At 56.8% G+C, this 57671-nt stretch carries 54 protein-coding genes, 2 rRNA genes and 2 pseudogenes (1 of these 58 running past the window's edge); 16 read left to right on the top strand and 42 right to left on the bottom strand.

Annotated features, from left to right (window positions below; translation table 11 throughout):
* Together SB13_RS12330 and rrf are read left to right on the top strand one after the other, a co-directional pair.
* Window positions 1–1653 (top strand): 23S ribosomal RNA (locus tag SB13_RS12330); the annotation flags it as partial.
* Between the two features lie 104 nt (window positions 1654–1757).
* A 5S ribosomal RNA gene (rrf, locus tag SB13_RS12335) occupies window positions 1758–1873 on the top strand.
* 689 nt (window positions 1874–2562) lie between these two features.
* Here the strand turns inward: rrf and SB13_RS12340 are convergent.
* From SB13_RS12340 to SB13_RS12370, 8 genes and pseudogenes are all read right to left on the bottom strand, one after another.
* Window positions 2563–3324: an amino acid ABC transporter ATP-binding protein gene (locus SB13_RS12340; protein WP_026740640.1), complete on the bottom strand. Its 762-nt coding sequence runs from the start codon at window positions 3322–3324 to the stop codon at window positions 2563–2565.
* 8 nt (window positions 3325–3332) lie between these two features.
* Window positions 3333–4421, bottom strand: coding sequence for an amino acid ABC transporter permease (locus tag SB13_RS12345; protein ID WP_036151730.1), 1089 nt, complete (start codon window positions 4419–4421; stop codon window positions 3333–3335).
* A 15-nt stretch (window positions 4422–4436) separates the two neighbouring features.
* Window positions 4437–4991: pseudogene (locus SB13_RS18180) on the bottom strand (ABC transporter permease subunit); the annotation flags it as partial.
* 71 nt (window positions 4992–5062) lie between these two features.
* Window positions 5063–5615: pseudogene (locus SB13_RS18185) on the bottom strand (ABC transporter permease subunit); the annotation flags it as partial.
* 66 nt (window positions 5616–5681) lie between these two features.
* On the bottom strand, window positions 5682–6707 hold the full coding sequence (locus SB13_RS12355) for an amino acid ABC transporter substrate-binding protein (protein WP_026740643.1): 1026 nt from the start codon (window positions 6705–6707) through the stop codon (window positions 5682–5684).
* A gap of 459 nt (window positions 6708–7166) precedes the next feature.
* Window positions 7167–7832 (bottom strand): amino acid ABC transporter permease, encoded by a 666-nt coding sequence (locus SB13_RS12360; protein WP_026740644.1) that lies wholly within the window; start codon window positions 7830–7832, stop codon window positions 7167–7169.
* A 23-nt stretch (window positions 7833–7855) separates the two neighbouring features.
* Window positions 7856–8626 (bottom strand): amino acid ABC transporter substrate-binding protein, encoded by a 771-nt coding sequence (locus SB13_RS12365; RefSeq protein WP_026740645.1) that lies wholly within the window; start codon window positions 8624–8626, stop codon window positions 7856–7858.
* Window positions 8627–8880: 254 nt separating this feature from the next.
* A complete protein-coding gene (locus tag SB13_RS12370; protein ID WP_026740646.1) occupies window positions 8881–10056 on the bottom strand; it encodes a uroporphyrinogen decarboxylase/cobalamine-independent methonine synthase family protein in 1176 nt (391 codons plus the stop codon).
* A gap of 344 nt (window positions 10057–10400) precedes the next feature.
* Between SB13_RS12370 and SB13_RS12375 the strand changes: the two genes are divergently transcribed.
* Window positions 10401–10850 carry an RcnB family protein gene (locus SB13_RS12375; RefSeq protein ID WP_026740647.1) on the top strand — a complete coding sequence of 150 codons (450 nt, stop codon included), beginning with the start codon at window positions 10401–10403 and terminating at the stop codon, window positions 10848–10850.
* A 102-nt stretch (window positions 10851–10952) separates the two neighbouring features.
* On the opposite strand, the gene SB13_RS12380 is transcribed toward SB13_RS12375, so the two are convergent.
* From SB13_RS12380 to acuI, 13 genes are all read right to left on the bottom strand, one after another.
* Window positions 10953–11294 (bottom strand): YkvA family protein, encoded by a 342-nt coding sequence (locus SB13_RS12380; RefSeq protein ID WP_026740648.1) that lies wholly within the window; start codon window positions 11292–11294, stop codon window positions 10953–10955.
* Between the two features lie 196 nt (window positions 11295–11490).
* The gene (gene fis, locus SB13_RS12385; protein ID WP_012883002.1) at window positions 11491–11787 is read right to left on the bottom strand and encodes a DNA-binding transcriptional regulator Fis; all 297 of its coding nucleotides are present in this window, start codon (window positions 11785–11787) and stop codon (window positions 11491–11493) included.
* Window positions 11788–11810: 23 nt separating this feature from the next.
* Window positions 11811–12776, bottom strand: coding sequence for a tRNA dihydrouridine synthase DusB (gene dusB, locus SB13_RS12390; protein WP_036150395.1), 966 nt, complete (start codon window positions 12774–12776; stop codon window positions 11811–11813).
* 372 nt (window positions 12777–13148) lie between these two features.
* A complete protein-coding gene (locus SB13_RS12395; protein WP_235202411.1) occupies window positions 13149–14147 on the bottom strand; it encodes an alpha/beta hydrolase family protein in 999 nt (332 codons plus the stop codon).
* A gap of 133 nt (window positions 14148–14280) precedes the next feature.
* Complete coding sequence (gene prmA / locus SB13_RS12400) at window positions 14281–15168, bottom strand: 50S ribosomal protein L11 methyltransferase (RefSeq protein WP_026740651.1); 888 nt, start codon at window positions 15166–15168, stop codon at window positions 14281–14283.
* Window positions 15169–15177: 9 nt separating this feature from the next.
* On the bottom strand, window positions 15178–16629 hold the full coding sequence (gene panF, locus SB13_RS12405; RefSeq protein ID WP_026740652.1) for a sodium/pantothenate symporter: 1452 nt from the start codon (window positions 16627–16629) through the stop codon (window positions 15178–15180).
* On the bottom strand, window positions 16622–16861 hold the full coding sequence (locus tag SB13_RS12410; RefSeq protein ID WP_026740653.1) for a YhdT family protein: 240 nt from the start codon (window positions 16859–16861) through the stop codon (window positions 16622–16624). Before SB13_RS12410 ends, panF begins: the two co-directional genes overlap by 8 nt.
* A 266-nt stretch (window positions 16862–17127) precedes the next feature.
* Complete coding sequence (gene accC, locus SB13_RS12415) at window positions 17128–18471, bottom strand: acetyl-CoA carboxylase biotin carboxylase subunit (protein WP_026740654.1); 1344 nt, start codon at window positions 18469–18471, stop codon at window positions 17128–17130.
* Between the two features lie 11 nt (window positions 18472–18482).
* Window positions 18483–18947, bottom strand: a complete 465-nt coding sequence (gene accB / locus SB13_RS12420; RefSeq protein WP_026740655.1) for an acetyl-CoA carboxylase biotin carboxyl carrier protein — start codon at window positions 18945–18947, stop codon at window positions 18483–18485.
* A 21-nt stretch (window positions 18948–18968) separates the two neighbouring features.
* Window positions 18969–19421, bottom strand: coding sequence for a type II 3-dehydroquinate dehydratase (gene aroQ, locus SB13_RS12425; RefSeq protein WP_026740656.1), 453 nt, complete (start codon window positions 19419–19421; stop codon window positions 18969–18971).
* A 229-nt stretch (window positions 19422–19650) separates the two neighbouring features.
* The gene (gene msrQ / locus SB13_RS12430) at window positions 19651–20250 is read right to left on the bottom strand and encodes a protein-methionine-sulfoxide reductase heme-binding subunit MsrQ (RefSeq protein ID WP_026740657.1); all 600 of its coding nucleotides are present in this window, start codon (window positions 20248–20250) and stop codon (window positions 19651–19653) included.
* A gap of 44 nt (window positions 20251–20294) precedes the next feature.
* Entirely contained in the window at window positions 20295–21296 is a 1002-nt protein-coding gene (gene msrP, locus SB13_RS12435) for a protein-methionine-sulfoxide reductase catalytic subunit MsrP (RefSeq protein ID WP_026740658.1), read from the bottom strand.
* Between the two features lie 346 nt (window positions 21297–21642).
* The gene (gene acuI, locus SB13_RS12440) at window positions 21643–22620 is read right to left on the bottom strand and encodes an acrylyl-CoA reductase (NADPH) (RefSeq protein ID WP_026740659.1); all 978 of its coding nucleotides are present in this window, start codon (window positions 22618–22620) and stop codon (window positions 21643–21645) included.
* Window positions 22621–22781: 161 nt separating this feature from the next.
* Between acuI and csrD the strand changes: the two genes are divergently transcribed.
* The 8 genes from csrD to tldD all read left to right on the top strand — a co-directional run bounded on the left by csrD (window position 22782) and on the right by tldD (window position 35177).
* The gene (gene csrD, locus SB13_RS12445; RefSeq protein ID WP_026740660.1) at window positions 22782–24722 is read left to right on the top strand and encodes an RNase E specificity factor CsrD; all 1941 of its coding nucleotides are present in this window, start codon (window positions 22782–22784) and stop codon (window positions 24720–24722) included.
* A 313-nt stretch (window positions 24723–25035) separates the two neighbouring features.
* Window positions 25036–26079: a rod shape-determining protein MreB gene (gene mreB, locus SB13_RS12450; RefSeq protein WP_003855260.1), complete on the top strand. Its 1044-nt coding sequence runs from the start codon at window positions 25036–25038 to the stop codon at window positions 26077–26079.
* Window positions 26080–26185: 106 nt separating this feature from the next.
* Window positions 26186–27190: a rod shape-determining protein MreC gene (gene mreC, locus SB13_RS12455; RefSeq protein ID WP_026740661.1), complete on the top strand. Its 1005-nt coding sequence runs from the start codon at window positions 26186–26188 to the stop codon at window positions 27188–27190.
* Window positions 27187–27675 (top strand): rod shape-determining protein MreD, encoded by a 489-nt coding sequence (gene mreD / locus SB13_RS12460; protein ID WP_026740662.1) that lies wholly within the window; start codon window positions 27187–27189, stop codon window positions 27673–27675. The genes mreC and mreD overlap by 4 nt, the downstream gene beginning before the upstream one ends.
* A gap of 9 nt (window positions 27676–27684) precedes the next feature.
* On the top strand, window positions 27685–28278 hold the full coding sequence (locus SB13_RS12465; RefSeq protein WP_026740663.1) for a Maf family protein: 594 nt from the start codon (window positions 27685–27687) through the stop codon (window positions 28276–28278).
* Window positions 28268–29737 (top strand): ribonuclease G, encoded by a 1470-nt coding sequence (rng, locus tag SB13_RS12470; protein WP_026740664.1) that lies wholly within the window; start codon window positions 28268–28270, stop codon window positions 29735–29737. The genes SB13_RS12465 and rng overlap by 11 nt, the downstream gene beginning before the upstream one ends.
* A 117-nt stretch (window positions 29738–29854) precedes the next feature.
* The gene (gene yhdP / locus SB13_RS12475) at window positions 29855–33685 is read left to right on the top strand and encodes an AsmA2 domain-containing protein YhdP (RefSeq protein ID WP_026740665.1); all 3831 of its coding nucleotides are present in this window, start codon (window positions 29855–29857) and stop codon (window positions 33683–33685) included.
* A 46-nt stretch (window positions 33686–33731) separates the two neighbouring features.
* Window positions 33732–35177 (top strand): metalloprotease TldD, encoded by a 1446-nt coding sequence (gene tldD, locus SB13_RS12480; RefSeq protein WP_026740666.1) that lies wholly within the window; start codon window positions 33732–33734, stop codon window positions 35175–35177.
* A gap of 36 nt (window positions 35178–35213) precedes the next feature.
* On the opposite strand, the gene aaeR is transcribed toward tldD, so the two are convergent.
* Window positions 35214–36152 (bottom strand): HTH-type transcriptional activator AaeR, encoded by a 939-nt coding sequence (aaeR, locus tag SB13_RS12485; protein WP_026740667.1) that lies wholly within the window; start codon window positions 36150–36152, stop codon window positions 35214–35216.
* A 315-nt stretch (window positions 36153–36467) separates the two neighbouring features.
* Here aaeR and aaeX point away from each other — a divergent pair, with 315 nt between their 5' ends.
* The 4 genes from aaeX to SB13_RS12505 all read left to right on the top strand — a co-directional run bounded on the left by aaeX (window position 36468) and on the right by SB13_RS12505 (window position 40380).
* On the top strand, window positions 36468–36671 hold the full coding sequence (aaeX, locus tag SB13_RS12490) for a p-hydroxybenzoic acid efflux pump operon protein AaeX (RefSeq protein WP_026740668.1): 204 nt from the start codon (window positions 36468–36470) through the stop codon (window positions 36669–36671).
* Window positions 36672–36678: 7 nt separating this feature from the next.
* Entirely contained in the window at window positions 36679–37626 is a 948-nt protein-coding gene (gene aaeA / locus SB13_RS12495) for a p-hydroxybenzoic acid efflux pump subunit AaeA (RefSeq protein WP_026740669.1), read from the top strand.
* Between the two features lie 9 nt (window positions 37627–37635).
* Entirely contained in the window at window positions 37636–39594 is a 1959-nt protein-coding gene (gene aaeB / locus SB13_RS12500; protein WP_036150399.1) for a p-hydroxybenzoic acid efflux pump subunit AaeB, read from the top strand.
* A 153-nt stretch (window positions 39595–39747) separates the two neighbouring features.
* Window positions 39748–40380 carry a LysE family translocator gene (locus SB13_RS12505; protein WP_026740671.1) on the top strand — a complete coding sequence of 211 codons (633 nt, stop codon included), beginning with the start codon at window positions 39748–39750 and terminating at the stop codon, window positions 40378–40380.
* Window positions 40381–40429: 49 nt separating this feature from the next.
* Here SB13_RS12505 and yjgA read toward each other — a convergent pair whose 3' ends face one another.
* On the bottom strand, window positions 40430–40981 hold the full coding sequence (yjgA, locus tag SB13_RS12510) for a ribosome biogenesis factor YjgA (RefSeq protein ID WP_026740672.1): 552 nt from the start codon (window positions 40979–40981) through the stop codon (window positions 40430–40432).
* 191 nt (window positions 40982–41172) lie between these two features.
* Between yjgA and pmbA the strand changes: the two genes are divergently transcribed.
* Entirely contained in the window at window positions 41173–42513 is a 1341-nt protein-coding gene (gene pmbA, locus SB13_RS12515) for a metalloprotease PmbA (RefSeq protein ID WP_026740673.1), read from the top strand.
* A gap of 38 nt (window positions 42514–42551) precedes the next feature.
* Here pmbA and phnP read toward each other — a convergent pair whose 3' ends face one another.
* The 19 genes from phnP to lptA form a co-directional block, all read right to left on the bottom strand.
* Window positions 42552–43325, bottom strand: coding sequence for a phosphonate metabolism protein PhnP (gene phnP, locus SB13_RS12520; protein WP_051616485.1), 774 nt, complete (start codon window positions 43323–43325; stop codon window positions 42552–42554).
* Window positions 43315–43878 (bottom strand): ribose 1,5-bisphosphokinase, encoded by a 564-nt coding sequence (gene phnN / locus SB13_RS12525; protein ID WP_026740675.1) that lies wholly within the window; start codon window positions 43876–43878, stop codon window positions 43315–43317. The genes phnP and phnN overlap by 11 nt, the downstream gene beginning before the upstream one ends.
* Window position 43879: 1 nt before the next feature.
* Window positions 43880–45016 (bottom strand): alpha-D-ribose 1-methylphosphonate 5-triphosphate diphosphatase, encoded by a 1137-nt coding sequence (gene phnM, locus SB13_RS12530; RefSeq protein ID WP_026740676.1) that lies wholly within the window; start codon window positions 45014–45016, stop codon window positions 43880–43882.
* Window positions 45003–45722, bottom strand: coding sequence for a phosphonate C-P lyase system protein PhnL (gene phnL / locus SB13_RS12535; RefSeq protein ID WP_026740677.1), 720 nt, complete (start codon window positions 45720–45722; stop codon window positions 45003–45005). The genes phnM and phnL overlap by 14 nt, the downstream gene beginning before the upstream one ends.
* A 28-nt stretch (window positions 45723–45750) precedes the next feature.
* Window positions 45751–46545 (bottom strand): phosphonate C-P lyase system protein PhnK, encoded by a 795-nt coding sequence (gene phnK / locus SB13_RS12540; RefSeq protein ID WP_026740678.1) that lies wholly within the window; start codon window positions 46543–46545, stop codon window positions 45751–45753.
* Entirely contained in the window at window positions 46532–47413 is an 882-nt protein-coding gene (locus tag SB13_RS12545) for an alpha-D-ribose 1-methylphosphonate 5-phosphate C-P-lyase PhnJ (protein ID WP_026740679.1), read from the bottom strand. The genes phnK and SB13_RS12545 overlap by 14 nt, the downstream gene beginning before the upstream one ends.
* A complete protein-coding gene (locus tag SB13_RS12550) occupies window positions 47403–48509 on the bottom strand; it encodes a carbon-phosphorus lyase complex subunit (RefSeq protein ID WP_026740680.1) in 1107 nt (368 codons plus the stop codon). Before SB13_RS12550 ends, SB13_RS12545 begins: the two co-directional genes overlap by 11 nt.
* On the bottom strand, window positions 48509–49111 hold the full coding sequence (phnH, locus tag SB13_RS12555; RefSeq protein ID WP_026740681.1) for a phosphonate C-P lyase system protein PhnH: 603 nt from the start codon (window positions 49109–49111) through the stop codon (window positions 48509–48511). The genes SB13_RS12550 and phnH overlap by 1 nt, the downstream gene beginning before the upstream one ends.
* 2 nt (window positions 49112–49113) lie before the next feature.
* Window positions 49114–49557: a phosphonate C-P lyase system protein PhnG gene (gene phnG, locus SB13_RS12560; RefSeq protein ID WP_026740682.1), complete on the bottom strand. Its 444-nt coding sequence runs from the start codon at window positions 49555–49557 to the stop codon at window positions 49114–49116.
* 3 nt (window positions 49558–49560) lie between these two features.
* Entirely contained in the window at window positions 49561–50460 is a 900-nt protein-coding gene (locus SB13_RS12565) for an NAD(P)-dependent oxidoreductase (protein WP_026740683.1), read from the bottom strand.
* A gap of 53 nt (window positions 50461–50513) precedes the next feature.
* A complete protein-coding gene (gene aepY / locus SB13_RS12570) occupies window positions 50514–51668 on the bottom strand; it encodes a phosphonopyruvate decarboxylase (protein WP_026740684.1) in 1155 nt (384 codons plus the stop codon).
* Window positions 51669–51727: 59 nt separating this feature from the next.
* On the bottom strand, window positions 51728–52639 hold the full coding sequence (aepX, locus tag SB13_RS12575; protein WP_026740685.1) for a phosphoenolpyruvate mutase: 912 nt from the start codon (window positions 52637–52639) through the stop codon (window positions 51728–51730).
* A gap of 566 nt (window positions 52640–53205) precedes the next feature.
* Complete coding sequence (gene npr, locus SB13_RS12585; protein WP_026740687.1) at window positions 53206–53478, bottom strand: PTS phosphocarrier protein NPr; 273 nt, start codon at window positions 53476–53478, stop codon at window positions 53206–53208.
* Window positions 53475–54329: an RNase adapter RapZ gene (gene rapZ / locus SB13_RS12590; RefSeq protein ID WP_026740688.1), complete on the bottom strand. Its 855-nt coding sequence runs from the start codon at window positions 54327–54329 to the stop codon at window positions 53475–53477. Before rapZ ends, npr begins: the two co-directional genes overlap by 4 nt.
* A 163-nt stretch (window positions 54330–54492) precedes the next feature.
* Window positions 54493–54981 carry a PTS IIA-like nitrogen regulatory protein PtsN gene (gene ptsN / locus SB13_RS12595; RefSeq protein ID WP_026740689.1) on the bottom strand — a complete coding sequence of 163 codons (489 nt, stop codon included), beginning with the start codon at window positions 54979–54981 and terminating at the stop codon, window positions 54493–54495.
* Window positions 54982–55080: 99 nt separating this feature from the next.
* A complete protein-coding gene (gene hpf / locus SB13_RS12600; RefSeq protein WP_026740690.1) occupies window positions 55081–55368 on the bottom strand; it encodes a ribosome hibernation promoting factor in 288 nt (95 codons plus the stop codon).
* Window positions 55369–55392: 24 nt separating this feature from the next.
* Window positions 55393–56826: an RNA polymerase factor sigma-54 gene (gene rpoN / locus SB13_RS12605; protein WP_026740691.1), complete on the bottom strand. Its 1434-nt coding sequence runs from the start codon at window positions 56824–56826 to the stop codon at window positions 55393–55395.
* A 45-nt stretch (window positions 56827–56871) separates the two neighbouring features.
* Window positions 56872–57597 (bottom strand): LPS export ABC transporter ATP-binding protein, encoded by a 726-nt coding sequence (gene lptB, locus SB13_RS12610; RefSeq protein WP_026740692.1) that lies wholly within the window; start codon window positions 57595–57597, stop codon window positions 56872–56874.
* 3 nt (window positions 57598–57600) lie between these two features.
* On the bottom strand, window positions 57601–57671 hold the end of the coding sequence (gene lptA, locus SB13_RS12615) for a lipopolysaccharide ABC transporter substrate-binding protein LptA (protein WP_026740693.1). 508 nt of this gene lie beyond the right edge of the window; only the last 71 of its 579 coding nucleotides appear in the window; the start codon falls outside the window, past its right edge — the gene reads right to left on this strand; it ends in the stop codon at window positions 57601–57603.

Raw genomic sequence — 57671 nt, forward strand, 5'->3', positions numbered from 1 at the left:
TGCTGACATAAGTAACGATAATGCGGGTGAANNACCCGCACGCCGGAAGACCAAGGGTTCCTGTCCAACGTTAATCGGGGCAGGGTGAGTCGACCCCTAAGGCGAGGCCGAAAGGCGTAGTCGATGGGAAACAGGTTAATATTCCTGTACTTGGTGTTACTGCGAAGGGGGGACGGAGAAGGCTAGGTTATCCGGGCGACGGTTGTCCCGGTTTAAGCGTGTAGGTGGATGTTTTTGGTAAATCCGGAACATCGTTAACACTGAGGCGTGATGACGAGTCACTACGGTGATGAAGTGACCGATGCCAAGCTTCCAGGAAAAGCCTCTAAGCTCCAGGTAACACGAAATCGTACCCCAAACCGACACAGGTGGTCAGGTAGAGAATACCAAGGCGCTTGAGAGAACTCGGGTGAAGGAACTAGGCAAAATGGTGCCGTAACTTCGGGAGAAGGCACGCTGGCGTTGGTGAAGGGACTTGCTCCCGGAGCTGATACCAGTCGCAGATACCAGCTGGCTGCAACTGTTTAATAAAAACACAGCACTGTGCAAACACGAAAGTGGACGTATACGGTGTGACGCCTGCCCGGTGCCGGAAGGTTAATTGATGGGGTCAGCCGCAAGGCGAAGCTCTTGATCGAAGCCCCGGTAAACGGCGGCCGTAACTATAACGGTCCTAAGGTAGCGAAATTCCTTGTCGGGTAAGTTCCGACCTGCACGAATGGCGTAATGATGGCCAGGCTGTCTCCACCCGAGACTCAGTGAAATTGAACTCGCTGTGAAGATGCAGTGTACCCGCGGCAAGACGGAAAGACCCCGTGAACCTTTACTATAGCTTGACACTGAACCTTGAGCCTTGATGTGTAGGATAGGTGGGAGGCTTTGAAGTGTGGACGCCAGTCTGCATGGAGCCAACCTTGAAATACCACCCTTTAATGTTTGATGTTCTAACGTGGGCCCCTAATCGGGGTTGCGGACAGTGTCTGGTGGGTAGTTTGACTGGGGCGGTCTCCTCCCAAAGAGTAACGGAGGAGCACGAAGGTTAGCTAATCCTGGTCGGACATCAGGAGGTTAGTGCAAAGGCATAAGCTAGCTTGACTGCGAGAGTGACGGCTCGAGCAGGTGCGAAAGCAGGTCTTAGTGATCCGGTGGTTCTGAATGGAAGGGCCATCGCTCAACGGATAAAAGGTACTCCGGGGATAACAGGCTGATACCGCCCAAGAGTTCATATCGACGGCGGTGTTTGGCACCTCGATGTCGGCTCATCACATCCTGGGGCTGAAGTAGGTCCCAAGGGTACGGCTGTTCGCCGTTTAAAGTGGTACGCGAGCTGGGTTTAGAACGTCGTGAGACAGTTCGGTCCCTATCTGCCGTGGGCGTTGGAAGATTGAGGGGGGTTGCTCCTAGTACGAGAGGACCGGAGTGAACGCACCACTGGTGTTCGGGTTGTGATGCCAATCGCATTGCCCGGTAGCTAAGTGCGGAAGAGATAACCGCTGAAAGCATCTAAGCGGGAAACTTGCCCCGAGATGAGTCTTCCCTGGGACTTCGAGTCCCCTGAAGGGCCGTTGAAGACGACGACGTAGATAGGCTGGGTGTGTAAGCGTAGCGATACGTTGAGCTAACCAGTACTAATGACCCGAGAGGCTTAACCTTACAACACCGAAGGTGTTTTTAGAGAGACGATTCAGCTTGTTCAAAGATTGGTTCTGGTGGTTACACGGAGAGAGTGTGTAACGGCTGGAATGAAACAGAATTTGCCTGGCGGCGATAGCGCGGTGGTCCCACCTGACCCCATGCCGAACTCAGCAGTGAAACGCCGTAGCGCCGATGGTAGTGTGGGGTCTCCCCATGTGAGAGTAGGGAACTGCCAGGCATCAAATCCGTAGAAACCCTCAGCGAAAGCTGGGGGTTTTTGCATTGGGGCGAAAAAAAGCGCACACACCCGCGGCCCGACGCCACGCCGTCACCCCCGCCCGCCTCGTTAGAAGCCACTAGTCGGCCATGTTGGCATGTCCCCCCCGCCCCCTCGCAACAGCCGTCGCGATACGTATCGTCCTGCCTATCCTCTTTCCCTGACACGTACTCGACCTCATCCTAATCGGCAATCCAGCATTGCCCTGAACGATGCTGCATTCACTCCCGGCTCACTCATTATCGGATGTCCTTGGGGAGGTGACATGAAGCACTTCGCGGAGAGCCAACCAGAAAGAAGGTTGCCATACTTCAAGGCGGGTCATGCTATCGGTTCCAAGCCAAACTCAGCCTCGGCACTTATCATGAAATGGACCGGGAAGACATAAGGCATCGTGCGAAGAGCCCTAGATAAAGGCGTTATACGGGGCGACAACATGCTGGCTGATCTCATGACATCGATCCAAACTATGTTGCAGCTGCACAGCGCCCAGTCTGACGTGCTCAATAGCAAAGCGGCTTGCACGTCAAAAGACGAGTGACCATAAGCAGGGGATAAAGGTAGGCGGTTTTGAGAGTAGATGGTGCTATCTGCATTGCTGGAATATCGATGAACCGAGGCTCATTCATCGAATGAGCCTCGGTAAGCGGTTAGTGCAGAATCTGCGCCAGGAAAGACTGAGTACGTTCCGATCGCGGATTCGAGAAGAAGATCTCCGGCGGCGCCTGTTCGACGATCTCACCCTGATCCATAAAGATCACCCGGTTAGCGACCGTGCGAGCGAATCCCATTTCATGGGTCACGCACAGCATGGTCATACCGTCTTCGGCCAAGCTAAGCATGGTATCCAGCACCTCTTTGACCATTTCAGGATCTAACGCCGAAGTAGGCTCATCAAACAGCATGATCTTGGGTCTCATACACAGCGAACGCGCGATAGCGACACGCTGTTGCTGGCCTCCGGAAAGCTGCCCCGGGTACTTATGCGCATGGGCCGAGATGCGAACGCGCTCCAGATAATGCATCGCCAGCGCATCGGCCTCTTTTTTCGGCATGCGATGTACCCAGCTAGGCGCCAGCGTACAGTTTTGCAAAACGGTGAGATGCGGGAAAAGATTGAAGTGTTGAAACACCATGCCGACTTCCGTTCTGATTTTCTCCACGTTGCGGCTATCGCTGTTCAACTCGATGCCATCGACGACAATTCGTCCTTTCTGATGTTCTTCCAGATGGTTGATACAGCGGATCGTCGTTGATTTTCCCGAACCTGACGGGCCACACAGGACAATACGCTCACCTTGTTTCACCTGAAGGTTGATATCTTTAAGTACGTGAAAATGGCCGTACCACTTATTCACGTTTTCCAGCGTAATCATATAGTCAGCGGATTGTGTTAACGCATTCTGATTCATGGATGACCTCAATGAGACTTATGTCCGGTATCAAACCGTTTTTCCAAATGTTGGCTATAGCGCGACATGCTGAAACAGAAGATCCAATAGATCAGCGCGGCGAAGACGTAGCCTTCGGTAGACATGCCTAGCCAGGCGGGATCGACCGTAGCCTGCTGGATACTGCTGAACAGATCGAATAGCCCGATGATGATCACCAGACTGGTATCTTTGAACAGCGAGATAATGGTATTGACCAGACCGGGGATAACCATTTTTAGCGCCTGAGGCAGGATGACCAGAAACTGCATACGCCAGTATCCCAATGCCAGCGACTGTGCTGCTTCATACTGTCCTTTCGGCAACGCTTGAAGGCCGCCTCGTACCACTTCCGCCACATAGGCGGATTGGAACAGAATGACTCCCACCAAGGCGCGCAACAGTTTGTCTATGTTGGTCCCTTCCGTCAGGAACAGCGGCAGCATCACAGAGGACATAAACAGCACGGTGATCAACGGTACGCCACGCCAGAATTCAATAAATCCAATGCATAGCATACGGACGATAGGCATTTCCGAGCGTCGGCCCAGAGCCAGCAAGATCCCGAGCGGTAAAGCGCCCGCAATCCCCACGGCGGCGATAATGATGGTGAGTGTGAGTCCGCCCCACTGGCGTGTTTCTACGTGAGGCATCCCGCCAAATCCGCCGGACAGCAACCCCCAGGCGATGAGTGGGTAGACAATGCACCATCCGGCGATATAACGGCCGCGATGCGGCATCTGCTTCCAGAACATGGGGAAAATGCTCAACAGCGCCAGCACCAGCGCGAAGTTGATTCGCCAAATCTCTTCGGTGGGATAGAGGCCATACATAAAGTGGCCAAAGCGAGCGTGAATAAATACCCAGCAGGCCCCTTCGCGGGNACAGTCATTGCGGGTTGCGCCCAACCAGTTGGCGTCGAAGACCGCCCAGTTCAGAAGTGGTGGCACTCCTTTCCACATTAGCCATAGACAGAGAATGGTCAACAGGCTGTTGGGGATGCTGGAAAACAAATTACGTCGAGCCCATGCGATGGCGCTGCTAACAGGCGTCGGGCGATTTGGTGTATGTAAAATCATGTTCACCCTGCTCCTCTAGCGCTCAATTAAGGCGATTTTGCGGTTATAGATATTCATCAGCAGCGAGATGAGCAGGCTGATAATCAGGTAGACCGACATTGTCATGGCAATCGTCTCAATCGCCTGACCGGTCTGATTCAGGACCGTACCGGCAAACAGCGACACCATATCCGGGTAGCCAATCGCCGCAGCGAGGGAAGAGTTCTTCACAATATTGAGGTACTGGCTGGTCAGCGGTGGAATGATGACGCGCATTGCCTGAGGCAGGATAACTTTGCGCAGTGTGATCGCTTTTGGCAGGCCAAGCGATAACGCCGCTTCATGCTGGCCGTGCGATACCGATTGAATACCCGAACGGATGATTTCGGCGATGAAGGATGAGGTATAGACCGAAAGCGCCAACGCCAGCGCGGCAAGTTCCGGGATCATGACCATGCCGCCGTTGAAGTTAAACCCTCTTAATTCCGGGAATTCCCAGTTCAATGCTTGACCGAAGAAGACATGCGCCAGACCCATCAGTAACGCAAGGAGCAGCAATGGCCACGGCCAGTTTCGGCGATAGATGCCAGTCTCACGGTGATAGCGTTGATTCCTGCGAACGATAAGAACGGTTGCGATTGCGGTAATAACCACGGCGAGTAGGGCCGGAAGGGCGCCGGGGCCGAAATCTGCTGCCGGGATATACAATCCGCGGTTACTCAAATACACGGCATCCAGCGCGCTGACCGCCTGGCGAGGCCCCGGTAGATTGCGCAGTACGGCGAAGTACCAGAAGAAGATCTGCAGCAGAGGCGGAATATTGCGGAACGTTTCGATATAGAAGGTGGATAGCTTACGGAGCAGCCAGTTGACAGACAGCCGGGCCAGACCGACCATAAATCCCAATAATGAGGCGCAGACAATACAGATGGCTGACACCAACAGCGTATTCAGCAAGCCGACAATGAAGACGCGGGCGTAAGTATCGCCCTGCTGGTAGTCGATGAGATGCTGGACAATACCAAACCCAGCGGAGTTATCCAGAAAAGCAAAGCCGGAAGTAATGCCACGCTGTGCCAGATTGGTGATGGTGTTGTGCAACAGATAGGCTGCGAAAGTCAGTACAGCGACGACAGCGACGATTTGGTACAGCCAGGCGCGCACCGCAGGATTAGTCAGTGATAAATCACCTTTTACGGTTGGGCGTTGCAGCATGATGAAGCCTCGGTAGCGGTCAAACGGGAGCACGGCGGTCAGGCCGTGCCCGATTTACTTGGGGGATTAACGAACGGCGGGCGCGTATTGGATACCGCCTTTGGTCCACAATTCGTTCAGTCCACGTTTGATTTTCAACTCGCTGCCCATACCGACGTTGCGTTCAAAGACTTCGCCGTAATTACCGACCTGTTTAATGATTTTATAGGCCCAGTCGGCGGGTAATTTGAGATCTTTCCCGTAATTGCCTTCTTTCCCAAGCAGGTGAGCCATATCCGGCGTTGTCGGTTTAGCCTGCATCTGGTCAACGTTCTGAGAGGTGATGCCCATCTCTTCCGCGTTCAACATGGCGAACAGGCTCCAGCGCACGATGGAAAACCACTCTTCGTCCCCACGGCGAACAACAGGTCCCAGCGGCTCCTTGGAGATGACTTCAGGCAGCACGACGTATTCGTTGGGATTGGCCAATTTGATGCGCAGTGCATACAACTGAGACTGGTCGGAAGACAGCGTGTCGCAGCGTCCGGACTCCAGTGCTTTGGCGCTCTCATCGGAGCGGTCAAAGGTCACCGGCGTGTACTTCATGCCATGCGTTTTGAAATAGTCTGCGACGTTCAGTTCGGTATCGGTCCCCGCCTGAATACAAACCGTCGCGCCGTCCAGCTCCGTCGCGCTTTTCAGCCCGGCTTTGTTATGGGTCAGGAAACCGATGCCGTCATAATAGGTGACGCCGGTGAACAGCATGCCCATGCCCGCGTCACGCGAAGAGGTCCATGTCGTGTTGCGCGACAGCAGGTCCACTTCGCCTGACTGCAGCGCCGTAAAACGTTCTTTGGCGGTCAGCGGGGTAAATTTCACCTTGTTGGCATCGCCGAAAACGGCAGCCGCGACGCCCCTGCAAACATCTACATCAATACCGGCATATTTGCCGCTGGCATCGGCATAGGAAAAGCCTGGCAAGCCATCGCTGATACCGCATTGGACAAAGCCTTTTTTCTGTATGGCATCCAGCGTGGCGCCAGCATGGGCCTGTTGCATCGCCGTCAAAAGAGACGCTCCTGCGACCAGCGTAGACATAATTAATTTTTTCATCATCTTATGTGCCTAATGAGTTATGTGCTGTGGTAATGGACGCAGCGTTGCATCCGTCCTGTCTGCCGGCGTCGTCATTTGGACATTGGGCCGTGACGTGATTAAGCAAAACTAATGCCAATCCGTGACAGGTGCTCTCGGGCTGATGGCGGGAAGTTTTGTGAGGGAGGACACAAAATTTGCAATGTATTGCACCAACATAATCACGGTGCTGAAAATATTGCCTGCTTTTGGTGCGAAATGACCTGATTGGCGGATTTAGCAGAACGCCACGATCTTAACCAGTGCATCACCAAGGTATTTGTTGTCTTTTTTAGTGCAACTTGTTACTGAATTGCTGGATTGAGCGGAGGGGGTAGGGCTGAAGGACGAGACTCTGGCGGGCGGGTGGAAGACATTAACATCAATAAAAAAAATGAGTTATTCGGCCCTCCGCATCGCGAAAGGCCGGGCAACCAGTTAACGGACGTTATGCCGTTGATAGAAGCTCTCGAGGCGCGTCTGCGCTTTACTGAGAATGGTACAGAACAGAAGGTAAATAATAGCCGCTTCGACGTAGAGAATGAGCGGTTCGTAGGTGACGGAGACGATGCGCTGAGCGGCAAGAAACATTTCCGGCACGGTGATGACGGCCGCCAACGAGGTGTCTTTGATCAAAGAGATAAAGGTATTCGATAGCGGGGGGAGGGACACAAATACCGATTGGGGAAAGATGACCCATCGAATAGCCTGAGTTCCCTTCATGCCCAGCGAGTAGGCGGCGTTCCACTGCCCCTGAGGTACGGACAGTATGGCTCCACGTACGATCTCGGAGCTATAAGCCCCTACATTAAGGGTAAAACCGATCAGCGCGGCTGGAAACGCATCCAAAGTGATGCCGGCGCTGGGTAGCCCGTAAAAAATCAAAAACAGCTGCACCAGCAGCGGCGTGCCGCGAATGACCCAGACGTAGAAATCGGCAATCCATTTCAGCGGACGAGGCCCGTAAAGCCGGATCAAGGCGACGACGATCCCGAGCGCCAGCCCGAGAATGAAGGAGATAATGGCGAGGGGAACGGTGAACTTCAGTCCAGCAGAAAGCAGACTCCAAAAGGAGTCTGCCATAAGTTGTAGCCAGGGTGGCATCTAAAACTCCGATATCTTTGCGGTTACTGGGAAACATCTTCCCCGAAGTATCGCACAGAAATCGTTTTATACGTGCCATCCGCTTTCATCTGGTCCAGCGCGTGGTTAATTGCCTCGACCAGCGGGGTTTGTCCTTTACGCACCAGAATGGCGGACGGATCGCCGCTTTCAGCGGTGGCGGCGACTTTGACTTTCGCATCCGGCTTCTGTTTTTTGAAGTCGAGGAATGACAGATTGTCGTTCAGCGTCGCGTCGGCGCGGCCGCTCATTACCAGGTCCAGCGATTGGTTAAATCCGTCGGTAGGGACGATGTCTGCGCCGTACCGTGTCGCCAGCTTCGAATAATTACTGGTCAGACTTTGTGCGGACTTATGACCTTTGAGATCTTCAAACGTCTTGATCGTGGTGTTGTCGTTGCGGACAACCAGCACAGACTTCGCATCAATATAGGGTTTGGAGAAATCGAATTTCACCTGACGTTCAGGCGTAATACCGACCTGATTAACGACGGCGTCATAGCGGCCTGCGCTCAGTCCGGCGATCAATCCGTCCCAACGTCCTTCGACGAACTCGGCTTTAACGCCGATTTTCTCGGCCACTGCACGGCCTATTTCCACGTCAAAACCGACCAATTTTCCCGATTTATCGTGGTAGGTATAGGGAGCATAGGTCCCTTCCGTACCGAATTTCATGACCCCCGCAGCCTTAATGGTGCTGAGATCGTCCTGCGCCTGTACCAGAGCACTGGTGACAAGTAATGCGCCAGTCAGTAATGCAACGCTGATTTTTTTCATCGTGGTTCCTACAAAGACGGGGGAGATAACAACCGGCATGTTTATGAGGCCGAGCGGCGAGAATCTACGTGATATCACCACGCATTGCTAATCACATAAGGTGATGGTATATAGCAACAAAGCATAAATATAGTGGTCCGTGGCGGTTTTTTCCACAATGGGAGAGACGTTGGCGTTGGCGGGAGGATAAATGAAAGAAAAAGGGACGGATAACCCGTCCCTTCGATCTTGGCGTGATGGCGATAAGCTGCCCGTTAACCCCAGACAGCATCAGCGATCTCTTTGACCAACGCGATTTTCGCCCACTGCTGCGTTTCGGTGATCTCATTGCCTTCTTCCGTTGAGGCAAAACCGCACTGAGTGCTGAGGCACAGGCGTTCCAGCGGTATGAATTGAGTGGCTTCCTTGATGCGGTCAATGACCGCCTGTTTGTCTTCCAGTTCGCCGAACTTGGAAGAAATCAGCCCCAGAATCACCTGCTTATCGCCAGACACCTGAGCCAGCGGAGAGAAGTCGCCGGCGCGTTCGGTATCGAACTCGAGATAGTAGGCGGAAACATTTTCACGGGCGAACAGCACGCTCGCTACTGGCTGGTAACCACCGCTGGCGGCCCAAGACGAGGCATAGTTGCCGCGGCACACGTGCGTCGTCAGCACCAAATCTTCCGGTGCGCCTTCCACGCTCGCGTTGTTGACCTTCAGATACAGCTCGGCCAGCGTGTGTACTTTGCTGCCTTCAACCGGTTCTGGGTGATGCCCGCAGCCGCAGCTTGTGGAGTTCGGCGTATCGGCGCCGCCGCCGCCCGCAAATTTCGGGTCGACCAGCATGCCCCAGGTGCAGTCATCCAGCTGTAGGTTACGGCATCCCGCCGCATACAGCTCTTTAATAAAGGTACGGTAGGCCTTGGCAATGTCCTGAACCAGCGCATCTTCAGTCGGGTAAAACTCCAGCGTCTTGGCTTTGTTATCGGGACGCTGCAGCTCGGCCAGGAACTGCGCCGCAGAAGGCACGGTCAGTCGCGGTGTAATGCCTGGCTCTGCGAATTGAAGCAGAAATTTGAAATGTTCGATGAACGGATGGTTCTCGCCGGAGATCTTACCAGAAAGGCGCGCAGTTTCCGGACGGGTTTCCTTATCGGCAAACGCGTAGCCCTTGGCGATGATGGTTTTTTCCACGCCTTTCAGGCCCCACATGAAATCGAGGTGCCACCAGCTACGACGGAATTCGCCGTCGGTAATCACCTGCAAACCGGCTGTTTTTTGTTTATCGACCAGCTCGGTGATGGCTTTGTCTTCAACGGCTCGCAGCTCGTCGGCGGAAAGGTTACCCTGGGAAAATTTGGCTCTGGCATCATGCAGATACTGAGGTCGAAGATAGCTTCCTACTACGTCGGCACGAAATGGGGGGCGTTGCGTTTGAATGGTTGTCATGAATATAAATCCCTTCTTAATTATTTTAGTGGACAGAGATTATCATGGAACTAATCCCCCTATGAGATGAAATTCCCTCAACATAATTGAGGGAATTTCACGTTGGGCGGCGTACGGAACTGAGCGACATATTCATCGACTAGACTGTTGGTATGAACGTTGAACAGTGCGGAAGGACGAAAATGACGCGAAGATGTGCTGATGTGTTAAGAATTCGATAAGCAGGGTAAAACTAGTTAAGAAAGCACGATTTAAGACATTTCGTTATTCAAGACTGCCGTAGTGTGGACGATAGTGCTGTGTAATCTGCCTACTAAAGGCAGGACCATTCGAGGAAGTCAGTTATGAAAAAAATTACGTTGGCCATGGTAATGACGGTATTTACCGCAAGTAGCCTGCTCTCAACCGTCTCTTTTGCGGCGGGTCCGGATCATCAGGACGGTAAGCAATGGCAGCAGGGACCGGGAAGCCAGCAGCACGGCGGTCATGATGGCAATCGTGGCGGTCACGCGAACCGCGGCGGACATGGCGAACCGGGTCGGCAGCAGGCACACGTACAGCGCGGCGGCGACCGCGACCACTTTGTCTCCAATGGTCACGATTTCAGAAGGGGCAAACCGGCTCCAACTCGCTATCGCGGCAATGATTATCGTGTCAACGACTGGCGTGCTCGCGGCTTAAGACAGCCGCCGTCAGGCCAGCATTGGGCTTACATCGACGGCAACTACGTGCTGATCGCCGCCGCAACGGGCGTCATCACCTCGATTATTCTCAACAGCGCCCTGCAGCATTAATGTTGACGCGTGCCGGAGCGAGTCTCCGGCACCTCTTATCCGGTTTTTTTCTCCCGCGCTTATCAGCGCAACTCGTGAGGTCGAAAACGTCGGCGTCGATAATTAGTCGAACCAGTCTGCAAGTTTATCGCGGGTCTGCTGTTTGACCTCTTCGTTGATGTACAGGCTGACGGTGCCCAGAGCCCCGGCAAGAACGCCCAGATCGTCCGTGAATCCCACCACCGGCAGCGCATCCGGAATGGCATCGACGGGCAGAACGAAGTAAGCCAAAGCGGCGTAGATGGTGGTTTTGGCCCATACCGGCGTATCAGGCCGTTGTGCGGCGTAATAGAGCCATAGCGCTTTCTCAATAACCTCGCTCCCGGCCTTTTTGGCGTAGCCGACTATCTTTGCCCAAAAGCGCGTCTCGTTGAAATCGTCTGCCTGAGTGAACTTATTTACCATCGGTTTTCGCTCCTGGTCAGTGGCTCTGTTCATCGCGTGTTGCTGTCTTTTATCGTCGTCCTATCGGCCGACGTTTGGCGTGACGCGGAAGACTTCATTATGGCAAAGAGCAGGGCGATTTGGCGGGAAAAGGGCACAAAAAAGGCGCTGATGATGACTCATCAACGCCTTGTGAAAATACGGATGCCGAACGTTATCAGTTCATGCCGTATTTTTTCAGTTTCTTACGCAAAGTGCCGCGGTTGATACCCATCATCAGTGCTGCACGGGTCTGGTTGCCGCGAGTATATTGCATCACCATGTCCAACAGTGGTTGCTCTACTTCAGCCAGTACCAGCTCATACAAGTCATTCACATCCTGACCGTTCAGTTGAGCAAAATAGTTCTTCAGTGCCTGTTTAACCGAGTCGCGCAGGGGTTTTTGGGTTACCTGAGCCTGAGAGTTTACGGTGGAAACGGTCAGTACGTCAGAATTCACGCGTTGTTCGAACATAGTTCTGTCAGCTCTTTTTCTGTTTACGCAAGATTTTCAAAATATGCCTCCAACGCCTCCAGCTGTTCGCTGGCATCCTCAATGGCGTTGAATGTGCGCCTAAACTGGTCGTCCGGGGCATGTTCCTGGAGATACCAGGAAACGTGCTTACGAGCGATACGGAATCCCTTGCCTGGACCATAAAAGTCATGCAATTCCCGTATATGCCCGATCAGCAAGCGCTTAACCTCTGCCAATGGCATCGGTGGCAGCAGCTCCCCTGTGTCCAGATAATGCTGGATTTCCCGAAAGATCCAGGGTCTTCCCTGAGCGGCCCGTCCTATCATCAGGGCATCGGCCCCGGTGTAATCGAGAACCGCTCTGGCTTTATGCGGGTCAGTAATGTCGCCATTCGCAATGATGGGAATGCCGACGGCCTGCTTAACTGTCCGAATGCTGTCGTACTCGGCCTCGCCATTGAACAAGCACGTACGTGTTCGTCCATGGATGGTGAGGGCCTGGATACCACAATCTTCAGCCAATCTGGCAATTTGTACACAGTTGCGGTGCTCTGGAGACCAGCCCGTACGAATTTTCAGTGTCACCGGTACGTCTACCGCTTCCACTACCGCCGTCAGAATCTGTTTCACCAGATCAGGATGCTGCAGCAATGCAGACCCCGCCATCTTGCGGTTCACTTTCTTGGCTGGACATCCCATATTGATGTCGATGATCTGCGCGCCGAACTCAGCATTGATGCTGGCGGCGGCGGCCATCTCCCCTGGATCGCTGCCGGCAATCTGCACGGCCCTGATACCAGGTTCATCGCTATGCACCATGCGCAAGCGGGACTTGTCCGAACGCCACACTTCCGGATTGGAAGAGAGCATTTCGGACACCGTCATTCCAGCGCCCATCATGTGACAGAGTGCTCTGAATGGGCGATCGCTAATACCGGCCATCGGGGCGGCTATCAAACGATTGGGAAGCTGAAATTGTCCAATGTGCATAGACAAAGAGTGACCATACTGTGTCTGCAAGGGCGCGTATATTACGCATTTTTCACGCGATAGGAAAGGCCAAACTTTGAGCAATTACGCGTAACAGATCAATAAAATGGCGTTTCATCAAAATAAATTCTAATTTTAACTATACATATCATGTGGTTATGTGGATTACCTCTCTGTGGACCATGCAGTCGACAAGGGCTTATTTGAAGTGAAAAGACCGTGAAGATGCGGCCTCAGGGAGCGATTCATGGGGCAATGAAGGCAATTGGTAGTGAAAAATGCATCATATTCCGCGTAAAGAGGAGCAATCTATCGGTCTGGCGACGGCAATAGCGTGCTCCTGATTTCTGTCATTGCCGTGGCGGCAGGTTCCTATTCTTGGTCGGTTTCGTCTATCGCCGCGTCAATTTCCCGGCTGATATGTTCGATGTCAGCGGGGGAAAATTCGATGTGCGGCTGCACCCCGGTATCGTGCAGAATTTTTTGGGCAATGAGACGCGTGACCGGCAGGATGATAGAAAAGTGGTCGCCGCGCGGCACGCTATAGGCATGAAAGGGCACGCCCGCGTTTTGCGCATCCTGCTCCATCTGGGGCAATGAATATTCCCAGTAATTATCGCTGCCTTCAAAATAGTAAGTCGGCGATTTGAGGTGCGTAATAAAAGTGCGAGGCGAGCGCAGGTAAAACTCACGCGGGTTTTGGGTGTTGAAGGATGGGCCGACGGCGGCGGGGCCGCGGCTCAATCTCAAGGCTAAATCAGGCACGCCCCCAAGTGAAAACGCTGCGCGGAAACCATGTTGATACTCGTTTCCCAAAAGCGTCATCGTCCCACCCGTGCTGTGGCCGACGAGATATATGCGGTTGGGATCAACGTAAGGAAGTTTAGCCAGATAGTCTCTCGCGGCATGTAAATCGTTAATCTCGCCGTAAAACATCTCGAACTTGCCGGGATTGTCATTTTCCCCGCGCCAGCTTGGCATCATCGTAACGATGCCGGCCTCTGGGAATGCGCGACCGCTTTGATCGTTGTCGGCGTCCTGAGGTTCCCAAAGGAAGCTTCCTATGCCGCCATAACCCCCGTGGGCCCACACCACAGCCGGATGCCGCTTGCCGTCTTTGGGGTCGGGCGTCAGATAGGCGACCAGTTCGCCCACGGGCGACGGATAATGTACGGTCTTAAACAGTTTCACTGGCGGCGTCTCAGCCTCGCCGTCGCGTTCCAGCGTATCGTTGACGAGCTCGGTCTGAAAACCGGCTCGTGCCTGCGAGAGATCGATATCGCTCAATGGATAGTGCGCGCTAACGGCGAATGTCCCGGCGGCGAAAAGCCCCGCCGCCAGTAGAATGGGTTTCAAGTTGCTATGAATCACTGCAATATTCCTTTTGTCGTCAAATAGCCTGACTACCGCTGCGTCTGCGGCGTGTGGTTAAAGCGTTGGGGTGAGGGGAGTGATAAAGAAGCGGAACGCCCGGAATGGCGCCCCGCCAAGGATCCAGGCGCGTTTACAGCGCCTTTCTGATACCGGTAATTCGGCACCACTCTTCTTTTTCCGCCACAGGATCGAGTTCGAACTTATCCTGATAGGCTTCTGATACGTTGGCGGCCTGTGTCGCCAGCACGCCGGAGAGGCCCAGATGACCACCCGCTTTAGGTAATTCGCCGATCAGCGGAGCCAGTTCCCGCAGAGGGCCTGCCAGAATGTTGGCGACGACGACGTCGGCGGAGAGCGCTTCCGGCTGATCTTGCGGCAGGTACAGNTCCAGACGCTCAGACACGCCGTTGCGTTGAGCGTTATCGCGGCTGGCCTGAATGGCCTGTGGGTCGATATCGATACCGATGGCGCGGGCGGCGCCCAGCTTCAGCGCCGCGATGGCCAGAATGCCTGAGCCACAGCCAAAGTCGATGACGGTCTTACCTTGCAGGTCGAGACCGTCCAGCCACTGCAGGCACAGCGCGGTGGTAGGATGTGTGCCTGTGCCAAAGGCCAGCCCGGGGTCCAGCATTACGTTGACCGCCTCCGGATCGGGAATATCGCGCCAGCTCGGACAAATCCATAAGCGCTTGCCGAACTGCATCGGATGGAAGTTATCCATCCATTCACGTTCCCAGTCTTTATCTTCCAGCTGCTCGATTTTGTGTTTGAAACCTGCGCCCAGCAGCGGTTCCTGTTCCAGGATCGCGACGACGGCCTTCATGTCGGTCTCGGCGTCGTACAGGCCGATCACGTCGGTATCGCCCCAGAGGCGCGTTTCGCCCGGCAGCGGCTCGAACACCGGCGTGTCATGGGTGTCCTGAAAGGTGACGGACACCGCGCCGCTTTCGACCAGCGCGTCTCCCAGGGGTTCGGCATGTGCGCCAGAAGTATTAATTTTGAGTTGAATCCACGGCATAACGGCCTCTTACTTAACGTCGGATGAAGTAACGGCGGCGGGCGCAGGGTGCCCGAACCGGTTACCAATAATAAATGCCAGCAGGCTTAATGTCAGTGCGGGGACGATCGGATGAAATCCGCCCCATTGGATCTTGAAGCTGGCCAGCAGGGTATAACAGAGCGCACCCCCTATCATGGCGCACAGCGCGCCCGTCGCGTTGGCGCGTTCCCAGTACAGTCCCAGCACCAGCGGCCACAGGAAGACAGCCTCCAGTCCGCCGAACGCCAGCAGATTGAGCCAGATGATCATTTCAGGCGGTCGCCAAGAGGCCAGTAGCACCAACAGTCCCAGCACCAGCGTGGTCAGGCTGGACAGGTGTTTGATGTATCTTTCGTTGCTGGCCCGCTGGGGGTGGACGCTGAGATACAAATCTTTGACGATGGTGGCCGATGCCTGCAGCAAATGTGCGTTGATGTTGGACATAATCGCCGCCATCGGCGCCGCCAGAAAAATGCCGGCGGCCAGCGGAGGCAGAACGGCGATCATCAGTTCAGGCAAGACCTGGTCGGGGATGGTCAGGTTGGGCAGAATCGCTCTCCCCAGCGCTCCGGCCAGATGCATGCCGAGCATCAGAACGGTGATGACGATGGTGCCGATGATGATGCCACGGTGCAGCGCTTTACTGTCCCGATAGGAGATACAGCGCACCGCCGTGTTCGGCAGGCCGATAACGCCAAAGCATACCAGCAGCCAGAACGAGGTCATGAACGGTCCGGATAGCACATCGTCGGGACCGTGCGGAGAGACCAGCGCCGGGTCGATATGACGCAGTTTTTCCACGGCGACGGGTAGGCCGCCCGCGGCATAAATTACGCCAACTACCAGCAGCAACGTCCCCACCAGCATCACGATGCCTTGCATGGCGTCATTGAGCACGCTGGCCCGGAAGCCGCCAAAAGCGGTGTACAGCGCGATGGTGACACCGAAGATCACCAGCCCGGTGTCATAAGGAATGCCGACCGCGGTTTCGAGGAGACGGGCCCCGCCGATAAACTGTACGGCCATGGCGCCGATGAAGGCGACCAGAAGACTGAGGCTGGCGAACCAGACCAGCAGCCGGCTGCCGTAGCGGGCGTACAACATATCGTTGAGCGTGATTGCGTTATAGCGCCGAGCCAGAATCGCGAACTTTTTTCCCAGAATGCTGAGTGAGAGCAGCATGGTTGGCACCTGGATCATCGCCAGCAGTACCCAGCCAAGTCCATATTTATAAGCGGCGCCGGGACCGCCGATGAAAGAGCTGGCGCTCACGTAGGTTCCAATCAATGTCATAGCCAGCACGAAGCCGCCCATCGATCGGTTGCCGAGAAAATATTCACGCAGGAAATTGCCTTGCTGGCGGCGGGTATAGGCGTAAACGGACAGCCCGAAGACTAGCAGCAGGTAGGCGATCAGCGGAATGACGATTTGGCTATGCATCCTCATCCTCCAGCGAAATATCGCGGAACAGATGGCGGACCATCAGCCAGCATAGAATGATGAAGGCCAGCGGCAGCAGCAGGCACGACATTTCGAACCAGTGTGGCAGTCCGGTGATGCCGGATTCGTTACTCGGCAGATACGCGGCGGCAATCCACAGCAGTAGGTAACCCAGCGTCAGGCCGAGCGCCCAGCGCGCTTCCCGGTGTGCCTGAAGAAAACGTTTATCCATCTTGTTATAAAACCCAATTGGTATTCATCAGTAGGCGTGTGCAAAACAGGGGATTTTACGGTATGTGAGCGCGTTGCCTAGCAGGAATTCACGTTCACGTGCGGCTGGCTGGAGATAAACCGGTGCGTTTCTGAATGCGGGAATAGCGCAAGAAAGTCAGTAATTGACTGAATAATGGTTATTTTTATTTTATCGCGGGGGCGAAAAGACAAGGCCGGTCGACTGCCTGAAAGCGGTCGACCGGCCTTTATCTCGTCTGCGGCGTGTTACTGCAGGCCGAGTTTCTTCTCCAGATAGTGGATGTTGGTGCCACCATGCTGGAAGTTTTCGTCGTTCAGGATCTTCAACTGCAGCTCGATGTTAGTCTTAATGCCGTCGATGATCAGTTCCGCCAGCGCATTACGCATCCGGGAGATCGCCACGTCGCGGCTTTCGCCATAGGTAATCAGCTTGCCGATCATGGAGTCGTAATAGGGAGGCACGGTATAGCCTGCATAGATGTGCGATTCCCAACGAACGCCAAAGCCGCCCGGCGCGTGGAAACGCGTGATTTTACCCGGGCTAGGCAGGAAGGTGTTGGGGTCTTCCGCATTGATACGACACTCGACCGCATGGCCGCGGACATGCACTTCTTCCTGTTTGATCGACAGCGGCAGACCTGCGGCGACGCGCAGCTGCTCTTTGATCAGGTCCACGCCAGTGACCATTTCGGTGACGGGGTGTTCCACCTGAATACGGGTGTTCATTTCGATGAAATAGAACTCGCCGTTTTCATACAGGAATTCGAACGTACCGGCGCCGCGGTAGTTGATGTCCACGCAGGCCTTGGCGCAGCGTTCGCCGATATAACGACGCAGTTCGCTGGTGATGCCCGGCGCTGGCGCTTCTTCCAGCACTTTCTGGTGGCGACGCTGCATGGAGCAGTCACGCTCAGCCAGATAGATCGCCTGGCCCTGACCGTCCGCCAGTACCTGGATTTCCACGTGGCGCGGGTTTTCCAGGTATTTTTCCATGTAGACCATATCGTTGTTAAACGCGGCCTTGGCTTCCGCCTTGGTCATGGAAATGGACTGTTCCAGCTCTTTATCGCTGCGGACGACGCGCATGCCGCGTCCGCCGCCGCCGCCGGAAGCTTTGATGATCACCGGGTAACCGATGCGTTTAGCAAAGGCGCGGTTCTTTTCCATATCGTCGCCCAGAGGACCATCGGAACCGGGGACGCAGGGAACACCGGCTTTTTTCATCGCGCTAATGGCAGACACTTTGTCGCCCATCAGGCGAATGGTGTCTGCGCGAGGGCCGATGAAGATAAAGCCGGAGCGCTCAACCTGTTCGGCGAAGTCGGCGTTTTCGGACAAGAAGCCGTAACCGGGGTGGATGGCCACCGCGCCGGTAATTTCAGCAGCGGAGATCAACGCGGGAATGTTCAGGTAGCTTTTGGTGGACGGCGCAGGGCCGATGCACACCGTTTCGTCAGCCAGCAACACGTGTTTCAGGTCGCGATCCGCCGTGGAGTGCACGGCGACGGTTTTGATGCCCAGCTCTTTGCAGGCACGCAAAATACGCAACGCGATCTCACCACGGTTAGCGATAACAATTTTATCTAGCATGGTACGCCCCGTTATTCGATGACAACCAGCGGCTCGTCAAATTCAACCGGTTGACCGCTTTCCAACAGAATGGCTTTCACCACGCCTGCTTTATCGGCTTCGATTTGGTTCATCATTTTCATGGCTTCGACGATGCACAGCGTATCGCCGACGTTAACCTGCTGGCCGACTTCCACAAACGCTTTCGCTTCCGGGCTTGGCGTACGGTAGAACGTCCCTACCATCGGCGAACGTACGATGTGACCGCTGATTGCGGCTGGCGCTGCGGCTACTTCGGCTACCGGCGCTTCGGCCACGGTAGCGGTAAGTGCAGGCTGCGGCTGCATCGGCGCGTAGGCCTGCTGCATCATCGGGTAGGGCTGTGCGGCGGGGGAACGGCTGATGCGTACTGACTCTTCACCTTCGGAAATTTCCAGTTCGGCGATGCCGGATTCTTCAACCAGTTCAATCAGTTTCTTGATTTTACGAATATCCATGAATGGGGTTCCGTACTCTTGTTAATTGGAAATTGACAGGCGTTTTACGGCCGTCTGTAAAGCGTAGCTATAACCATCTGCACCCAGGCCACAAATGACCCCGACTGCCACATCGGACAGATAGGAGTGGTGGCGGAAGGGTTCACGCGCATGCACGTTAGACAGATGAATTTCGATAAAGGGGATGGCGACCGCCAGCAGCGCATCCCGCAGCGCAACGCTGGTATGGGTGTACGCCGCTGGGTTGATCAGAATGAAGTCGGCGTTGCCTCTGGCCTGATGAATGCGGTCGATCAGCGTGTGCTCCGCGTTGGACTGCAGATGCGACAGCTGAACGTTCAGCGCCAGCGCTTCTTGTTCCAATCCGTTAACGATTTCCGTCAACGTGGTATGGCCATACTTCTCAGGCTCGCGGGTGCCCAGAAGATTCAGGTTCGGACCGTTCAAAAGCAAAATGTTGAACTTATCTACCATTATGCTGCTATCTCCCGCGATTCGCTTCGTGCTGCACAAAATAGCGCGAAGCTATTCGTTTGTCACCTTTCTAGGCGCAAATTGTCCGATGCCTAAAAACAAAGTCGTGCATTATAATCATTTCGTTGCAATTAGCAGCCATATAGTGGCCTTATCTGCGGAGATATTCATCTCAGCTTTCGTTCCGCCCCGTTTCGGCGCGTTTATCACACCGTTAGACCCCAGAGCTTCACCGCCACCACTGGCGAAATTTTTTATAACGCATCAGTAACAAAATGAGGGCAAGAAGAGTATAGAAAATAGGTTGCGGAGACAACGTTTTAACCGACCAAATGTAGTGAATAGGGGCAAGAATAGCGACCAGATAAAGCGTGTTATGCAATTTTTGCCAGCGGGATCCCAACTTCCGCATCATGGCCTGCGTGGACGTCAGCGCCAGCGCCAGCAGGATTATCCAACTGACGATGCCGAGTGTGAGATAGGGGCGGGAGAAAAGCTCGCTGACCAGCAGCGAAAGGTGACTAAGTCCCAATTCCAGCAGCGCGTAGCTCGTCAGATGCAGCGTCGCCCAGGCGAAGCACCACAAACCCACGGGCCGTCGACAGCGGATGAGCAGCGGCTGTTTGCCGTAGCGCGCCAACGGCGCTATCGCCAGCGTGGCCAATAGCCATTTCAGCGCAATTCTGCCGGTAAAATGCTGGATATCCTTCGCCGGATCGGCGCTCAGCCATCCCTGGTTCACGGTCAGAAACAGCCACAGTAGCGGCAATATTCCCGCCAGATGAATAAGTACCTTAATCCAAAACAGGTGCCGGGGTTGCAAACGCATTCGACGTTGACTCCACGTATTGGGCACGATCGTGCTCGTATAATTTAGAAGTTCGCCCGCAAATCCAGACCGCGGTACAGCGAGGCCACGTCGTCTGCATACCCGTTGAACAGCAGGGTCGGTTGCCGCTGCACATCGAGAATACCGCCTGCGCCGATCACCCGCTCCGTCGCCTGCGACCAGCGTGGATGGTCCACGTGCGGGTTCACGTTGGCATAAAAACCGTATTCGTTCGGCGCCGATAAGTTCCAGGTCGAGGGCGGTCGTTCGTGCGTGAACCGGATTTTCACGATGGATTTAATGTTTTTGAATCCGTACTTCCACGGCGCCATCAGCCTCAGCGGCGCGCCGTTTTGCGGCGGNAGCGTTTTGCCGTAAACGCCCACGGCCATCAGCGTCAGCGGGTTCATCGCCTCATCCATCCGCAGCCCTTCGACGTAGGGGTAATTCAGCCCCCCGCCGATAAAGCTGTCCTTCTGTCCCGGCATCTGTTCAGGATCGTAGAGCGTCTGAAACGCGACATAGCGTGCGTTGCCGGTGGGATTGGCGAATGCGATAAGTCGGGAAAGCGGGAAGCCGATCCAGGGCACGACCATCGACCAGGCCTCAACGCAGCGGAATCGATAGATGCGTTCTTCCAGCGGGAAGCGCTTGAGAATGTCATCCATATCCAGCGTGATGGGTTTGGCGACTTCGCCGTCGATCTCGATTTTCCAGCCCTCGGTTTTCAGGCCGCCCGCGTTGGCCGCCGGGTCCGCCTTATCCAGTCCGAACTCGTAAAAGTTGTTATAGCCGGTGACTTTGTCTTCCGGCGTGAGCGGTAGATCCAAACGCCAGTTTGGCGGCTGATTGAAGGTCAGCGGTTTGCCCGGCGGGGCTTTAGGCCTTTCGTCGCCTTTGAGCCAGGACAGCAAATCCGCCTGCGCGGACAGCGGCAACGAGAGGGTTGCGGTGGTGATCCCCAGAAACTTCAGCAGTCGGCGGCGCTGGNGGAACAGGGCTTCCGGCGTGACATCTGCTTCGGTCGGCGTGCGATGTTTTTTCATGGTATTCCGCCTTTATGCCTGTGTAGTGACTCGACGCGCGGCGTTCAGGTTGTGCGCCGCAGTATGGCTTAGACCAATCCCTGCCGGCGTGATGGGCGCAGCCGTAAGGCAAGGAGGGCGAACTCCGCGGGTCAACGGGACCCTATCCGGTGTCTCTAAGCCGTTTGCGTACGGCTCAGCGTCAAAGGGATCGGTAGCAGGGTCCAGATGAGGCGGTTCTTAATGTATAGATGATTCTGTCGTGGAGAGATTCCGCGCAAAAAAGAAAATTTTTTTCTCTGTCTGAGCGTCATAAAAAAGACCACCCGAATAGGGGTGGTCTGAAGCGAAGAAACGCCGGGCGGATTTAACGCAGTTTTACCAGCGTACGGCCCGTTACCCGGTTGGCGATGAGATCGGCGGCCGCGGCGGGAACGTCTGCCAACGGGATCTCTTTGGCGACCTGGTCATAGAACGAAGCGGGCAGCAGTTCGGCCAGTCGTTCCCAGGCCTGTTGTCGGCGCGGCTGCGGTGCCATGACCGAATCCACGCCCTGTAGCCGCACGTTGCGCAGAATGAACGGCATGACGGTCGTCGGCAGCGCGATACCTCCGGCCAGACCGCAGGCGGCGACCGTTGCGCCATAATTCATCTGCGCCAGCAGGGTCGCCAGCACGTTATCACCCNCCGTATCGATAGCGCCGGCCCAGCGCTGTTTCTCCAGTGGCCGCGGCGCGGCGGTAAATTCCTGTCTGTCGAGCACCTGTCCTGCGCCCAGTTGCCGCAGATAATCGGCGTTTTCCGCCCGTCCGCTCAGCGCGGTCACCTGATACCCCAGCGCATGGAGCAGCGCAATGGCGGTGCTGCCCACGCCGCCGCTGGCGCCGGTGACGATAATCTCGCCGTCTGCAGGCGTGACGCCGCCTTCTTCCAAAGCCATGACGCACAGCATGGCGGTAAATCCTGCCGTGCCTATGATCATGGCCTGACGTGTCGAGAGTCCTTGAGGCAGCGCGACCAGCCAGTCGCTTTTCACCCGAGCCGACTGCGCGAGTCCGCCCCAGTGATTTTCCCCGACGCCCCAGCCGGTCAGAATCACAGACTGCCCGACGGCGAAAGCGTCGTCGTCGCTGCAGTGTACGGTTCCCGCGAAGTCAATGCCGGGTATCATGGGAAACTGGCGGACAATTTTGCCTTGGCCTGTGATAGCCAGCGCATCTTTATAGTTGATGCTCGACCAGGATACATCGACAGTCACGTTCCCTTCCGGCAGTTGCGTCGGGTCGATGGTGCGGACTTCAGGCACCGTTTTACCCTGGTGCTGTTCGAGAATCAGAGCCTGCATTGCATTACCTCCTTTCGGGATCGAACAAATAGGTAGAGGGAAGTCAGGTAATGACTATATTGGTAATAGACATGACATGCACTGATAAACCGCAAGGAGCAGGCGGCTGTGCCGCTGCCGCATTTATTCGGTTATAAGGCTTAGGAGTAAAAGACCCAAGGATGAGATTGACCACCAAACTTTCAATGCTGATGACGACGCTGACCCTGTTGGCGATTGCGCTAATGTTCGTCAGCAGTATTTCCAGCTTTATTTACTACAGCCAGAAACGCATGGAGCACCAACTTAAAGCGGTGGCGACCAGCGTCGATCAGGCTCTGCTGGTGAACTCGCCCAGCGAGATCGTAGCGTGGCTGCCGCCGGTGATGAGGAGCCTCGGGATCGTCGAGCTGGAGATCCAGCAGGGGCAGGACAGCAGCGATGTCATCAGCCTGCCGGAAGATAAGCCCGACGACCGGACGATCATGTATCGCCGGGCGCAGATGTCGCTCATGCAGCATCCCAATATTTCGCTGAAAATTATCTACGTCGATCCGCTGATGGGCTCCCCCCGTTATCTGTTTTCATTTCTGTCCGTCATGGTGGTGATGCTGGTGATGTCGATCGCTATCTTTTATGCCGTGCGCTGGCTGCGCCGGCAGATGGCCGGACAGGAGCGGCTTGAAGCGCGCGCGGAGCGTATTCTCTACGGCGACAGCGAAGTGGTGCCGCCTGGCTCTGGTCGTGAATGGCCGGTCAGCGCCAGCGGCGCGCTCGACAAGCTTTTGGGCGACCTGATGGAAGCGCGGGAAGCCAAAGGTCGAGTGGATACGCTGATCCGCGCCTTTGTCGCACAGGACGCGGAAACTGGTTTGAATAACCGGTTTTTCTTCGATAACCAACTGGCGACACAGTTGGAAGATCCGGAGTCTGTCGGCACACACGGCGTGGTGATGATGGTCCGACTGCCGGACTTCGATACCCTGCAGGGAACTCACGGTTATGACAGCTCGCTGGCGGAATACTGCGCGGCCCTGATTAACCAGCTCTCTTTGTTCATTAGCCGTTATCCGTCCGCGCTGGTGGCCCGCTATCACCACAGCGATCTCGCGGTGCTGCTGCCGCATCGCACGTTGAAGGAGGCGGACGGCGTCGCGGCGCAGATGGTGCGGGACGCTGCGCGCCTGCCAGCGCCGTCTTGCATCGATAAAGACGATATTTTGCATATCGGCATCTGCGCCTACCGCAGCGGTCAGCGGGTGGATCAGGTGATTGAGAATGTGGAAGACGCCACCCGTCATGCCGTATTGCAAGGCGGCAGCGGCTGGTGCGTTTTTGACCGTCGCGTGCCGGAAAAAGGACGAGGGAGCGTGAAGTGGCGCACCTTGCTGGAAGACACGCTGTCCCGCGGCGGCCCGCGTCTCTACCAAAAACCGGCAATCACCTGTGAGGGCTGGGTGCATCATTACGAGCTAAACAGCCGCATCGACGACGGCACGCAGGAGTTACTGGAGGCGGAATATATGCCGCTGGTGCGCCAGCTTGGTCTCACCGCCAGCTACGAACGGTTGCTGGTGACCCGCACGCTCGCGCTGATAGCGGGTGATGCCGACGTCACGCTGGCGATCCCCATCACCGTGGATTCCCTGCTTCAGCCTTCATTCCTGAGATGGCTATGCGAAACGCTGCAACAGAGTGCTCAGGAACAGCGCTGTCGTCTGCTGCTGGAACTGGCGGAGGCCGACGTGTGTCAGTACCTCGGACGTCTTCGTCCGGTGATTGCCGAGCTGACCGGGCTGGGCTGTCGGTTGGTGGTGGCGCAGGCAGGTCTGACGCTGGTGAGCAGCGCCTATATCAAGTCACTGCCGGTTGAGGTCATTAAACTGCATCCGGGGCTGGTGCGCGACGTCGATCAGCATCCGGAGAACCAGCTATTTATCCAGAGTCTGACCGCCGCCTGCGTTGGTACCAAGACGCGCGTTTGCGCCGTCAGCGTGCGTACCCGCGAAGAGTGGCTGACGTTATTGGATAAGGGCGTGCGTGGCGGGCAAGGCGCGTTGTTTGCCAACTCGACGCCCGTCGGGAATACGCTGAAAAAATATTCACAGCAGTTCCATGTTTAATGTGAATGTCCGGCCCGATTTAGCGTAGAATGAGCGCGCCGTGGAGAGCATGTCGTGACTGCTGATATCACCGCGAAAATGTTAGATTTTATGTCCGTTGTCGGCGCAAATTTTCGGGATTGTGCGCGGCCAGTCTAGATGCCGCCTGAGGGGATCCCCCTCCATGAGTTTCGTGCCTAACCCAAATTTGTGCGGCATACGTCTTTTTCACCGTAGCAGAGCCTGTTCGCGCCTTGTCGCTGCTGCGTGTGGTTGGTAAAGTAGGCGGATTTTATTTATTTCCGCCCCCAGCTTGCAGGATTATCCTTTAGTTATGTTTAAGAAATTTCGTGGCATGTTTTCCAACGACTTGTCCATCGACCTGGGTACCGCCAATACCCTGATTTATGTAAAAGGACAGGGCATTGTACTGAACGAACCTTCCGTGGTGGCGATTCGCCAGGACCGCGCGGGTTCTCCGAAAAGTGTTGCCGCAGTAGGCCATGACGCCAAACAGATGTTGGGTCGTACGCCGGGCAATATCGCGGCTATCCGTCCGATGAAGGATGGGGTGATTGCCGATTTCTTCGTGACTGAGAAAATGCTGCAGCACTTTATCAAACAGGTGCATAGCAACAGCTTCATGCGCCCCAGCCCGCGCGTGTTGGTCTGTGTTCCGGTCGGCGCGACTCAGGTTGAACGCCGCGCGATCCGTGAATCCGCACAGGGCGCAGGCGCACGCGAAGTGTTTCTGATTGAAGAACCCATGGCAGCGGCTATCGGCGCGGGACTGCCCGTGTCTGAAGCGACCGGCTCCATGGTGGTGGATATCGGCGGCGGTACGACGGAAGTCGCGGTGATCTCCCTGAATGGCGTGGTCTACTCCTCGTCGGTCCGCATTGGCGGCGACCGCTTCGACGAAGCGATTATCAATTACGTTCGCCGCAACTACGGCTCGCTGATCGGCGAAGCGACGGCGGAACGCATCAAGCACGAAATCGGCTCCGCCTACCCGGGCGACGAAGTCCGTGAAATTGAAGTGCGCGGTCGTAACCTGGCTGAAGGGGTACCGCGTGGCTTCACGCTGAACTCCAACGAAATTCTGGAAGCCCTGCAGGAGCCGCTGACCGGCATCGTCAGTGCGGTCATGGTCGCACTGGAACAGTGCCCGCCAGAGCTGGCGTCCGACATCTCCGAACGCGGCATGGTGCTGACCGGCGGTGGTGCGCTGCTGCGCAACCTGGACCGTCTGTTAATGGAAGAGACTGGCATTCCTGTGGTTGTCGCGGAAGATCCGCTGACCTGCGTTGCGCGTGGCGGTGGTAAAGCGTTGGAAATGATCGACATGCATGGCGGCGATTTGTTCAGCGAAGAATAATCCGGCCTGCCAGAAATAAAGAAGGGGGAAACCGTATGGATGAAGGTTTGTTGAGTTCATCCCGTCTGGTGGCCCCCTTTTTCATTGTCGAGGAATACGCCATTTTATGAAGCCGATTTTTAGCAGGGGCCCCTCCCTGCAACTGCGACTTTTTCTAACCGTCATCACCGCGATTGTCATCATTATTGCTGACAGCCGGCTCGGTACGTTTGTCAAAATCCGCACCTACATGGATACCGCCGTCAGCCCGTTCTACTTTCTGGCGAACGGTCCGCGCGCGGCGTTGGACAACGTCTCGGCCAAGCTGACCTCTCGGGAGCAGCTGGAGCGCGAGAACACGGCGCTGCGTCAGGAACTGTTGTTGAAGAACAGCGACCTGTTGCTGCAAGGGCAGCTTAAGCAGGAGAACGCGCGGCTGCGCGAACTGCTGGGCTCCCCGCTGCGGCAGGATGAACACAAGATGGTGACGCAGGTCCTTTCCGCTGGTATCGACCCTTACAGCGATCAGGTTGTGATCGACAAAGGTGCCGTCAACGGCGTGTATGAAGGCCAGCCGGTCATCAGCGATAAAGGCGTGGTCGGACAGGTGATCGCCGTCGGACAACTGACCAGCCGCGTGTTGTTGATTTGCGATGCCTCTCACGCGCTGCCGATCCAGGTGCTGCGTAACGACATCCGCGTGATTGCCGCGGGCAACGGTTGCACGGAAGATTTGCAGCTGGAGCACTTGCCGAACAATACCGATATCCGCGTCGGAGATGTGCTGGTCACTTCGGGTCTGGGGGGACGCTTCCCCGAAGGCTATCCCGTGGGCGTCATCTCTTCGGTGAAAGTGGACACTCAGCGTGCCTATACTGTCATTCAGGCGCATCCCACGGCGGGACTGCAGCGTTTGCGCTATCTTCTCCTATTGTGGGGAGGGGATAACGACGCCCACGCCGCTATTTCTCCGCAGGAAGTGCAACGGGTAGCGAACGAACGCCTGATGCAGATGATGCCGCACGTATTGCCGTCTCCTGACTCGATGGGACCGCCGGCGCCCCCGGCGAACGCGGCTCCTCCGACGGATAGCGCCCCTGCGGGCGGTCGGGCGCCGGGAGGCGAGCAATGAATCGTTATCGTCGTAACGGCAACTGGATCATCTGGCTGTCGTTCCTGATAGCGCTGGTGTTGCAGATTATGCCGTGGCCGGATGACATCTATATGTTCCGCCCCTCCTGGCTGACGCTGCTCCTGATTTACTGGGTGATGGCGCTGCCCCACCGAGTGAATGTCGGAACCGGCTTCATCCTTGGGATCATCACCGATCTGATTCTCGGAGCGACGCTGGGCGTACGCGCGTTGGGGCTGAGCATCGTGGCCTATCTGGTGGCATTTCGCTTTCAGCTCTTCCGCAATATGGCGCTGTGGCAGCAGGCATTAATCGTGATGCTGTTGTCGCTGCTGCTGGATCTTTTGATCTTTTGGGCCGAGTTCCTGGTTCATGACGTGGCGTTCCGCCCGGAAGTGTTATGGAACTGCGTGGTTGATGGCGCGCTGTGGCCGTGGCTGTTTTTACTGATGCGGAAAATCCGCCGTCAGTTCACCGTACAATAGAGGTCGTGCATGACAGCACTGTATTTGGCGTCATCGTCTCCCCGGCGTAAAACCCTTCTGGAAATGCTGGAGATCCCGTTTGTGACGCTGACGGCTGAAGTGGAAGAGCAGAGACGGCCTGACGAAACGCCGGAACACTACGTAAGTCGCCTGGCGCAGGATAAAGCGGCGGCGGGTGTTGCGGTCGCGCCGCAGGATCTCCCTGTGCTCGGCGCGGACACCATCGTGGTCCTGGAAGGCGATGTGCTGGAAAAACCACGCGACGAGGCGCACGCCGCCGAGATGCTGCGGGCGCTGTCCGGCCGTCGGCATCAGGTGATGACGGCCATCGCACTGGCCGATAAAGAAAAAACACTAAGTCAACGTGTGGTCACCGAAGTGGTTTTTCGGCGTCTCTCAGAACAGGATATCGTTAGCTACATTGCCAGCGGTGAACCCATGGATAAAGCCGGCGCCTATGGTATCCAGGGCAAAGGCGGGTGCTTCGTAAAATCCATTGCGGGAAGTTACCACGCTGTTGTGGGACTGCCGCTGGTGGAAACCCTTGACTTGTTCAGCCGATTTGCCGAACTGCGTACAGCAAGAGGAACCCATGACCGCTGAGTTACTGGTAAATATTACGCCTTCAGAAACGCGCGTCGCTTACATTGACAACGGCACGATGCAGGAAATTCACATCGAGCGCGAAGCCAAGCGCGGCATCGTCGGCAACATCTATAAAGGGCGGGTCAGCCGCGTGCTGCCTGGCATGCAGGCGGCGTTTGTCGATATCGGTCTGGATAAGGCGGCTTTTTTGCACGCCTCCGACATCATGCCGCACACCGAATGCGTGGCGGGCGACGAACAGAAAAACTTCCACGTCCGGGACATTGCGGAGCTGGTGCGCCAGGGGCAGGATCTCATGGTGCAGGTGGTCAAAGATCCCTTGGGCACCAAAGGCGCGCGTCTGACGACGGACATCACGCTGCCTTCGCGCTATCTGGTCTTCATGCCGGGCGCCTCGCATGTCGGCGTCTCCCAGCGTATCGAAAGCGAAACCGAACGTGAGCGCCTCAAACATATTGTTTCCGCCTACTGCGACGAACAGGGCGGATTCATTATTCGCACCGCCGCCGAAGGCGTGGGCGAGCAGGAGCTGACGGAAGACGCCGCTTTCCTGAAACGCCTGTGGGGCAAGGTGATAGAGCGCAAAAAACGCAACAAAACCCGTTGCCAGCTGTATGGCGAGCTGGCGTTGGCGCAGCGTATTCTGCGGGATTTCGCCGGCGCGGCGCTGGATCGTATTCGCGTCGACTCCAAGTTGACCTTCGACTCTCTGGTGGAGTTCACCTCCGAATACATCCCCGAGATGGCCAGCAAGCTGGAGCTGCACGCGGGTAAACAGCCGATCTTCGATTTGTACGATGTCGAGAACGAAATTCAACGCGCGCTGGACCGCAAGGTCGAACTAAAGTCGGGCGGATATCTGATCATCGATCAGACCGAGGCGATGACGACGATTGATATCAATACCGGCGCCTTCGTCGGGCATCGCAATCTGGATGAAACCATCTTCAATACCAACATCGAAGCGACGCAGGCGATAGCCCGCCAGCTGCGACTGCGTAATTTGGGCGGCATCATCATCATCGACTTCATCGATATGAGCAACGAAGACCACCGTCGCCGAGTGCTGCATTCGCTGGAGCAGGCGCTCAGTAAAGATCGGGTAAAAACCAGTATTAGCGGCTTCTCTCAACTAGGATTAGTGGAGATGACGCGTAAGCGTACCCGTGAGAGTATCGAACACGTCTTGTGCAGCGGCTGTCCCACCTGTCACGGCCGCGGGACGGTGAAAACGGTTGAGACCGTTTGCTACGAAATCCTGCGTGAAATTGTGCGCGTACACCATGCTTACGATTCCGACCGCTTCTTGGTTTATGCCTCGCCGCGCGTCGGCGAAGCGCTGAAAGGCGAAGAGTCCCATGCTCTGGCCGAGGTGGAAGTCTTCGTCGAGAAACAGGTCAAAGTCCAGATCGAACCCCTGTACAGTCAGGAGCAGTTCGACGTGGTGATGATGTAATACAGACGGCGTGTGGATGCCGGCGGCCAGCGATAGCAGAAAATGCAGNGTCGGCGTGATGCGGAGAAGGCGTCTCTGCCCGCCATGCTGCCGGTGACGAACAACAAGGAGACATGCGTGAGGCGACTGCCCGGAATCTTGCTTGCTACGGGAGCCACCCTTATTGTACTGGTTGCGCTGGCGGTCAGTGGACTGCGGCTTGCCATGCCGCATCTGGACGACTTCAGGCCACGGCTCGTGGCCTGGGCGCAGTCTGTCTCCGGGATCCCCATCGAGGTCGCGGGTCTTCACGGCAGCTGGGAGCCGTTTGGCCCCACGCTGGAAATCAACCATATTCGCATTCAGCATCCGGACGCTGACTGGCAGTCCAAACGGGTCACGCTGGCGCTGGATGTGTGGCAATCGTTGCTTCATCTGCGCTGGCAGTTCCGCGATCTGACCTTCTACCAGATGCAGTTGGACATCAAACAACCCCTCGATTTTTCCCAAAAAAATAACGATAGCGGCTGGCAGGCGAACCAAGTCACCGACCTGTTTCTACGTCAGCTCGATCATTTCGATTTGCGCGACAGCCATATCACTTTTTTGACGCCCTCCGGCCCACGCGCCGAGCTTTTTATCCCCCAACTCACCTGGCTGAATGGCCACAACCGCCACCGCGCCGAGGGGCAAATCAGCCTGTCGAGTTTTAACGGCCAGCACGGCGTGGTGCAAATGCGCATGGATTTGCAGGACGATCAGGGATGGCTGAATGACGGCACCCTTTATCTGCAAGCCGACGACATCGACATGAAGCCTTGGCTGAGCCGCTGGTTGCGTAACAATACCGGTCTGGAGAACGCGGACTTCAGTTTGGCGACCTGGCTGCATGTGCGTAACGGCGAGATCGCCGGGGGCGATGTTCTGCTGAACAAGGGGACGGCGGGCTGGCGCGACGGTAAAGAGACCCATCGCATCAGCGTCGACAACATGATGCTGCAGGCCAGCCGACAGGATAACGGTTGGCAGCTCACCATCCCGACGTTGAAGGTGGCGACGGACGGGCAGGCCTGGCCGCAGGCAGCTATCTCCGCGCTGTGGCTTCCTGCGGATAAGCCGGTCGACGGCGAGGCGCTACAGGGCGAACTGCGTGTCCGCAGCGGCATTTTGGCGCTGGAGCGTTTCACGCCGCTTTTGCCGTTGCTCTCTTCCGCCATGCCGGAGTTGAAAACGCGCTGGCAGGCGCTGCAGCCGAAAGGTCAGTTGACCTCGCTGGCGCTGGATATTCCGCTGGCGACGCCGCAGGACAGCCGCTTTCAGGTGGGTTGGCAAGATGTCAGCTGGCAGCCCTGGCAGATGCTGCCGGGCGTTGACCATTTCTCCGGTACGGTGAGCGGCAGCGTGGGAAGCGGTCAGGTGCATCTTCAACTGAAACAGAGCACGCTGCCTTATCCGGGCATGTTCCGAGCGCCGCTGGAAATGGCGAAGGTGGAAGGGAACCTGCATTGGCGGAGCGACGACCAAGGGTGGTCGCTGTGGTCGAAAGGGTTGGACGTCCAGGCCAAATCGCTCTGGGCCAACGGCGATTTTGACTACCATCATCCCGCGCAGGGCGAGCCGCAGTTGAATATTCTCGCCGGGCTGCGTTTAAGCGATGGGGCGGAGGCATGGCGCTACTATCCCGAACATTTTATGGGAAAAAGTCTGGTCAATTACCTCAGTCAGGCGGTGCAGGGGGGCTCGGTAGACAACGGCACTCTGATTTTTTCCGGCAATCCGTCACACTTTCCCTTTACGCACCATGACGGACAGTTTCAGGTGTGGGTGCCGCTGAAAAACGCCAAATTCGGCTTTCAGCCCGGCTGGCCGGCGCTGGACAGTGAAAATATCACCCTTAACTTCCTGAATAACGGGCTGTGGATGAATGCGCCGCAGGCGCGGCTCGGCAACGTTAAAGGTCGCAACATTGATGCCGCGATCCCCAACTATCAGCAGGAGCTGCTGCTGATTAACGGCGACCTGAGCGGCAGTGGTAAAGATGTGAGTGATTACTTCATGCAGACGCCGCTGAAATCCACGCTGGGAACCGCGCTGCAACAATTGCAAATCGGCGGTAACGTGGCTAGCACGCTGCACTTGTCCATCCCGCTGAACGGTAAGCAGGTTCGGGCGAGCGGCGAGGTCACGATGAATGACAATAGCCTGTTCATCAAACCGCTGGGCGTCACGCTGCGCCAGCTCACCGGTCGCTTTAGTTATGACAACGGCAATTTGAAGAGCGAACCGTTGCAGGCCAGCGTGTTCGGCCAGCCGCTGACCGCCAGTTTCAGCACGGAAGAGCAGGAAAACGCGTTTCAGGTCAATGTGGATCTGCAGGGGAGCGTACAGCCGGCGCGGCTGCCGAGCTTACCTGCCGATGTTGTGAGCGCGCTGGGCGGCAACGCCACCTGGAAAACACAGGTGGGCGTGACGCTGCCGCATAAGGGCGGCGCAACCTACGATGTGAGCGCCCAGGCCGATCTGAAAGAAGTAAGCAGTCACTTACCTTCTCCGCTCGACAAGGCCGCAGGCAAAGCGCTCCCGGTCCAGCTGAGCGCTAAAGGCGACCTGCGCGGCTTTACAGTACAGGGCGTGCTGGCGAAAAGTCAGCGGTTTAACAGCCGCTGGCTGCTGAAGAAACAGTCGGNCGCGCTGGCACAGGCGGTCTGGCAGGACGGCGGTAAAAAGGNGCCGGCGCTAACCGGCGAGGACGGCATCACGCTGCATCTTCCCGCGCTTGATGGCGAACGCTGGCTGGGGCTGTTGTCCGGCGCGAAGTCTGCCGCGCAAGGGGCGGGGGGCGGCGGATTCTCGCTCCCGGCGCGCGTCACCGTGACGACGCCGCAGTTGACGCTGGCGGGCCAGCGGTGGCGCGATCTGGCGCTGAGCGCGTATCCCACCGCGGGCGGCACCGCGGTGACGGCGCGCGGCCGCGAGATCGACGGACGCCTGGAAATCCCACGTACCGGCGTGTGGCGGAGTGACGTGCGCTATCTTTACTACAATCCGCAATGGTCCGGGAGCGCGGCTTCCAAGACGTCGGGCAACGCTTCCGCGCCGTTTACCATCACCAACGAGACTTTTGCCGGGTGGCCTACGCTGCAGGTGAACTGCACCGAATGTTGGGCGATGGGACAAAATCTGGGCCGGATTCAGGCTCTGTTAGTGCCCGAGAGAAACAAAATCTCGATCCGCAACGGACTGGTGGATGACGGCAAGGCGCGTTTGACGATCGACGGCAGCTGGCAGCAGGCCGAGGGTGGAAGCCGCACCTCGCTGAAAGGCGTGCTGTCCGGCGATAGCCTGACGGAGAGCGCCGAATGGTTGGGTATTGCCACGCCGCTGCGGGGTGAGTCATTCAACATCGATTATGACCTTTACTGGCATGGCGAGCCGTGGTCTCCGGACGTGCCCNCGCTCAGCGGTATCCTGCAGACCCATCTCGGCAAAGGGGAAATCACCAGCGCGAGCAGCGGGTCGGCCGGGCAACTGCTGCGTCTCATCAGCTTCGATGCGCTGCTGCGCAAATTGCAGTTCGACTTCAGCGATACCTTTAACAAAGGCTTCTATTTCGACAGCATCCGCAGCTCCGCCTGGATTAAGTCCGGCGTGCTGCATACCGATAATCTGCTGGTCGATGGGCTGGAGGCGGACATCGCGATGAGCGGCGATGTCGATCTGGTGAAGCGGCAGATCAACATGGAAGCCACGATCGCGCCGGAGCTGTCCGGTACGGTCGGGGTGGCGGCGGCCTTTGTGGTCAATCCCGTCGTCGGCGCGGCGGTATTCGCCGCCAGCAAAGTGCTGGCGCCGCTGTGGAATAAATTTTCCCTGATTCGTTACCATATTTCCGGTAGTGTGGATCAACCGAAGATTCAGGAAGTTCTGCGCGAAAAGCAGAAAGCCCGCGCGGCGACATCCGGCCAGTAAGGGCGGCATGTTTATCTGATTACCTTGACATTAAGAGTGACATCCTATGAGTCTGACGTTAGTCAGTGAGCAATTACTCACAGCCAACAAGCTGAGCCTAAACGATTTAAACGCCATTCTGGAGACGCTGAATGCGCGTCGTCTGGACTATGCCGATCTCTATTTCCAATCCAGCTACCACGAGTCCTGGGTATTGGAAGATCGCATCATCAAAGACGGGTCCTACCATATCGATCAGGGCGTGGGGATCCGGGCCGTCAGCGGCGAAAAAACGGGTTTCGCCTACGCCGACCAAATTACGTTGAACGCGCTGCAACAGAGTGCTCAGGCAGCCCGTAGCATTGTGAGAGAACAGGGCGACGGACGTGTGCATGCGCTGGGCGAGTCGGCGCATCGCGCGTTGTATCCGAGCCAGAACCCGCTAGATAGCCTAACGCGGGAAGAAAAAATCGCTCTGCTGCAGCGCGTGGATGCGACCGCGCGTGCGGAAGACGCCCGCGTGCAGGAAGTCAGCGCCAGCCTGACCGGGGTGTATGAGCTGGTGCTGGTGGCGGCAACCGATGGCACGCTGGCGGCGGATGTTCGTCCGCTGGTGCGTCTGTCCGTCAGCGTGCTGGTGGAGCAGGACGGCAAGCGTGAACGCGGCTCCAGCGGCGGCGGCGCGCGTACCGGTTACGACTATTTCTGGCAGTTGGTGGACGGCGAAGCGCGGGCGGAAGCCTGGGCGAAAGAAGCCGTACGCATGGCGCTAATCAACCTTTCCGCCGTGGCGGCGCCCGCGGGCTCGATGCCTGTCGTGTTGGGCGCGGGCTGGCCGGGCGTGCTGCTGCATGAAGCGGTCGGTCATGGTCTGGAAGGCGACTTTAATCGTCGCGGTACTTCCGTATTCAGCGGCCAGATGGGCAATCTGGTGGCGTCTGAACTCTGTACCGTGGTAGATGACGGCACGATGGAAGGCCGCCGTGGCTCGCTGGCGATGGACGATGAGGGCGTACCGGGTCAGTACAACGTGCTGATCGAGAACGGCGTGTTGAAAGGTTACATGCAGGACAAGCTCAACGCTCGCCTGATGGGCGTGGCGCCGACCGGCAACGGTCGCCGTGAGTCCTATGCGCATCTGCCTATGCCGCGCATGACCAATACTTACATGCTGGACGGGAAGTCCACGCCGGAAGAGATCATCGCCAGCGTCGACTACGGTCTGTATGCGCCGAACTTCGGCGGCGGTCAGGTGGACATCACCTCCGGCAAGTTCGTGTTCTCCACATCGGAAGCCTATCTGATCGAAAAAGGCCGCATCACCAAGCCGGTTAAAGGCGCGACGCTGATTGGTTCCGGTATCGAAGCCATGCAGCAGATCTCTATGGTGGGCAACGATCTCTCGCTGGATATGGGCGTCGGCGTTTGCGGTAAAGAAGGCCAGAGCCTGCCGGTCGGCGTCGGTCAGCCGACGTTGAAGCTGGACAGCCTGACGGTAGGCGGCACGGCTTAATCACCCTCCGTTCTCCTCCGTCGTCTCGGCCTGCCGTCAGGGCGCCGACGGCGGAGGCATCTCCTGGCGATATCCTTGATAGGTCAGCGCCACCTTTTTGAAGTACTCCGTCAGATAATTAATGCACACCTGCACCTTCAGCGGCAGATGGTCCTTGCGCGTGTATAACGCATAGACCGGACGCGGATCGGAGTGGTAGTGGGAAAACAGAATCTCCACTTCACCGCGTTTAATCTCCTCAAAAACCCACATCAATGGCACATGCGAAATGCCTGCGCCGTGCTTGAGCCAGCGGATTAGCGTCTGGGAATCATTGGTGACGAAACGCCCCTGCGGCTTCAGACGCGTCGTCAATCCTTCCGGCGAGATCAGCTCGAATTCGCTGTCGGGCCGCACGCTGTATTCCAACCAGGAAAAGTTGTCGATGTCGGACAGTTTCTCCGGCGCGCCATTCTGCGTCAGATAGCTTTTGGCGGCGCAGACCACCATCGGCATCGAACCCAGACGGGTGGAAAACAGACTGGAATCCTGCAGCGACCCTACGCGAATCACAATATCCAGACCGTCGGCGATCAGGTCCGGCGCGGGGATGCCGCTGACCAGATTGACGGACAGCCCCGGATACTCCTTCAGCATTTCCGCCGTCATCGTCGCCAGGACGTTCTGGGCCATGGTCGAGGTGCTGCCGATACGCAGCGTGCCGATCGGCGTGTTGGTAAACGCATACAGCTGATCGTGAACTTCATGCGCTTCGACCAACATGCGACGGCAGCCGTGGTAATAGATTTTCCCCGCCTCGGTCAGCCCGAGGCTGCGCGTACTGCGGTTCAGCAGCTTTACCTGCAACGCATTTTCCAGCTTGGTCACCGTTTGGCTGACGGCAGAGACGCTCATTTTCAACTGCCGGGCGGCGGAGGTGAACGAACCGAACTCCACCACTTTGGCGAAGACGGTCATGCTTTTTAATCGTTCCATTATTAAGCCTGGCTTAAAAGTGATTTAGATCACACTGGGTAGATAAGGTCATAATAACCATCCATAATGAGGCGTGTCTAAACAGGAAGCACGGTGTACTCCTCGCCGTATTCCTGCCTTTGTTACCTCAATGAATGAAAAAGTAAGCGCTTCATCATACCGATCATTCGTTACGTGTGTTCTTCATTATTGTTATCAGTCTTGCTGTGTCTTCCCCTCGCTTGCAGTCAATGGCTGCGGGCGGAGGTTTTTTTTGGTTATTTGCTATGCTGCTTACAGGGCGTATTGCGCATCAGAGTGAGAGATAAGAAAAAGATGAATTCGCTTCCGGTCATGGTTCTGTTCGGCCTGTCGTTCCCGCCGGTATTTTTTGTCCTGCTGGTATCGCTGGCGCTGTTTTATATTTGTCTCCGTCTGCTGCAGCCGACGGGGATCTATGATGTCGTCTGGCATCCCGCGCTGTTCAACACCGCGTTGTTCTGCTGTCTGTTTTATCTGCTGTTCCGTTTCGGTCTTTGAGGTCGTTGTGAATACATCCGCTCTGACAATCTATCTGAAAAAATTTGCCCGTATCGCGATTACGCTGGTGCTGGTCCTATTGGCCATCATGGCGATTGTGCGCGTATGGGCGTTCTACACCGAGTCCCCCTGGACCCGCGACGCGCGATTCACCGCCGATATTGTCGCTATCGCGCCCGACGTCAGCGGACTGCTGACGGCCGTCAACGTCCACGATAACCAACTGGTCAAGAAAGGCGACATCCTGTTCGAAGTCGACAGACCTCGCTATCAGCAGGCGCTGGCCGAAGCGCGGGCGAACGTCGAATATTATCAATCGCTGGTCGTGGAGAAAAAACGGGAAGCGGGCCGTCGTCTGAAACTCGGGACGCAGGCGCTGTCGCGTGAAGAAATCGAGCAGTACGGCAATACGCTGGAAACCACGCAGCATCAGCTGGCGCAGGCGCAGGCCGCGCTGGAACTGGCGCAGCTCGACTTGGATCGCACCGTCGTCCGCGCCCCGTCGGATGGTTGGGTGACCAACCTGAATCTGCAGGTCGGTGAATTTATTACCCGCGGCGCGACCGTGGTCGCGCTGGTGAAAAAAGATTCTTATTACCTGTGGGCGTATATGGAAGAGACCAAGCTGGGCGGCGTTCGTCCCGGCTTACGGGTGGAAATCACGCCGCTCGGCAGCAACCGAATTTTGTACGGCACCGTGGATAGCGTGGCGGCAGCGGTGACTAACAGCAATATCACCACCGACAGCAGCGGTTTGGCGACGGTCGACTCTAATCTGGAGTGGGTGCGGTTGGCGCAACGGGTGCCGGTGAAGATTCGGTTGGACCAGCAGATGGGTAACCTCTACCCGGCGGGCACCACCGCGACGGTCGTGGTCACAGGGGAAAAAACGGAGCATACGAAATCAATGTCGCCGATGTTGAAACTGATGCACCGGCTGCGCGAGTTCGGGTAAGGCGCCGCCATGTTGAATTTCCCCGGATTCATCCGGCTGCGGTTTGCCTTCAAGCTGAGTTTCGCGATCCTGCTCTCGCTCATGCTCGGATTCTATATGCAGCTGGAAACCCCTCGCTGGGCGGTGCTGACCGCCGCGATCGTGGCCGCCGGGCCCGCCTTCGCCGCTGGCGGAGAGCCGTTTTCGGGCGCCATTCGCTATCGTGGGCTGCTGCGTATTTTGGGAACGTTTATCGGCTGTATCGGGGCGCTGGTCATTATTGTCAGTACGGCGCGCGCGCCGGTCGTGATGCTGATGTTGAGCTGCCTGTGGGCGGGCGCCTGCGTGTGGATCTCCTCGCTGGTGCGGGTGGAGAACTCCTACGCCTTTGGGCTGGCGGGCTATACCGCGCTGATTATCGTCGTGACGACGCAGAGCACGCCGCTCCAGGCGCCGCAGTTCGCCGTCGAACGCTGCAGCGAGATCGTGCTCGGTATCATGTGCGCTATCCTGGCGGATCTGCTGTTCTCCCCGCGATCCATCAAACAAGATATCGATCGTGCGATGAAAGCGCTGCTGTTGGATCAGTTCCAGCTGTTGCAACGCTGCGTGTCCGGCGCCTCGAAAGAGGAGCTGGATGCTAACTGGCACGCGCTGGTGCGTAACACCCAGTCGCTGAACGGCATGCGCAGCCAGCTGCGCGTGGAGTCGTCCCGTTGGCAGACCAGCAACCTGCGTCTCAAAAGCATGGTGACCCAATCCTGGCTGATGATCACCCAAGCCTGCGAAACCTACCTGATCCTGCAAGACACCCAGGCGCCTATCAATGGCGCGCTGTCACTGATGCTGGAGCAGCCTGTGACGACGCCGGAAGAGGGACGTCAGCGCTTACGCCAGCTGCGCTATCTGGTGGCCGTCAACGGCGCCAGCCTGCCGCCGTCGCTGGTCGGCTGGGTCGCAACGGCGACGCATTACCATCTGCTGATGCAGGGCGTACTGAACAACGGGCGTATCAATCGTATTGAGGCGGATGCGCTGACGGCGGATGTGGCGGTTAAAGCCACGTCGGCCGAAACGCATCACGCCATGATCAATGGGGTGCGTACCTGGGCGGCCACCACATTGGGGTGCCTGTTCTGGCTGGCGACGGGATGGAATTCCGGCAGCGTCTGCATGGTGATGCTCGCCGTCGTCACCGCGCTGGCGATGCGCCTGCCTAATCCGCGCATGATGGCCAAGGACTTTCTGGTCGGGACGCTGTTCGCGCTGCCGCTCGGCTCGTTCATGTTTATGCTGGTGCTACCCGCCACGCAGCAAAGTCAGCTGCTGCTGTGTCTCAGCCTTGGTCTCATGGCGTTCTTCATCGGTATCGAGGTACAGAAACGACGGCTGGGATCGCTGGCGTCGCTGGCGACGACCATCAATATTCTGGTGCTGGATAACCCGATGACCTTCGATATCGCACAGTTCCTGGACAGCGCCATTGGGCAAGTCATCGGCTGCTTCCTGGCTTATCTGGTCATTCTGCTGATTCGGGACAACTCGCTGGCCTGGACGGGACGGACGCTGATGAACCGCTTCGTTTTCGGCGCGGTGTCGGCATTGAACACGCGTCAGGAGCGGCGACAGGACAACTATCTGCCCGCGCTGTATCAATATCTGTTTCTGCTGCTGAACCGCTTTCCGGGCGATATCGCCAAGTATCGGCTGGCGCTGTCGCTGATCATCGCGCATCAGGGGCTGCGGCAGCTGGATATCCCGGTTAGCGAAACGCTGGCGTCGCATCATCGGCGGTTGCGCGCAACCGCTGGTCGGGTCATCAAGGCGAAACAGGATACGGCGCGCAGCCGCTATTTCACACAGCTGCTGGAGGAGATGGATGCGTATCAGCAGGCTCTGCTGGACCACCGGGTGGCGGAAAAAACCATCGCATCGGTGAGTCGCCTGATCGCGCTGCTGCGACGAAATCAGCATGCTTTTACCGGTTAACGACGCGGTACATGCGCTTGCTTACCGTGCCGCCCAGCGGGCTATCTCTGTTTAGGCGGACGGTGTAATATCTTCCTTCAACCGATTTTTTGACTTCTTCCACTGCATCGTGCGTGGCGACACGCGCGGCTGACGTACAGGTAACGACGCATCATGACTTTGCACCTTTGGTTGGTTTACACCGGCGTGATCGTGGCGTTGATCGCCATACCCGGCCCGTCGGCGCTCATCAGCATGACTCATGGTTTGCGCTATGGACAAAGACGCGCGATCGCCACCATCGTGGGCGGAGCCAGCGCGGCGTTGCTGCTGATGACCGGCTCAGCGCTCGGACTGGGCGCGATCCTCGCGGCGTCGACGACGGCGTTTATGCTGCTGAAGGTGGTGGGCGCGGCTTATCTTATCTGGCTGGGTATTTCGGCGTGGCGGGCGAAAACGGGCCCCGTGACGGAAGACGACAATGTGGCGCTGCCGGTCGACGAACCTGGCGTATTCACGTTGTTCCGACGCGGTTTTACGGTCGGGATCAGCAATCCGAAAGATTTGCTGTTCTTCGCCGCGCTATTTCCCAATTTTATCGACACCAGCGCGCCGCACGTCGGTCAGTTCGCGCTGCTGGCGCTGACCTGGACGGTGCTGGATTGCAGTATCATGTTCTGTTACGCCTGCATGGGAAAACGCGTGTCTTCCCTGTTTGCGCACCCGAAACGTCTGCGGATGTTCAACCGCGCGTCCGGTTCACTGTTTATTTTCGCGGGCACCGCGCTGGCGGCATCGGCTAAGTAGCGATAAGGCGGACCGGCGGCGAGGAACACGCCAGCTGCCGGTCACGGCTTCACGCTTCGGTTTCGGCCAGTTCGCGCAGATATTGATACAGCTGACGAGACGATTTCGGGGGCTTGTTCGCGGCTTTTTCTTTCTGGGCGTTCCGCAGTAACGAGCGCAGCTGCTGGCGATCGGCCTGAGGATAAAGCGCCAGCACGTCACTAATAGCATCGTCGCCTTCCGCCAGCAGGCGGTCACGCAGTTGCTCCAGCTTATGGAACAGCGCCACCTGTTGGTTATGACGGTTCTTCAATTTATCCAGTGCCAGCTGAATGGGCTCCGGGTCACGCGCGCGCAGCATCTTGCCGATCAGCTGCAGCTGACGTCGGCGACCTTCTTTCTTGATGCGTTGAGCCAGCTCGACGGCGGCCAGCAGCTCTTCATCCAGCGGGATACGTTCGAGGGCATTTTTCCCCAGGGCGACCAGTTCCGCCCCAAGATCTTTCAGGGCTTCAGCATCACGTTTGATTTCGCTTTTGCTGACCCAGATAATTTCGTCGTCTTCTTCTTCCTGGCTGGTAGGCGGGACGTCGTCCTGCCAGTCTTCGGGGTGTTTATTCATGCGTGGTTTCCTCAAAAAGAGGCCGATCCTATCAGGTTATGGCTTGCTGCGAAATTGTCGGCAGATCCTGTTAGACTCAAGGATATCACGCTACCTCTTTATTACGCAGAGGTAAGGCACGAATCGCGCGCAGACGCGCCTCGTGACCGCCTACATTATCAGGATGTTTTCTTACTCATGATGGCGAATCAATGACAATTATCACTCAGGTTGCAGAGCAGCGAAAAACGCTGGAACAGGCAGTGGCGCAGGCGCTGGAGTTGGCCCGCGCCGGTTCGGACGCGGCGGAAGTCGCGGTGACCAAGACCACGGGGATCGGCGTCAGCACCCGCTATGGCGAGGTGGAAAACGTTGAGTTCAACAGCGACGGCGCGTTAGGCATCACCGTCTACCATCAGCAGCGCAAAGGCAGCGCGTCCTCGACGGATCTCAGCCCGGAGGCCATTGCCCGTACGGTGCAGGCGGCGCTGGATATCGCCCGTTACACCTCGGTTGACCCTTTTGCCGGTCCGGCGGACGAAGCGCTGCTGGCGTTTGATGCGCCGGATCTCGATCTGTTTCATCCCGCTGAATTGGATGCGGAGCGCGGCATTGAGCTGGCGGCCCGCGCGGAACAGAGCGCGCTGCAGGCGGACGAACGTATCACCAATACGGAAGGCGGCAGTTTCAACAGCTACTACGGCGTCAAGGTCTTCGGCAACAGCCACGGCATGCTGCAAAGCTACTGTTCCAGCCGTCACTCCATGTCCAGCTGCGTGATCGCCGGCGAAGGCGGCCACATGCAGCGCGATTACGCTTACACCATCGGCCGCGCGCTGGACGATCTTCAAACGCCGGAGTGGGTGGGTCAGGAGTGCGCGCGCCGCACGCTGTCGCGACTGGCGCCGCGCAAACTGTCTACGATGCAGGCGCCGGTGATGTTCAGCGCGGAGGTGGCGACCGGCCTGTTTGGCCATCTGGTGGGCGCGATTAGCGGCAGCAGCGTTTATCGCAAATCGACCTTCCTGCTGGACCAATTGGGCCAGCAAATCCTGCCGGAGTGGCTGACGATTCGCGAGTTGCCGCATCTGCGAAAAGGGCTGGCCTCCACGCCGTTCGACAGCGAAGGGGTACGCACCCAGGAGCGAGACATCGTGAAAGACGGCGTGCTGCAAACCTGGCTGATGACGTCCTATGCGGCGCGCAAACTGGGGATGCAGAGCACCGGACACGCGGGCGGCATCCATAACTGGCGCATCGCCGGACGCGGTCTGGACTTCGACGGCATGCTGCGCGAGATGGGAACCGGCCTGCTGGTGACGGAACTGATGGGACAGGGCGTGAGCGGCGTGACCGGCGACTATTCGCGCGGCGCGGCCGGTTTCTGGGTGGAGAACGGTCAGATCCAGTACCCCGTCAGCGAAATCACCATCGCGGGCAATCTGAAGGATATGTTGCGCAATATCGTCACCGTTGGCGACGATATCGAAACCCGCAGCAACATCCAGTGTGGTTCGGTCCTGCTGCCGGCCATGAAGATCGCCGGGGCGTAATCTTCGGGACGCGCGGCGCTTGGTGCGTCGCGTGTCCGCTACAGTTTCAGCCTCAGCCCGTCGTACGCCGCCTGCACTTGCTTTGGCAACGCATGCGTCCGCAGCCAGCGATCCAGCCTATGACCGATATGCGTCAGGTACATTTTCCCCGGCTTTAACCGGTCGAAGATATCCAGCGCCAACGTCAGATCGTTGTGATTCCTCGGCGGCGTGGGCTGCGGCGGTTCGCTGCAGTCGAGCACCAGATAGTCCACCGGCCGTCCGGCCAGAAAACGCGCGGTATCCTCCGGCAGATCCACGGTATCCGTGAGGTAGGCCAGCGAAGCAAACTGCGTCTCAAACAGATAACCATAGGTCATTCTGGAGTGATTCAGGGGCAGCGGGGTGGTTGGCACGCGGCCAAACGCGACCGTCTCAAAGGGTTTCAGCGGCGGCTGAAACCGCAGAATGCCGGGATGCTTATAGAGATCGTCGCAGCCGTCCGGATCGGGCGGGCCGAACACGGGGATCGGCTCGCCGCAGCCCCAGCGCAGCGGGAAGAGTCCCTGAACGTGGTCCATGTGGTAATGGGTGAGCAGAAAGCGGCGAATCTCCCCGGCGCTGAAGCGGCGGTCCAGATTGGGCAAGCCCGCGTCGATCAGCGTCGTTTCCCCGTGATCGATCAGCGCGGCGCAGCAGGCGCGCCGCCGCCGTTGCGGTGACGTCCGGGCGCTCCGGCACACGGTGCAGTCACAGCCGAACGCGGGCACCTGCTGTGCGCCGCCGGTGCCCAGAAAATGAAATATCGACGTGTGGCGCTTCTCACCGGGCATTCTCTTTTTTCTCCGTCTGAGACAGCAACTGCCAGAATTGCGCCAGTGTCTCCGGCAGCGGACCGTTGTTTAGCAGGAGGGCGCAGTCTGACGGCACATGGCGCCGCTCCTCCTGCGCCCGCTGCATCCGCGCTTCAATCTGACCTGCATTTTCGCGTCCGCGCGTCAGCAGCCGTTGACGCAGGATCGGCGGCGAGACCGCCAGACAGAGCGGAAACAGCTGCGATCCGTAAAGCCGTTGCGCCTGTTTCAGGTAACCCCGCGAGCCATTGACGACCACATCCAGCCCCCGCTCCAGCCAGAGATCGATCTCGATGCCGATGGCGTAGTGGTTATCGTGCGCGCGCCAGTCCAGAGCAAAGAGACCGTGACGACGGCGTTGCCTAAACTCGTCGACCGTGAGCGCGACGTGGTTCTCACCGGACAGACCGGCAGGCCGCGTGATGTAGCGGTGAGCGACCAGCAGGCGTTTCGGCGAGCTGGCGCGTATCGCGTCCAGCAGACTGTCTTTTCCTGCGCCCGAGGGGCCTATCAAATAGATCAGTCTGCTCATATCAGAATACCCGCTCGCCTTGCCGCCACACCCGTTGCAGCGTCATCCGTGGGCCATGACGACGGACCAGAACCAGGTCGGCGCGCTTTCCCTCGGCGATCAGACCCCGGTCATTCAGATGCAGAGCCTGCGCCGGGTGACGGCTGACCAACGCGATAGCCTGAGGCAGGCTGTAAGGGTTGCGCTCGTCCTCGGCTAGCAGAAAGGCGGCTTCCAGCAGGCTGGCGGGATAGTAGTCCGAAGAGAGAATATCCAGCAGCCCTTCTTCCGCCAGCTGATGCGCGGCGACGTTGCCTGAGTGCGAGCCGCCGCAGATCACGTTGGGCGCGCCCATCAGCACCTGCATACCGACCCGATGGGCCGCGCGGGCGGCGATCGCCGTCGTGGGAAATTCGGCGATAGCCACGCCGTGGCGATAGGCGTCCAGGACGTGCTCTTCCGCGGCGTCGTCGTGACTGGCCAATGTGATCCCTTTGGCCCGGCACAGAGTGACAATCTCTTTGCGATTGGACTGGGACCAGCGCTGCGAGCCTTCAATCTGTTCCGCTTCGAACTGCGCCATTGCTTCATCGTTCAGGTGGTATTTGCCTTTGTAGTACGCGTGATACTTCTCCCGTGAGACGAACTGGCGCTGCCCCGGCGAGTGATCCATCAACGACGCCAGCGTGACCGGCGGCAGATCGCAAAGCTGTTCAAACAGCGGCAGCGTCTCCTTATGCGGCAGTTCGCAGCGCAGGTGCAGCAAATGCTCAGCGCGGTTCAGGCCAGCTCTTTGCGTCGCGACCACCGTGTCGGTCATGTTGAGCAGGTTGTCGAGCCGGTGGCCCCCGTCCCGAACATCGCCGACCGCGATCGCATCCAATACGGTGGTGATCCCGCTGGCGACAATCGCGGCGTCGTGCGCGCGCATGGCGGACGCCTTTGGCCAGCTGACGCCGGGACGCGGGGTGAAGAATTTGTCGAGGTTGTCGGTATGCAGCTCAATCAGTCCGGGGATCAGCCAGGCGTCGCCGCCGTCCAGCGCGCCGGGCAGGCGGCTCGGCGCATCGCTGATGTGTTGAATCACGCCTTGATGAACCGACAGCGATCCGCTGATGATCTCATCCGACATCACCATACGTACATTATTGATGATCATAGGGGCCTTCCTCCTTCGGCGCGGTGACGGGCATGGCATAGACTCGGTCCGACACCCGCTCCCGAACCTCTTCATCATGGAAAATACCGACGATGGCCGCGCCTCTCGCTTTGGCCTGGATAATGGCCTGCGTGACGGCTTCGCGATTGACCGCATCCAGCGAAGCCGTCGGCTCATCCAGCAGCAAAATGGGATAGTCGGCGATGAGCCCGCGGGCAATATTGACCCGCTGCTGTTCGCCGCCGGAGAACGTGGCTGGCGCCAGCGACCACAGTCGCTCCGGCACATTCAGCCGAGTTAGCAGCTCACCGGCGCGGATTTCGCTTTCCTGACGCGAGATGCCCCGTTCCAACAGGGGTTGGATGACGACGTTCAGCGTGCTGATGCGGGGAATAACCCGCAGAAACTGGCTGACCCAGCCGATTGTATAGCGGCGCGCGTCAAGAATGTCGCGGGCGTCGGCCGAGACCATATCCACCCAGCCGTCCTGATGGCGCGCGTAGATATGGCCGCTATCCGGCTGATAGTTGCCGTAGAGCGAACGCAGCAGCGTGGATTTTCCGCTGCCCGAATGGCCGTGGAGGGCGATGCACTCGCCGCTTTTCACCGCCAGATTGATAGCTTTGAAAACCGGCAGACGAGCGCCCTGCTGGTTGTGCAGTACGAAAGTTTTACTCACATGTTCAATGCGTAGGCGAATATCCATTGATGGCGCCTCCTGGGTGATGGCTCTGCTAGAGGATGGATGACACCAGCAGTTGGGTATAAGGATGATGAGGATCGTCCAGCACGCGGTCGGTCAGTCCCTGTTCGACGACCCGTCCTTGTTTCATGACCAGCAGCCGATGGGATAGCAGGCGCGCTACGCCCAGATCGTGGGTGACGATGACGACGGCCAGCTGCATGTCCGTCACCAGCGTACGCAGCAGGTCCAGCAGGCGAGCCTGCACCGAAACATCCAGTCCGCCGGTCGGCTCATCCATAAAAATGAGACGCGGCGAGGNCACCAGATTACGGGCGATTTGCAGACGCTGCTGCATCCCGCCGGAGAAGGTGGTCGGCAGATCGTCCATACGTTCGACGGGCAGCTCGACGTTGCTCATCCAGTGCGCGGCCGTCTCGCGGATGTGTCCGTAATGGCGCTCGCCGATGGCCATCAGGCGTTCTCCGATGTTGCCGCCTGCGGAGACCGCTGGCCGCAGTCCCAGCAGCGGATGCTGCCAGACCAAGCCCCATTCGGTACGTATCAGCGCCCGACGCTGACGCTCGCTGATGTCATAAATAGGCCATGTTCGCTGCTGGCGATCCCGGTAGGTGACGGAGCCTTGTTGCGGCGTCAGACGGGCGGAAATCGCGTTCAGCAAGGTGGTTTTGCCTGAACCGGACTCTCCGACGATCCCGAGAACCTCACCCGGCCAGAGCTGGAACGAGACGTCCTGGAATCCTTTGCCCGGCGCATACAGATGGGTGAGTGAATCGACGGACAGCAGCGGCCCGTCGTCATTACGGGTGGGATTACGTGTTCCCATGCGCTTTCTCCTGGCTATCTTGTTGCTGCTGGCAATAGTCGGTATCCGAGCAGACAAACATGCGGCTACCCGCATCGTCGATCACCACTTCATCCAGAAAGCTGTCGCGCGAGCCGCAGATGGCGCACGGCTCATCCCATTGCTGCACGGTGAAGGGATGATCGTCGAAGTCGAGGCTTTCGACCGGGGTATAAGGGGGAACCGCATAAATGCGTTTTTCGCGTCCGGCGCCGAACAGTTGCAGGGCCGGCATCATGTGCATCTTGGGATTGTCGAATTTGGGGATGGGTGAGGGATCCATCACGTAGCGCTGATTGACCTTGACCGGATAAGCGTATGTGGTGGCGATGTGTCCGTAGCGCGCGATGTCCTCATACAACTTGACCTGCATGACGCCGTACTCTTCCAGCGCGTGCATTTTTTGGGTCTCCGTCTCCCTCGGCTCGATAAATCGAAGCGGCTCGGGAATCGGCACCTGGTAGACGATGATCTGGTCTTCCTTCAGCGGCGTCTCCGGTATTCGGTGCCGAGTCTGAACGATGGTCGCCTCTGCCGTTTTTTCCGCCGTTTTCACTTTCGCGACGGTGCGGAAGAAGTGACGGATAGAGACGGCGTTGGTGGTATCGTCCGCGCCCTGGTCGATGACCTTGAGGACATCGTCCGGTCCGATAATGCTGGCGGTCACCTGGATACCACCGGTTCCCCATCCGTAAGGCATGGGCATCTCCCGGCTGGCGAAAGGCACCTGATGGCCGGGGATGGCGATGGCTTTGAGTATGGCGCGACGGATCATGCCTTTGGTGTCCTCGTCCAGATAGGCATAGTTGTATGCGCTTTGTTCTACATCTTCAGCAGCGTTAGTCGTCATGATGTGGGCCTTCCTGCGTGGATGAATACTCCTGTCGAAGACGCTTGAGGAGTTCCAGTTCTGATTGAAAATCGACGTAATGGGGAAGTTTCAGGTGAGAGACAAAACCGGCCGCTTCGACATTGTCGACATGAGACAGAACAAACTCTTCATCCTGAGCCGGGCCCTGGGCTTCTTCGTGATAGTCGGCGGCCTGCAGCGCACGGTCCGCGAGGGCGACGGTAATCGCTTTGCGTTCGGCTCGCCCAAAGGCCAGCCCATAGCCGCGGGTGAAGNGCGGGGCCTGTTCCGTGGGTTTGATAAAGCCATTGACGGTTTCGCACTCCGTCACCAAGATGTCGCCGATTTCCACCGTCATATCCACTTCCTGAATGAACATCGTCACCGTGACCATGCCTGTGCGGATTTCGCCGACAAAAGGGTGATTGCGGCCATAGCCGCGCTGGGTGGAGTATCCCAGCGACAGCAAAAACCCCTCATCGCCGCGGATCAGCTGCTGTAGCCGCGCCGAACGCGGACACGGGTAGCTCGGCGGGGTGATGGTGATATCCGCCGGCTCTTCGTCGCGTTCGTCCACCGGCGGCACCAGCTCCTGCTGTGTCAGGAAGTGAAAGGCATGAGGAACCGTGTCCTCGGCCGGCGCCTCATCCTGTGTTTCCGGCACCGTCGGGGCGGTTGGCGGTTCGCCCTCCGCCAACAGCGTGAAGTCCAGCAGCCGATGGGTATAGTCGTAAGTCGGCCCCAAGAGTTGCCCGCCTGGAAGATCTTTGAAGATGGCGGAAATGCGCCTTTCCAGACGCATGGATGCAGTAGCCAGCGGTTCGCTCACCCCCCAGCGAGGCAGGGTGGAGCGGTAGGCGCGCAGCAGAAAAATCGCTTCGACGAGATCGCCACTCGCCTGCTTGATCGACAGCGCAGCCAGTTCGCGATCGTAGATATTGCCTTCGGTCATGACGCGGTCGACCGCCAGGCCGAGCTGCTGTTCTATCTGTTCACAGCTCAGTTCCGGGATAGTCGGCTGACCGCGCCGACGGCAGGCTTGAAGTTGGTGTGCGGCTTCAATGGCTTTTTCACCGCCTTTCACTGCAACATACATCAGCACTCCTCCACTCGAGTGGTTCTGGGTATAGCGAGCAGCTTTTTGCCGGAGGTGAACAGAAAATCGAGACCCATCGGGAAAGGATGTGGCCGCTCGCAGAGATAGCGCCGTATCGCGCTGGGAAGATGCGGGGAGATGATTTTGACGTTATTCACGCCCGGGCCGCTTAGCTTCAGCAATCTGCCGTTGTTGAGTCCATCCACTTCCAGAATGATGGTGGCGGATTTCTCCGGCTCGATTTCGTTGCCGCACGGGAAACACATCAGATCGTGTTGGATGGGTCGACTATCGAACTTGTTGGTTTTTCCGTTCAACAGAACGAAATACGCTTCTGCGGCATTGGAGGTAATCGGCACATTGGTGTGTAAACACAGCGTTCTCAGCAGGAGTGGATTACTGATATTCCGGTCGATGAACAGCGGCGTCCTGTGACTGGTCAACGTTAACAACACAGCGATGGTGGACGATGAAATATTGTCCAGTCCTTCAATGCCGGGAACGGTCACAGTCATTCCGGGTTCGCTCATGGCTTTGACGATTTTTCTGAAGCAGGCTTGAGTGCCAAATACCGGATTGGCGAATCCATTCGACATGTTCATGATTACTCTCCTCTGACCAACGTGAAGAAGTTGACTCGACTGGCGGCGACTTCACGGCGCTGATGGTCATGTTCAGCTTGCTGTTGCTTGGCTAGAGGGGAAACCAGACGCTTCCACAGTGGGTTGAAAGCGGACTGGGTTTGCAATAAGGCATCGATAAGGGCACAGCGTTCGGCATGGGGTTTGTCTCTGCCGACGACATAGCTGTAGCCGCAAATGCCGTCCTTAATTTGGATCGCCGCGCGGGTGACGGTTAGGTCGCCCACCATAAAACGCTGTCCTGTGGATTCCATGCGGCCTTGCAGTTGCAGCAGGCCGATCTCCGTCGGCCGCAGCAGCTGATAGTCAACGGCAATATTGAGGGGTTGCCAATATGACAGCAGTGCTTCGGCACGGCTGCGTGACAGTACGGACATCCAATAAGCGCGTTGCTCTTTTTTCGTCACCATTTACGCCTCCAGCTCTGGCTGTTGTGATTGCTTCGACAAATAGGCAAAACAGGCGGTCTGATCCTGTGGCGGCCTGAGGGCTTCGGCGGTTTTTAGGTAGATACGCTGGGTAGGGGCGAAAAAGGCGCTGTGGACTGTGCGTTCCTGAAACAGGGCGTGAGCCAGATCCAGATCCTTGATACGGATATCCAACGGAACGGAAATCTGCGCTGAGGGGTGAAGATAGCGATTCAGCATCACGTCCATATAGGTGGAGCGACCTCGTCCCAGGGGGAGCGCTTTCTGCAATATCGTCTGACTGATGCCGGACTTCTCGGCCAGCAGAATCGACTCTGCGGCGACCAGCAGGTGGACGGCTTCACAGTAGTTATTGATGACTTTCATGGTCTGTGCGGCGCGGTTGCTGTCCATAACGACATACTTGTCGCTCAGAGAGGAGAGCAACTGGGGCAGGACGTCGGCAAAGTCGGGCGGGATTGGGCCTACCCAGCAGGCCAGTTTGCCGGTGCGCGCGCCTTCGGGGCCTCCGGAGACGGGGGCTTCGACATACTGAGCGCCCTGTCGCTGGAAAAAAGCCTCCATCTGCTGGCTGTCCTGGGGCCCGATGGTGCTGGTGTTGACGATAAGCGGACGATATTCCTGCAGTTTGCTTTCTATTTCCGGAAGGCAAAAAAGGGCTTTCATGGCCTGAGCATCAGTCAGGCAAATCAGGATGATGGAGGGTTTGCGCGTGAATAACTGGCCGAGCGAACTCACCGCATGTACGCCGTTGCCGGCAAGGGCTTCAGCTTTACTCGCCGTGCGATTGTAAACGCTGAGGGAGTATTGGCACTGGCGTAATCTGAGTGCGATCGCCTTTCCCAGTACGCCGATGCCAACCAGAGAAATGTGTTTTGTCATAGGGAGCATCCTTTCAACGCCACCGCTTCGGGGAAGGGGCGGCAGGGGTGTTATCAGCTGGAGTGAGCTGGCTGCGACAGGAAGCGCATAAAGCAGGTTCGATTCTGAGAAGGCGATGTCGTGGGCCGACCCAGATTGTCGCGATGTCCAATGCGGCATTTCACTTCGATAAACTGACTTCCCTGACTGGTCAGCGCCCTGCGAAGCGTTGCCTCCAGGGCTTCTCGGCTGCCTACCGCCGTGACCTGGCGATAACCGCAGGCGGTAGCGATGGGGGCTAAGGGCAGGCGCGACGCCGCCGTCCTCTGACCGCCGACTGACTCATGGGCGCCGTTATTGATGACGATATGGATAAGCGTGGGGGAAAGGGCGCTATTGGTCAGCCCGCCCATGTGCATCAGCGTCGCGCCGTCGCCATCCAGACAGACAACTTTTTTACCCGGTCGACCTTCGCTGATACCCAGCGCTATCTGGCTGGCGAGGCCCATGCCGCCCACGGTCAGAAAATCGCGGTCATGCTCTTCGCCGCGTTGTTCACGTAGCTCGAACAGTTCGCGCGACAGCATACCGGTGGTGCTGACGATGGGGACGTCGGCCGGTAGTACGGACAGGACTTCCGCGACGATCTCCTCGCGCAGCAGCGTGCCTGACGTTCGCGACGGCTGCCCCGCTTGCTGGCAGGGGGAGAATGNATTTTTACGTACGACGAGGGCGACAGGACGTTTATCGCGTTTTGCCTGTTCCAGCAGCTGTTCTATCTGCGGGAAGTCAATATCCGGCTCACCTTTCAATATATGAAAGGGAATATTGAGTACCTCTAGCTGCGATAGCGTAACCTGACCTTGCATAACATGCTGAGGTTCGTCATTCAGTTGCGTGCCGTCGGGGTTGGTTTCACCACGCCAGCCGATAATAAATAGCATCGGGATACTGTAAACGTCTGTCGTCGCCAGTGAACAAATGGGATTAACGATATTTCCCAGTCCAGAGTTTTGTAAATAAACCACAGGTATTGAGTTTGTTGCCAACTGATAGCCAATAGCCATTCCAGCTGCTGCGCCTTCATTGCAAGCTAGCTGATGACGAATATCTTCTTTTGATCCGTCAATAGCCAGACAGAATTCTTTTAATAAAGAATCAGGGACGCCGCTGTAGAATCGAATACCTTTATGGTGTAAAAAAACCAAAAAATCATCAGGGCTAATCATGATAATTTCCTTCTTTTTTAATGATTGATTGTGTTGCTAAATTATTAGTGACCCAGTGATTATTTTGTGCCCGGAATTAAATTTAGAATCTCCTTTATAGAAATACATTTGTCTTCTATTTCTTGAGTTCGCCCATTTTTAAGAATGTGGGGAAGAATTTCGCGCATGGCCGGATAAGATGCACGCAACATATGATTGGCATAAATGATGATGTTAAAACCATTATCGACCAGGTGTTCGAACGTAATGTCATTAAAACTGGTCGGCACGCACACCAAAGGAATCTGCGGATAGTGGCTGCGAAAGACTTTTGCAAATTCGAGAATTTCATCCGGCTTTTTAAGCCGGCTGTGGATCATAATGCCGTCGGCTCCCGCCTCGACATAACGCAGCGCGCGGTCGATGGCATCGTCCATACCGGTTTCCAATATCAGGCTTTCAATACGCGCAATCAGCATAAATTCCGGCGTCAGCTGGGCCTGTTTGGCCGCTTTGATTTTGGCGCAGAAGTCGTCCACGGTGGCCTGGGTTTGTTTCACGTCATTGCCAAATAGAGAGTTTTTCTTCAGGCCGGTTTTATCCTCGATAATGATGGCGGAAATCCCCAGATTTTCGGCCTCGCGGATGTGATACACCAGATGTTCGATCTGGCCGCCGGTATCACCGTCAAAAATTAATGGGCTGTTCGTGACATTAAAAATGTCCGCGATGGAATTAAACCGGCGGCTATAATTGACTAATTCCGTATCGGGCTGACCGCGTAAAGTAGAATCGGTCAGAGAACTTGACCAAAAAGCATCAAATTTGTGATTCACGTCTCCTTTTATATATTCGGCTTCTTCAATAAGCATGGCAGATAATGGACTGTGGGCTTCCATTACGCGAATCGCTTTTTTGTTATTCAGTAGTTCCCTCAGTGCGCCACGACGAGAATCTGGTGTTTGGCCTTTATTGGCTATGCTTTTAGACATATTGATATCCTCATCAAAGTATTTCTGTCCCTATAACTCACCCCTGATCACTTAACACTGCCAAAATGACATAAGATGACCTTGGCTTACTCGTTAGTCATTTGGGTGGATTGTGTTTTTGTATTCTTATTAATAATTGCTTTCATTTCAAATCAGATCTGCTTTTGGGTTTTTTTTACAGGTATTTATATCTGCATGAAGTTAAAAGGGAAAATGGAGGTCTTGGTTAAAACAAATAGAATAAACGCCTTCTTAATCTCGCGAATAAACATGATCATATATTGTTTAAGGCAATTCCTAGATTTTGGGCCTAATGGAAATTTAAGGTTTCTTTATAAAAATGAAGATAAGAAAATAACTTCATGTTATTTATCCGGTTTAATTGTGAACTCTGGCTTTTTTGAAATTAACAAAAAATTTGAGGACCTTTATAGGAACACGCGTTTTTTATTTACCCGCGGCGACAATGATGAACCTAAAAATAGTTGAGACGTAGGAGGATTGGGCGATGACAAGGAGAGGGGGAAATGGAAGGTTCGAAGAGGAAAAAATGAGCGGAAACTTCGTTATTCTTCGTCAAAGCCGGCGTCGAAGAGTTTAACGACGGCCGCAAGCGCTTCGTTTTCGTCTGGACCGGTCGCCTCGATTTCGATTCGCCGGCCCTTGGCGGAATCCAGCATCAACATGGCGATCACGCTGCTGGCTTCCGCCTGCGTGCCGCTCTCATTGCGAAGAATGACTTCGGCATCGAAATTTTGTACCAGTTCGAATAGCTTCATCGCCGGTCTGGCGTGCATACCCAGACGATTTTTGACTTCAACGGTATGTCTTACGGTCATGATTTACGTTTTTCCAGCGTACGGTGGCGCAGTTGCACGTTTTTGCCTCTGGAGCGGAAGTAATCGGCCAACTGCTCGGCGATATACACCGAACGGTGTTTACCGCCAGTGCAACCAATGGCGACGGTAAGGTAGCTGCGATTGTTGGTTTCCAGCATCGGCAGCCACAGCTCAAGATAGCTGCGCGTCTGATAAATGAAGTTGTGCACTTCGGTATGGCGGTCCAAAAACGCCGCGACAGGTTTATCAAGTCCGGTCATGGGGCGTAGTTTGGGATCCCAGTGCGGATTTGGCAGGAAGCGGACGTCGAACACGTAGTCGGCGTCGATAGGAATGCCATGCTTGTAGCCGAATGATTCAAACACCATCGTTAGCTCGCGTTCCCGCTTGCCCAGCAGGCGGGCGCGCAGCATCTCCGCCAATTCGTGCACCGACATCTCGGAGGTGTCGATGATCAAATCAGCACGGGAGCGCAGCGGTTCCAGCAGATTGTTCTCTTCGTCGATGGCATTTTCCAGCGACAGGTTCTGGCTGGACAGCGGGTGCAGGCGACGAGTGTCGCTGTAGCGGCGGATCAGCGTATTGCGATCGGCGTCCAGAAACAGCAGCTGCGGCGAGAAGCTGCTCGGCAATCGGGTCAGCGCCTGCTCCAGCACTTCCGGCGTTTCCGGCATATTACGTACGTCAATGCTGACCGCCGCCGAGATATTCCGCGCCGCCAGGGCATTGGCCAGTTCCGGCAGCAGAATTACAGGCAGGTTGTCCACGCAGTAGAAACCCATGTCTTCCAGCGCGCGCAAGGCCACGGATTTGCCCGAGCCTGAACGACCACTGACAATCATCAGCACCATCTGACGACTCCCCTCAGGCAGCGGAATGGTGAAGGTCCTCGCTGCCACCGTTAGCTTATGTTAGTCATCCGGCCTTAGCCGGAGTTTTTACCGGACGTGAGCGTGGGCGCACGGCGTCCGCTAGTGTCATCTTCTCGGTCTGGATGCGCTCCGGCCTGTTGTTTTAGGGCTGTTCGGCGCTATCCGATTCGGTCATGATTTGATACAGCTCTTCGTCGCTCTGTGCCCCCCGCAATCGGCGGCACAGCGCCTTATCCGACAGCTGTCTGGCGACCAGCGCCAGCGTATTCAAATGGGTTTTACATTGTTCAGTGGGAACCAGCAAGGCAAACAGCAGGTCCACAGGCTGGTTATCGATGGCATCAAAGGCGACGGGTTGATCCAGATGGATGAAGACGCCCACGGCGCTCAGCGTGTCATCGTTGTCGAGTTTGCCGTGAGGGATGGCGATACCGTTGCCAATACCGGTGCTGCCCATCCGTTCCCGCGCCAGAATAGCTTCAAAGATAATCTGTGAGGGCAGATTGAGCTGTGCCGCAGCGAGTTCGCTGATGATTTCCAGAGCGCGCTTTTTACTCTGGCAGCTCACGGCGTTGCGGGTGCACTCCTGACGAAGTACGGCGCTGAGTTGCATAATGGAATCGTTATTCATTTTGTATTCACCTGACAACACTCGGGCCTCCAGCTACCAAAACGGCTCCTCTTACGAGCTTGCCGTTCCGGTCCCTGCGCCTGGAGGCGGGGGAACCAATCAGTGCTGCTTCAGTTTATCCTTATGTTTGTTTAACTGTCGCGCCAGCTTGTCGACGAGAAGATCGATCGCGGCATACATCTCTTCCGCTTCTGAAGTGGCATGCAGCTCACCGCCGTTGACGTGGATCGTGGCTTCAGCAATCTGCTGAATTTTCTCCACTTTCAGCACCACGTACACCTGATTAATGCGATCGAAATACTGTTCCAGCTTCGCAAACTTCGTATTGATAAATTCGCGCAGGGCATCGGTAATTTCAACATGGTGTCCGGTAATGTTCAGCTGCATAGCGTCTTCCTTCTCAGTTCAAGGTCAAACCAGTTGTTTACGCTGGTTGGACGGTGGGATGGATAAAGACTCGCGATATTTGGCGACGGTGCGCCGGGCCACGATGATTCCCTGATCGGAAAGCAAGGTGGTCAGCTTGCTGTCGCTCAACGGTTTGGCGGGGTTTTCCGCAGCGATTAATTTTTTGACCAACGCCCGGATGGCGGTGGACGAGGCCTCTCCGCCACTGTCCGTGTTGACGTGGCTGGAGAAAAAATATTTCAGTTCGAAGATGCCGCGCGGGCTGTGCAGGAACTTCTGCGTCGTGACGCGGGAAATCGTGGATTCGTGCATTTCCACCGCCTGGGCGATATCCGCCAGCACCATCGGCTTCATGTACTCTTCGCCGTGGTCGAAGAAGGCCTGCTGCTGTTCGACGATGCAGCGGGTCACCTTCAGCAACGTGTCGTTACGGCTTTCCAGACTTTTGATGAGCCAGCGGGCTTCCTGCAGATGGCTGCGGATGAACTGGCCGTCGCTGTCGCTGCGTGTGCTGTTGCCCAGCGCGGCATACTGCTGGTTGATTTGCAGCCGCGGTACGCTGTCGGTGTTGAGTTCGACGGACCAGCGGTCCTGCACTTTACGCACCAGGACGTCAGGAATCACGTATTCCGACTCGCCGGTGTTGATGGACTGTCCCGGACGTGGATCGAGGGATTGAATCAGGGCCAGAGCCTCTTTCAGCACGTCTTCTTTCAAACGGCTGGCGCGAATCAGCGTACGGAAGTCATGGTTCGCCAACAGGTCGAGATACTCGCTGACGATCAGCTTGGCTTCTTCCCAGCGCGGCATTTTATTGTCGAACTGGGACAGCTGCACCAGCAGGCACTCGCGCAGATCGCGCGACGCGACGCCCACCGGATCGAAACGCTGCACCCGTTTCAGGACGGCTTCCACTTCTTCCATCGTCAGCTCTTCGTTACCGACGCTGTCGCGAATTTCCTCTAAAGAAACGGTGAGGTAACCGGTGGGATCGACAGCGTCGACGATGGAGGTGGCGATGGCGGCATCGGTGTCGGAGAACGGCGTCAGCTCCNCCTGCCACATCAGATAGTCTTGCAGGGATTGTGTGGTTTCGCCCTGATAGACCGGCAGTTCGTCATCGCGGTAGTCGGTGCTGGTGCCGGAGGGCGTGCCCGCCGTGTAGATTTCATCCCAGGCGGCGTCCAGCGGCAGCTCGTCGGGCATCTCTTTCTGCTCCAGCGCTTCTCGGGTATCCAGCGCTTCGCTGCTGCTGCTTTCTTGCGTCTCGNCCTCCTCGTGGGGATCGGTTTGTTCCAGCAAGGGGTTGCTTTCCAGCGCCTGTTGAATTTCTTGCTGGAGTTCAAGCGTGGACAGCTGCAACAGGCGGATTGCCTGCTGTAACTGTGGCGTCATTGCCAGTTGCTGGCTAAGCCTGAGTTGCAAACCTTGCTTCATAAATAGCGCTAACTTCCCTTGGATAATACGAACAAAAATATGACGTCAGAGTCGGAAGCCTTCGCCCAGATAGACACGTTTGACCTGTTCGTTGGCCAATATATCCGCCGGTGATCCGTGGGCGATGAGATGGCCCTGGCTGACGATATAGGCACGTTCACAGACGTCCAACGTTTCGCGGACGTTATGGTCGGTGATGAGGACACCCAGACCGCTGTCGCGGAGGTGTTCAATAATTTTCTTGATATCTATCACCGAAATTGGGTCCACCCCGGCGAAAGGTTCATCCAGCAGGATGAACTTGGGATTGGCTGCTAGCGCTCGGGCGATTTCCACTCGACGACGCTCCCCACCGGAAAGGGATTGTCCCAGACTATCGCGTAAATGAGCAATATGAAACTCTTCCATCAGCTCATTGGCGCGGTCCGCCTGCTGTTCCTGCGTCAGATCCTTACGGATTTGCAGCACGGCCATCAGGTTATCGTAAACGCTCAACCGCCGGAAAATCGACGCCTCCTGCGGCAGGTAGCCAATGCCGCGGCGCGCGCGGTCGTGAAGCGGCAGCAGACTGATATCATCGTCATCGATAATGATGCGGCCTTCATCGCGCTGGACGATGCCGACGACCATATAGAACGTGGTGGTTTTTCCCGCGCCGTTCGGACCCAACAGGCCGACGATTTCGCCGGAATTGACCTTCAGGCTGACGTTTTCCACGACCTTACGGCCTTTGTACGCCTTAGCCAGATTTTCTGCGATTAATGTAGCCATGAGTTATTGCGTCGCTCGCTGTTGCGGTTTGGGGGCCTTGGCCGGGGCGGTGCGCTGGCCATTTTTGTCCTGCA

Source organism: Lonsdalea quercina subsp. quercina (assembly GCF_000688695.1).
Taxonomy (GTDB): domain Bacteria; phylum Pseudomonadota; class Gammaproteobacteria; order Enterobacterales; family Enterobacteriaceae; genus Lonsdalea; species Lonsdalea quercina_D.

What these genes read in the sequence shown, in the direction of transcription:
- SB13_RS12340 (WP_026740640.1), bottom strand. Translation starts at nt 3,324, where the DNA reads ATGAATCAGAATGCGTTAACACAATCCGCTGACTATATGATTACGCTG.
- SB13_RS12355 (WP_026740643.1), bottom strand. Translation starts at nt 6,707, where the DNA reads ATGAAAAAATTAATTATGTCTACGCTGGTCGCAGGAGCGTCTCTTTTG.
- SB13_RS12360 (WP_026740644.1), bottom strand. Translation starts at nt 7,832, where the DNA reads ATGCCACCCTGGCTACAACTTATGGCAGACTCCTTTTGGAGTCTGCTT.
- SB13_RS12365 (WP_026740645.1), bottom strand. Translation starts at nt 8,626, where the DNA reads ATGAAAAAAATCAGCGTTGCATTACTGACTGGCGCATTACTTGTCACC.
- SB13_RS12370 (WP_026740646.1), bottom strand. Translation starts at nt 10,056, where the DNA reads ATGACAACCATTCAAACGCAACGCCCCCCATTTCGTGCCGACGTAGTA.
- SB13_RS12375 (WP_026740647.1), top strand. Translation starts at nt 10,401, where the DNA reads ATGAAAAAAATTACGTTGGCCATGGTAATGACGGTATTTACCGCAAGT.
- SB13_RS12380 (WP_026740648.1), bottom strand. Translation starts at nt 11,294, where the DNA reads ATGGTAAATAAGTTCACTCAGGCAGACGATTTCAACGAGACGCGCTTT.
- fis (WP_012883002.1), bottom strand. Translation starts at nt 11,787, where the DNA reads ATGTTCGAACAACGCGTGAATTCTGACGTACTGACCGTTTCCACCGTA.
- dusB (WP_036150395.1), bottom strand. Translation starts at nt 12,776, where the DNA reads ATGCACATTGGACAATTTCAGCTTCCCAATCGTTTGATAGCCGCCCCG.
- panF (WP_026740652.1), bottom strand. Translation starts at nt 16,629, where the DNA reads ATGCATAGCCAAATCGTCATTCCGCTGATCGCCTACCTGCTGCTAGTC.
- SB13_RS12410 (WP_026740653.1), bottom strand. Translation starts at nt 16,861, where the DNA reads ATGGATAAACGTTTTCTTCAGGCACACCGGGAAGCGCGCTGGGCGCTC.
- accC (WP_026740654.1), bottom strand. Translation starts at nt 18,471, where the DNA reads ATGCTAGATAAAATTGTTATCGCTAACCGTGGTGAGATCGCGTTGCGT.
- accB (WP_026740655.1), bottom strand. Translation starts at nt 18,947, where the DNA reads ATGGATATTCGTAAAATCAAGAAACTGATTGAACTGGTTGAAGAATCC.
- aroQ (WP_026740656.1), bottom strand. Translation starts at nt 19,421, where the DNA reads ATGGTAGATAAGTTCAACATTTTGCTTTTGAACGGTCCGAACCTGAAT.
- msrQ (WP_026740657.1), bottom strand. Translation starts at nt 20,250, where the DNA reads ATGCGTTTGCAACCCCGGCACCTGTTTTGGATTAAGGTACTTATTCAT.
- csrD (WP_026740660.1), top strand. Translation starts at nt 22,782, where the DNA reads ATGAGATTGACCACCAAACTTTCAATGCTGATGACGACGCTGACCCTG.
- mreB (WP_003855260.1), top strand. Translation starts at nt 25,036, where the DNA reads ATGTTTAAGAAATTTCGTGGCATGTTTTCCAACGACTTGTCCATCGAC.
- mreC (WP_026740661.1), top strand. Translation starts at nt 26,186, where the DNA reads ATGAAGCCGATTTTTAGCAGGGGCCCCTCCCTGCAACTGCGACTTTTT.
- mreD (WP_026740662.1), top strand. Translation starts at nt 27,187, where the DNA reads ATGAATCGTTATCGTCGTAACGGCAACTGGATCATCTGGCTGTCGTTC.
- SB13_RS12465 (WP_026740663.1), top strand. Translation starts at nt 27,685, where the DNA reads ATGACAGCACTGTATTTGGCGTCATCGTCTCCCCGGCGTAAAACCCTT.
- rng (WP_026740664.1), top strand. Translation starts at nt 28,268, where the DNA reads ATGACCGCTGAGTTACTGGTAAATATTACGCCTTCAGAAACGCGCGTC.
- tldD (WP_026740666.1), top strand. Translation starts at nt 33,732, where the DNA reads ATGAGTCTGACGTTAGTCAGTGAGCAATTACTCACAGCCAACAAGCTG.
- aaeR (WP_026740667.1), bottom strand. Translation starts at nt 36,152, where the DNA reads ATGGAACGATTAAAAAGCATGACCGTCTTCGCCAAAGTGGTGGAGTTC.
- aaeX (WP_026740668.1), top strand. Translation starts at nt 36,468, where the DNA reads ATGAATTCGCTTCCGGTCATGGTTCTGTTCGGCCTGTCGTTCCCGCCG.
- aaeB (WP_036150399.1), top strand. Translation starts at nt 37,636, where the DNA reads ATGTTGAATTTCCCCGGATTCATCCGGCTGCGGTTTGCCTTCAAGCTG.
- SB13_RS12505 (WP_026740671.1), top strand. Translation starts at nt 39,748, where the DNA reads ATGACTTTGCACCTTTGGTTGGTTTACACCGGCGTGATCGTGGCGTTG.
- yjgA (WP_026740672.1), bottom strand. Translation starts at nt 40,981, where the DNA reads ATGAATAAACACCCCGAAGACTGGCAGGACGACGTCCCGCCTACCAGC.
- pmbA (WP_026740673.1), top strand. Translation starts at nt 41,173, where the DNA reads ATGACAATTATCACTCAGGTTGCAGAGCAGCGAAAAACGCTGGAACAG.
- phnP (WP_051616485.1), bottom strand. Translation starts at nt 43,325, where the DNA reads ATGCCCGGTGAGAAGCGCCACACGTCGATATTTCATTTTCTGGGCACC.
- phnN (WP_026740675.1), bottom strand. Translation starts at nt 43,878, where the DNA reads ATGAGCAGACTGATCTATTTGATAGGCCCCTCGGGCGCAGGAAAAGAC.
- phnM (WP_026740676.1), bottom strand. Translation starts at nt 45,016, where the DNA reads ATGATCATCAATAATGTACGTATGGTGATGTCGGATGAGATCATCAGC.
- phnL (WP_026740677.1), bottom strand. Translation starts at nt 45,722, where the DNA reads ATGGATATTCGCCTACGCATTGAACATGTGAGTAAAACTTTCGTACTG.
- SB13_RS12545 (WP_026740679.1), bottom strand. Translation starts at nt 47,413, where the DNA reads ATGACGACTAACGCTGCTGAAGATGTAGAACAAAGCGCATACAACTAT.
- phnH (WP_026740681.1), bottom strand. Translation starts at nt 49,111, where the DNA reads ATGAACATGTCGAATGGATTCGCCAATCCGGTATTTGGCACTCAAGCC.
- SB13_RS12565 (WP_026740683.1), bottom strand. Translation starts at nt 50,460, where the DNA reads ATGACAAAACACATTTCTCTGGTTGGCATCGGCGTACTGGGAAAGGCG.
- aepX (WP_026740685.1), bottom strand. Translation starts at nt 52,639, where the DNA reads ATGTCTAAAAGCATAGCCAATAAAGGCCAAACACCAGATTCTCGTCGT.
- npr (WP_026740687.1), bottom strand. Translation starts at nt 53,478, where the DNA reads ATGACCGTAAGACATACCGTTGAAGTCAAAAATCGTCTGGGTATGCAC.
- rapZ (WP_026740688.1), bottom strand. Translation starts at nt 54,329, where the DNA reads ATGGTGCTGATGATTGTCAGTGGTCGTTCAGGCTCGGGCAAATCCGTG.
- ptsN (WP_026740689.1), bottom strand. Translation starts at nt 54,981, where the DNA reads ATGAATAACGATTCCATTATGCAACTCAGCGCCGTACTTCGTCAGGAG.
- hpf (WP_026740690.1), bottom strand. Translation starts at nt 55,368, where the DNA reads ATGCAGCTGAACATTACCGGACACCATGTTGAAATTACCGATGCCCTG.
- lptB (WP_026740692.1), bottom strand. Translation starts at nt 57,597, where the DNA reads ATGGCTACATTAATCGCAGAAAATCTGGCTAAGGCGTACAAAGGCCGT.